The following is a 57,671-nucleotide window of genomic DNA, read 5'->3' as shown; positions in this document are numbered from 1 at the left end:
TAATCCTACTGTCATCTTTCACTGAGCGGTATAACAATTCTCCCCAGTACTCATACAGATTTTTTGCATCTCCAATTCCAACCTTTGCCTGCATTTCAAGACGATAAGGAGTCACACCATCCATTGGTTTTAAAATGCCATAAAACGCAGACAAGATTCTTAAATGATTTTGCAAATACTCAAACTGCTGGATTTCAAACACAGATGGTGCCATATATTGAAATGCAATCCCTTCATATGCTAAAACAGCCGGGGTAAGCCTGTTATAAAGATCCATATTTTCCAATCGGTTAAAGTTCTGTTCTGCAATCTTGTCATTACATTTCCAGATAGCTTTCAGTTCTTCTTTTGATTTGCTTTTCATCCAGTTTAATACTTCAGCTGTCTTATCAATATAGACAGGCAGTTCAACCGGTGCTAAGTTATCGGTATCTACAATCATCTTTTTTGCAGGTGATAAAATAATCTTCATTATGCCAATTCCTTAAGCATATTTTCAGGATCATCTGCCGCCTTGACTTTATCATTTGCCTTTATAATGATTCCCTGCTCATCAATAAGATAAGTAGTTCTTACGACACCCATAGATACTTTTCCATAATTTTTCTTTTCTTTCCAGACATCATATGCTTCAATAACTTTACGCTCCGGATCTGCTAATAGCGTAAATGCCAGTCCGTATTTTTCTTCAAATCTCTTATGAGACGCTACAGAGTCCTTGCTTACTCCGAGAATAACAGCGCCCTTCTCAGTAAACTGTGGATAACGCTCAGAAAAGCCACATGCCTGCTTCGTACATCCTGGTGTATTATCCTTTGGATAAAAATATAAGATTACTTTTTTCCCTGCATAATCGCTTAATTTATGCATTTCTCCGTTCTGATCCGGCAATTCAAAATCCGGTGCTTTTATTCCTAACTCTAACATTTACTATTCCTCCGCTTTTGTATTTTCCACCTGTTTTCTTGTTCTTTTATTATATGAAATCATTTTATGACCAGAATAGACTGCCATAATCATGCATATTAGAGAGCCAAATGCAAAGCATTTGTGTGCTGCTTTTAACCCTTTATATCCTGTATAAAAAGTTCCAACCATTGTAACTATTGCTCCGATTGACCAATATTTATGTGCTTTCATTTTATACCTCCAAATTGATTAAGCTGTTTCCAAAATAAATATCTCTGGATCATTAAAAATATTATACACTCCATCCATTACTTTCGACAAGTAGGGAAAGAAAAATAATCATTCCAAATACAAAAGGATGTATCACGGTAATTCTGGCATTACCTTGACGCATCATTTCGTGTTGTATTTTTTTATTCTTCTTAATGACAACTATGGCTTCCGCATCCATGCTCACCACACGTATGTCCTTCCCCATGGTTGTGCTCATGGTGAGAACACTTCACATCCGGATTATAATCAAGCGTATCATTGATAAAAGCTTCTACTGCTTTATCCGCATCTCCTGAAACTCCGCCAAAAAGCTTAATGCCCGCTGCCGCTAACGCAGTCTGAGCACCTCCTCCGATTCCGCCGCAGATCAAAACATCAGCATTTAATGCATTAAGAACTCCTGCCAATGCACCATGTCCGCTTCCATTCGTATCTACTACTTCTGAATGTAGCACTTTTCCTTCCTCTACATCGTAAATCTTAAATGTCTCTGTGTGTCCAAAGTGTTGGAAAATCTGTCCATTTTCATATGTTACTGCTATTCTCATGATACCTTCTCCTTTTTCTACTGCATATTTTTGATAAATCTCATGTTTGTAACATCCTCCAAAGCTGCAGTAGCTGCTCTGACCGTCACAGATTATGAAATTCCCACCCTCAATTTTAAGCGGATGTCCATCAATGAGAGCATCTGCTATTTTCTTTCTGGCAATCTCGTAAATCCGTTGGACCGTCGTTCTTGCGATCTGCATAGATTCTGCACACTGCTCCTGACTGTAACCTTTTTTGTCCAAAAGACGGATTGCCTCGTACTCATCTACCGTCAGAACAATGGGCATTTTTTTCTCAGTATCATCTGCCGGAAGAAATTCTAAAACATTTGGGAAATGGCAGACTTTTCTACATTTTACTGGTCTCGGCATGAAATTGCTCCTTTCTCGCTTTTCTTATATAATAGTCCTATAAAGGGCATATGTCAATTATTCGATTGACGCATCTTAAAAAAGCAAGTATACTATGTTCATAAAGGAGATAACTATTATGAGTTTCAAAAATTATTTTCCACTATGGAATGACTTAAATACAGCACAGAAAAAACTAATTTCAGACAATTTGATCACACAGCATGTGAAAAAAGGAACAATCATTCACAACGGGAGCATGGATTGTACCGGATTATTACTGATTAAATCTGGGCAGCTTCGAACTTACATACTTTCAGATGAAGGACAGGAGATTACACTTTACCGTCTGTTCGATATGGATATGTGTCTTTTATCCGCCTCATGTATCATGCGTTCTATTCAATTTGAAGTAACCATTGAAGCAGAAAAAGATACGGATCTTTGGATCATCCCTGCTGAAATCTATAAAGGCATCATGAAAGAATCTGCTCCTGTCGCAAACTATACCAATGAGTTAATGGCTACCCGTTTTTCTGATGTCATGTGGCTGATTGAACAGATTATGTGGAAGAGTTTGGATAAGCGTGTTGCTTCATTTCTTTTAGAAGAAACATCCATTGAAGGAACAAATGAACTGAAAATCACTCACGAAACTATCGCAAACCATCTTGGTTCCCACAGGGAAGTTATCACTCGAATGCTTGGATACTTTCAAAGCGAAGGACTCGTCAGACTCTCTCGAGGCAAAATAACAATCCTTGATTCGAAAAGACTGGAAACACTACAAAGATCATAAAACTTTTTTTCTCTAAAGAATCCTCCATTTATCAGAATTATGAAAGTCATTCTAATAAATGGGGGATCTTTTTATACTACAATCAAACTATAAAAATATTTTATTTATTTCTAATAATCCATACCACATGCATATGATCTTTCAATCAGTGCACGGTCATTGACCACTGCATCATAGAAGCGAAATCCGCCAGAAAAATTATACGTTTCATAACCGTTTCCTTCCAGAATACGGCTCGCAATATAACTGCGCAGACCACTCTGGCATATCAGATACACAGGCTTTCCTATCTCAATTTCACTAATTCGTTCTCTCAGTTCATCTACAGGTATGTTTTTGAATCCATCAATATGCCCCCTGCTGAATTCACCTACAGTTCTCACATCTAGCAACACCACATCTTTATCTTTAGAAATCTTGTCCATATCTTCCAAATGCCATTGCTTTAATGTCCCTTTTACAATATTGTCTATCATAAATCCAGCCATGTTTACCGGATCCTTGGCAGAAGAATAAGGTGGTGCATATGCCAGATCCAGATCTTTCAACTGGGTTGCATTCAGCCCCGCATGAATTGCTGTTGCCAGCACATCAATACGTTTATCAACTCCTTCATATCCAATAATTTGAGCGCCAAGTAAACGATAGCTCTCTTTTTCAAAAACCACCTTCATGGTCATCACTTTTCCACCGGGATAGTAACTGGCATGACTCATAGGAGAAAGAATTACTGTATCTACCTCTAATCCTGACTTTTTGGCATTGGTTTCATTGATACCTGTAGTGGCTGCTGTCATATCAAACACTTTTATAACGGAGCTTCCCTGACTGCCCAGGTAACGACTATCACCGCCACAAATATTATCAGCGATGATTCTGCCCTGTTTATTGGCTGGTCCTGCCAAAGAAATCAACGCATCATTACCCGTAATATAATGTTTTACCTGAACTGCATCACCTGCAGCATAAATATCCGGTACAGAGGTTTCCATTCTGTCATTCACTACAATACTTTCCTTGATGCCAAGTTCCAGACCGGCTTCTTTTGCTAATACTGTGTCTGGTGTGACTCCGATTGCCAGAACTACCATATCAGCCTGAAGGGATGGATTATCTTTCAACAGAACCTCCACTCCGTTGTCTTTTTCTTTAAATCCTTCTACTGTATAACCCAGTACCAGTTTTATCCCATGCTTTCTCATTTCATTATGGATCATGGATGCCATATCAGGGTCAAAAGGGTTCATCAGCTGCTTAGGACGCTGGACAATCGTAACATCCATGCCAAGCTCCCTCAAATTTTCTGCCAGTTCCAGACCAATAAAACCGCCACCTGCCAATACAGCCGATTTGGGATGATTCTTATTTATATATTCTTTTATCCGAAAAGTGTCTTCTACAGTACGAAGTGTAAAAAGTTTATCAATACCTACTCCGGGAAGTCTCGGCTGTGTAGGCTTTGCACCCGGAGAGAGGATTAGCTTATCATAGTTTTCTTCAAATATTTCACCGTTTTCTAAATTCTTAACTGAAACAGTTTTACATTCGGGATGTATTGAGATAACTTCATGATGAATTTTCATGTTAATACGGAAGCGTTTAAAAAAACTCTCTGGTGTCTGTAGTGTAAGTTCTTCCGGGTCTGTGATCACGTCTCCAATATAATATGGAAGTCCACAATTTGCATAGGATATGTATCCGGATCTTTCAAACACAGTAATTTCAGCATGTTCATTCAGTCTGCGTATTCTTGCTGCAGCTGTAGCTCCTCCGGCTACACCGCCTACAATTATTACCTTCATCTTATTTTTCCACCTTTCCTGAGTAAGCTGCAATGCCACCGATATTATTTACTTTAGAATATCCCATTCGTTGCAGTATCCCAGTTGCCTGGCGGCTTCGTGAACCGGAATAACAGTATACAAACAGTGGAATATCCTTATTCTTCGCTACAGAAGCAATATTGTCAAGTTGCTGCAACGGCACATTTTTACTTTCTGGTATATGTCCTTCCTGATATTCCTGCAGTGTACGTACATCCAGCAGAACTGCATCATCAGTCCTTTTATATTCTTCTATGCCTTGATTAATATTCGACTGTTTAAAGAGATCGAAAAATCCCATTAGCACACCCCCCTAAAGCATTTCTAAAATCGCATTCTTAGGTCTCGCCCCTGAAACCTGCTGTACAATCTTCCCATTCTTCATAACCACTAAAGTTGGAATGCTCATAATACTGAACTTATTTGCCAGTTCAGGCTCTTCATCTACATTAATCTTTCCAACTTTAATATCTCTACGCTCACTTGCAATCTCCTCTACAATAGGTACTACCATACGGCAAGGCGCACACCAAGATGCCCAAAAATCTAAAAGAACGGGTTTATCGGAATTCAGTACTTCGTTCTGAAAATTATCTTTATTGATATTAATAGCAGACATTTTACAGTCCTCCTTATCTTTTTCTTTTTGTAGATTTATTATAGTCTTAATTTCATTTATTTTCCGTGATTACATCACCATACCTCATTAACTTAACTTCTTGCCATACCATCTACACTTAATATAACACCTGTAATGTAACTCGCCTCATCTGAAGCAAGAAACACAAACGCATTGGCAATGTCTTCTGGCTGTCCAAGACGACGCAATGGAATTCTTTCAATCATAGGTCCGATAACTTCCTTTGGCACAGCTTTCATCATATCAGTTTCTGTAATCCCAGGTGCAACAGCATTAACACGAATACCTTTAGGTCCTAGTTCTCTTGCTAATGATACAGTCAATCCGTTTACTGCAAACTTCGATGCTGGATAAGCAACCCCACTTGGCTGTCCCGAAATACTCACCATGGAAGAAGTTGAGAGAATGACCCCATTGCCTCTTGCCACCATACATTCTGCTGCTACACGAGTAGTATTAAATACTCCTTTTACATTTAGGTCAATGACTTTATCAAAAGTCTCCTCTGTATAATCCATAAATGAGGTATTTTCTGAAATTCCTGCATTATTTACCAGTATGTCTACACATCCATATTTTTCAGTTGCCTCTTTAAAAGCCTTTCTGACAGACTCCAAGCTTGCCAGATTTGGACTAATTCCAGCAACTATTGCATTGGGATATTTTTCTTTTAATTTATCTACAGCAACATCTGCTGATTTCTGTGAACTTGCTGCCAACACAACTGAAGCACCTTCCTTCAAGAATTTATCAGCTGTAGCAAATCCTATACCACGACTGCCACCCGTAATGATTGCAACTTTATCTTTTAATCTCATTTAGACTACCTCCTTACTTAGTTTATAACTATATTATAAGCAAAAGGTAAATTATTTTCTGTGATATCATCACAAAACAATTGATTCATTCACTGCAAAATATAAGAACCACCTTTCTGCCTTGATCTTGGTGGTTCTTTGTGTAATATATGAAATTTCTAAGAGTCTTAATAAAGAGAAACACAAGATTAGTAGCGACGATTTCCTTGCTTTCTACGATTATCTTCTCTAAACCTGCTACTTTTTCTGTCGAAGCAATGTGAAGTCAACAATCATCTATGCTGCATTTTGTTATTGTGGATAATATCGATTAAATATCTTTACCGCTAAAATGATATAAAAATAGGAACTAAATATGATTTGATCAGCACTCTTTGCTGATAAAGTTGAATATGTCAACAAAGGTGTTCCAATTTTGCAGGGCAAGCATATTACTTCTGGAAAAATAGATTATAAGGATGCACGCTACCTTGATAAAGAAAAATATGAACCAATTTATTATCCTAAATATGTTCCAAAGGCTAATGATATTCTATTGGCAAACGATAAATGATGTATGTTTTTGCAAGAACAAATTTCTTCTCTGCCATAAGCTTCTGTTCAATAATATCCTGAATATCTTCAACTGCCATCTCATCAAAGCCACGGTTTTCAATAGAAGCTAATATATTATAAATCTGTTCCTCACTAATTCTTTCTTCCTGGTCGACTTCTGTGTTCGCCTTCTGAATAGCTGATACAATTTTGTTACGATCATAAGTAGCTCTATGACCGTCACGTTTAATAACACTTATCATTTTTTTCGTTCTTTCTTCTTCATATATCATGTATACAGCATTAAAAATACGATAATAATGCTGTTCTATATTAAACACAATTAAATACATTGTGCTTTTTAGGCAATAAAAAAGCGATGTGTTAAACTATGATAATCAAGTAAGGTGTTTAACTCTTTCGCATGCATTAGATTATAGCACTAAGCTAAATGAATGTCTACCAAATATTGTGAAAATTAAAAAGCAAAAACACAATATATAGTGTTTGCAAAATGAATGCCCTAAATAAAGGGATGGAACAAAAAAAGAAAAATTGTCAAGTGAAAAATAAATTAATTTAATTAAGTGATATATATTTTATTTGAATGCAATTATAAATTTAAAGAGAAAAATATATTGCATATGTGAATGAAATTAAAAATCATTCTTCATCTTGATTCGGTTTTCTTTTCGTTTAAGGGCACAGTCCCACTCGGCCTGCTGAAATTCATTTTCAATGATAAGCGGTGGAACTTTTGTTGGTCTGTTATTAGCGCCCATTGCAACCATTACAAAGAAAGCTCTGTTAATAGGGTGGCGCATTCCTTCATTATTTTCAACATAAGTATCTATGCGAACTTCCATTGAAGTGTTTCCGGTATATGTTACATAACCGATAATTACCAGCAAATCATTTACATAGGCTCCATCTTTAAAGTCTAAATGGTCGATTGCAGCAGTTGTTACATTATTGCAGCCGGAATGGCGCTTTGCAACAATTCCTGCAATTTCATCAAGCATAGAAAGTAATGCTCCGCCAAATAAACGACCGCCACCATTTAAATCACATGGCTTTATTACATGTACCTGCTCAGTCCTTGAAAAAGAGACTGTTTTTCTATTAATATTTTTTCTATTCATATATAAACACGCTCCTTTGTTACATCGTAAGAGTAAAATTATTTTATAACATACATACATATGTCATATTAGAATCCAAAGTATAATGCAATGATTCTTTTAGTTCTGCTAAAAGTTCTTCTGCATCTTCGCTATTCATTGCCTCCTCATAAACCTTTTGTGCCTCTTGCAAATCATCCGGTATCTCATCATTTAATAAATCGTACGCCTTTGATAAATACGAATCTGATAAATACTTATAGAATACTAACCCTAATAAATATGTCTTATATTCATTCGCATCAATCTTACCTCTTAATACATCCGCCCCACTCCATAAAACCTGAAGTAAGTCCTTTCCTTCTGTCATTTTACTCCTCCTTTATTTGTCATATATGTTTCTTAGATTTCTAATCGTTTAAATATAAATTTTCAACCGCTTATTTCACATAATTTGTTACCTTTATATTTTAATATATATTTCTTAATTTTCCAATTAAAAATATATTGCTCAAAAAAACATCAAGAACGACAAAATTTGCTACTGTCATTAGCATTAATTTTATTTTCCCGGACGACATATCATCACCAACCCACCATTATGATAATTGCCCAAGCATACTCCGTGTGCCTCATCCACTGCCTCAACCATTTTTCCATTGCCTACATAAATACCCACGTGGCTGATATTTTTGTATCTTCCATTGGTTGTGTAGTTATAAAATATCAAGTCTCCTGGCTGTATGTCTTTTTCCTTAAATGTTTTGCCTTTCAGCCCTTCTGCTTCTGCAGCTGCAGTGGTTGAGCCGCCAAATGCTATATCAATACCTGCTGATTTCCATGCGTAGTATGCCAGCGAACTACAATCAAATGCCTTTCCACTGTTTCTTAAATTCTGACTATACGGATATCCTACCTTAGACAATACAAATGATGCCACGGTCTTTTGTGCCTGATTTGTTATTTTGTCAGTTATGCTTGTTATTTCCTGTGGGGTAAGGCTTCCCTGCAAGCCACTTAGCTGACTTCCACCTGTCTGACTGCCTGACGGATTGCTTGTAATGCAGGCACTCATTAGCTGATTAAGTGTTTCCTTTCTTTCCTCATCAAACTGATACTGCTCTGACATTTCCGTGTAGCTTTTTAATGTAATTCTCACTTCAAGGTACTTTTTCTTCTTTTTGCCCTTTTTGTCTGTTACATTTTCTGTTGTATACTTGCACATGTCATCAAACACTGCCTTTAAATTCTGCTTGTTTGCTTCATTCATTTTTGTTGCCGTGTTTTCGTAACCATATTTCACCATGTACACGCACATGATGTCATAATAGTTTGAAGGCTCGCTGTTCATTCCCTCATAGTCCACATACACCTTTCTGCCCTCATCTGCATCCTTGTGTTCATCCACCAGTGTCTGTATTTCCTGATTAAATTCAGATACGTACTGCGTTGTTACAGTCTGTATTGTGTCTCCACTTTCAAGTGATGGAAGAAATATTGCAAACGGTGAATTATAAAGCACCGCTATGATTGCAAACACAATTCCTGTTGCAACCATTACCACTATGAGTATTGGAACAACCAACGGTGCAAGCAGGGATGCCACCTGCTTAATCATGTATACCATCTTGTTTTTTATCAGGCTTCCTGCAAGTTTGAATATGCTATCGTTTTGCTCATCACCGGGCTTTAGCTTGTCCATGAAATATTTCATCATCCTGCTTTTTTGCTCTGCCCTGTAAAATGTGTTTTCAATCTTCATCCCCACTGCTTCACCTGCAGCCATTCCAATCAATGTGCCTTCAGGACCTGACGCTAAACCGGCAACTGTGGTGCCGGTTTTTACTGCAAGTTTTTCGCCTTCCTTGGTAACTTCCTTTGTTATATCCTTGGCTACCTTTTTGGATGTTTTCTTTGCCACATTTTTTGAAGCATTCTTTGCTGACTTTTTGGCAAATTCTTTTCCCTTGTTTGAAGCTTTCTTTCTGATTTTCTTGCCTGCCACTTCCTTTTGTAGTTTTGACGTGCTCACCTTTTTCCTGATTCGATTACCTTTGCTTATTGCCCCTTTTACAGGTCTTATTGCAATGCCTGTTGCCTCAAATGCTCCATCAATGTTTTCACCACCCTCAACATTTTCAGTAGTAGCTGACTTAGCTATTTTTCCTACTGATGTTACACTTCTCCCTGCTCTGGTTGTCATTGACTTATTGTCAATCTTTGTTTCATTTTTTTTATGAATCTTTCCGGTCCTTTTCTTGTGTATTTCTGTGTTAACTTCTTTTTCCTTGTTTATTTTCATGTTGTCCTCCTTGATTTTGGGTAAAAAATAACGCCAGATTAGTTCCTTGCTAACTTGGCGTTTGCATATTATTTATTTTTCTTTTCATTCGTAATAAAAACTAGATTTTTCCAAACTATATCCATAATCAATTACTATCTACACTCCTCCTATTTCCATCTTCTCATACAGATTAGTGTTATACAGCTTGTACAACTCGCTGTTCTTTGTTATCACGTTATCAAATGGCACCATTCTGCTTCCGCATTTTATGAGTCCACATCCTGACGGTGAATCTATTACATAGTTAAGTTGCTCCTCTGATATTTCCAGCGACTCCACTATCTTTTCTATGTCCTTGCTTGACTGATTTAAAAGAAGTATGAATGCTGAGTTTGAAAGCATTGTTGTGCTTGTCTCACTCATTAAAAGGTCCACTATGTTCTGTGTTATTCCTGTACAAAGACCTCCCTGCTTTCTTACCTTTTTCCACATCTGGCGTAGATATTCTGCACTGAACGGAGAATTTAAAAGAACATGCACTTCATCAATGTAAAACCATGTTGCTATTCCCCTTTCACCATTGTCAATTATCTTCTGCTGTATTGTTTCCATCATTACCAGCATTGCAAGTGGGGCAAGGGATTCTCCAAGGTCTCTTATTCCATACACAATAAGTCACGTAATTGTAATACTCGCACTCTGCATAAAGATATTCATTTCCAAGCTCATCCTTCATTGTCTTGTATGAATTGCTGTTTATTTCAACTGTTACAGGACTCTTGTTTACCTTGTAACCTTCAGGTCCCTCGATTTCGTATACCTTGTATGTTCCTGCCTTAAGCTTCTCATAAGTAATGATTTCTCCTGTATCATCAGTTACAAATCTGTCCACAACAACAATTGCGTTTCCATTACTGTATTTCTGTGTCACAAGTGTCTCATTTCCATCTTCATCCGCCTTGTAAATCTGATATGTTGTGCCTTTCTTTAAGACTGTCTGATGTGTTTTTGAATCCTTCTTCACGATTTTTAAGTATGCTGTAAATTCAGGATTGTTTAATAAGTACTGATAAGTTTTACCGTTTTCAGTTACATTCACATAAAAGTCAGAACATTTTTCAGTATTGTCTGCTCCAACGGTCTGATGAACCACATATGTACCATATGGTAACTGCTTTGACTTGGCATAACCGTTTAAGTCTGTTGTAAGAATGTCTCTTTCAGTTGCCTTTGCCTTGTCGTAAGAGCCTGCACTTGCAAGATAAATCTGAAACTGTGCACTCTTTTCAAATGATACAATGCCTGCAGTTCCGTTACCCATGCCCTTAATGATTGCCACATCACCCTTGATTGGCTTTTCTGAAACCTGTTTTTCAACTGAATTGTATTCTGCTGTGAAGTTTGCACCATACTGTACAGTTCTGCACCTTCTTTATATCTAACAAATTTCTTAGCTAATGCTTTCGTTTCTCTTACTGTTCCTGCACTATTAACCATTATTTTTCCTCCTTCAATCTAAGTTTTCTGATGTGTTGTTCTAAAATATGTCTGTTAACTCTTACCATTTTGCCAATCTTATAAACTGCACCTGACTCTCTACATATTCTTATAAAAGGTTTCATTCCCATCTTGTAATACTCTGCACCTTGCTTGAAGGTAATAAAATCCCTCTGTAACATGTCAATATCCTGTTCATCAATGTCATATGAATACATCCAAATATTTCCACTCATATTCTGCTCACCTCCTATTTCTTTGCTGGTTCATGAAATTGCTCTAAATATTCATTAAAAATATCTCTGTTAATCAATACATATCCATCAATTCTGTAAATAGCCCCAGCCTTGCTTGCCAATTCAAACAATTTTTTATGTTGAATACTATAAACATGTTCTGCTTCCTGATACCTTAAAAACTTCTTTTCAAGATTTCTTCTTTTTTCCTTAACTTCTTTAATTGGCATAAATTCTTGTTTTCTTTCCATAATAAATCTCCTTAATAAAAATTTGAGTCTATGCAAAATAGCAACAAAAAAGACACTTTTTAAAAATTGCTTTTTAAAAAGTGTCCTAATTAGGATTAACTATTATATAGTTGTTTGACAGTTATATATCTCATATTGATACATAACTCTTCGTATAAACCTTCTGATTTGATGTCAATTTGATGTCAATTTGATGTCAAATTTAATTTAAACCTCTGCAAACCCTTTATTTATGAGCTTTATTTATCCAACTGCTTCATTGTCGGGAATAATAACACGTCTCTGATAGCTGCTGAATCTGTAAGTAACATACACATTCTGTCGATACCAAATCCGATACCGCCTGTTGGTGGCATACCGATTTCAAGTGCGTTCATGAAATCTTCATCTGTTGTATTAGCTTCTTCATCACCAAGTGCTAATAATTCTTCCTGAGCCTTGAATCTTTCTCTCTGATCAATTGGATCGTTAAGTTCTGAGTAAGCATTTGCCATTTCCCAGCCGTTCATGAAGAATTCGAAACGTTCAACATATTCAGGATTTTCGGGTTTCTTCTTTGTTAAAGGAGAAATCTCAATTGGATGATCCATAATAAATGTTGGCTGAATAAGGTGTTCTTCAACAAATTCCTCAAAGAATAAGTTTAAGATGTCACCCTTCTTATGGTGTTCTTCGTATTCTACATGATGTTCTTTTGCAAGTTCTCTAGCCTGTTCAACTGTTTCAACTTCGTTCCAGTCTACTCCTGCATATTTTTTAACTGCATCAACCATTGTAAGTCTTTCAAATGGCTTGCTTAAATCCATTTCGATTCCATTGTAAACAATCTTTGCACTACCACATACAGTTTCTGCAAGATGTCTGTAAAGATTTTCTGTTAAATCCATCATGCCGTTGTAATCTGTGTATGCCTGGTATAATTCCATAAGTGTAAATTCAGGGTTGTGTCTTGTATCAACACCTTCATTACGGAAAACTCTACCGATTTCGTATACTCTTTCTAAGCCACCTACAATAAGTCTCTTAAGGTAAAGCTCTAATGAAATACGAAGTTTAACATCTTCATCTAATGCATTAAAATGAGTTTCAAATGGACGGGCTGCTGCACCACCTGCATTGTGTACAAGCATAGGTGTTTCAACTTCCATGAATCCCTGTCCGTCTAAGTATCTTCTAATTTCGCCGATAATCTTTGAACGCTTAACAAATACGTCCTTTGCTTCCTGATTCATAATAAGGTCTAAATATCTCTGACGATATCTTAAGTCTGTATTTGTTAAACCATGATGCTTTTCAGGTAAAATCTGTAAACTCTTTGTAAGTAAAGTTACTTCTGTTGCATGAATACTCATTTCACCTGTCTTTGTCTTAAATGGATATCCCTTAATTCCAACAATATCACCAATATCCATCTTCTTGAAGTCTTTGTATTCTTCAAATGGTTCTTCACAGATTTCGTTTCTTGCAACGTAAACCTGAATATTTCCCTGTAAATCCTGAATGTTACAGAATGAAGCCTTACCCATTACACGCTTTAACATAATACGACCTGCAACAGATACAAGCTTTGAAGGATCCTTTATTAACTTGCCTTCTTCATCATGTCCACATTCTAATTCGTCAAAATGTTCTTTAATTTCCATGCTGTGATGTGTTACATCATACTTTGTAATCTGGAAAGGATCTTTGCCTCTTTCCTGTAAGTCAGCTAACTTTTCGCGACGCACCTTTAAAAGTTGCTTTGTATCAACTTCCTGGTTGTTATTCTTATTTTGTCCTGCCATTTTTCTCTCCTCTGTTTTCGCAATTTAAAGCGCACCCGTAGTGCGCTCTTTATATTTTAAATATATTTATTTAGTCTTCTTAATTTCAAGAACTTTGTATTTTGAAACTGTTTCACCAATTTCAACTTCTACAACATCACCAACTTCGTGACCGATTAAAGCTGTTCCAATAGGTGATTCGTTTGAAATCTTGCCCTGTAAACTGTTAGTCTGTGTTGAACCAACAATGCTAAATTCAAGATCTTCATCATATTCAAAATCATGAATTACAATATGGCATCCAACACTAATCTTTGTATCATCAATATCATCTTCTCCAACAACTTCTACGTTCTTGAGGATTTTTTCGATTTCTTCGATACGAGCTTCAATATCTCTTTGTTCATCTTTTGCTGCATCATATTCAGCATTTTCTGATAAGTCACCCTGTTCTCTTGCTTCTTTAATCTTCTGAGCAACTTCTTTACGTTTATTTACCTTTAAATCTTCTAATTCAGCCTCAAGTTCCTGAAGACCTGCATAAGTAAGTATATTTTTCTTTGCATTATCTGCCATTATTGCTTCCTCCAATCAAATTTGTTCAAAGTTTTACACTTTATAATAACAAGAGCCTTTGCCATTGTCAACAAAAACCCCTTTATATTTTCCTTATTTTCCTAGATAAATTAAGGGTTTTCCAGTTTTTTCATCTGTAAGTACATATATATTGCAATCTCGCATTTATTAAGAACTCTTTTAGCACATCTATACCGCATTCTCTCGTTTATTAAGTCTTTTAGCCTACGCACTACAATCTCTCATTTATTAAGTCTTTTAATTCTTCATATGTTTCCATTGTGTTACACAATCTTCTTAATTCAGCAGAATGTGGCAAACCACCTGTGTACCAGGCTATGTGTTTTCGCATTTCGTGAACTCCGGTATATTCACCTTTGTACTCCACAATAAGGTTGGCATGTTTTAAAATCATTTCCTTTACTTCCCCAGATGTTGGCTTGTCTATGAGCTTTCCTGTGTTTAAATACTCATTTATCTGTTTAAATATCCAAGGATTTCCTCTTGCTGCACGCCCAACCATAAGCCCGTCACACCCGGTATATTCTTTCATTGCTTTGGCATCTTCCGGTGTAAAAATATCACCATTTCCAATAACGGGTATATTAACCGCTTCTTTTACCTGTTTGATTGCATCCCAGTCAGCTTTTCCACTGTAGTATTGTTCCCTTGTACGCCCATGGACTGCAATGGCTGATACACCACAAGCTTCTGCAATTTTTGCAATTTCTGTTGCCTGCAGTTCTCCATCTTTAAATCCTTTTCTTATTTTAATTGTTATGGGCTTAATGCTTTCCTTAACCATTTTTGTTAAAATTTCTTCAACAAGCTTTGGCTGAGTTAATAAATATGAACCTTCATGATTATTAACAATCTTAGGAACCGGACAGCCCATGTTAATATCAATAAAATCACAGGCTCCATAGGAAACTCTGCCTGTAATTTCTGCCATTATATCCGGATCTGAGCCAAACAACTGAATTCCTATTGGATGCTCGTCTTCGTCAATAGCAAGTAAATCTTTTGTTTTTTTATTGTTATATAAAATAGCCTTTGCGCTAACCATTTCAGAATATAAAATTCCGCATCCCTGCTCTTTGCAAAGCAGACGAAATGGCAGGTCCGTTACGCCTGCCATTGGTCCTAACGCTAAAGGGTTTTGAATTTCAAGATTACCAATTTTCATTATTCTATCCCTTTATTAGTTATTTTTTATTCTTTTCGTATATAATTCGCATTCCCTGCAAAGTAAGTTCTTTATCATATACATCGATACAGTCTGTGTTTTTGTATATAACATTTCCAAGACCACCTGTAGCAATAACTTTAAGGTCTTTTATTTTGCTTTCTTCCTTAATCTTATTGACAATATATTCAGTCTGACCTATATAACCATACACAATTCCTGCCTGCATGTTAGTGATTATGTCTTTTCCTAAAATAGAGTCAGGTTTTTTGATTTCAACTTCAGGAAGTTTTGCTGTTCCATCCCATAATGCTTTTGCACATATTTGAATTCCTGGTGAAATAACACCGGCTTCTAATGTACCGTTTTCGCTTATAAGGTCATAAGTTGTGGCTGTGCCAAAATCAATTACAATACATGGACCGCCATACAACTCATAAGCTGCAACAGCATCTACAATTCTGTCTGCTCCTACTTCTCTTGGATCAGTTCTGTTGATTTTTATTCCTGTTTTTGTGCCAACTCCTACAATAATAGGTTTGATTCCAAAATACTTCATTATACCACTGTTTAGTGAATACATTACTTTTGGAACAACAGAGGCAATTATTACATCGCTTATGGATGAAATGTCTATGCCTTTTCTCACTATCATTTCAGCAATCAATGAACCATATTCATCTGATGTTCTTGCTGACTGAGTCTTAAGTCGCAAATTTGCAAAAACTTTATCTCCTTTAAATAATCCCAATGTGATATTTGTATTTCCTACATCTACTGTTAGTAACATTATTCCGTTTCTCCTAAAACAAACACTTTATAGTACATTTCAAGAGCTTCTAAAAGCTCTCTTTTCTCTAATTGAATCTGATGAATCTTCAATCCGCTTCCGATTTCATCGTATAGCAAGTCGCCCTCGTCAGCCTGAGTTATAAGCTGCAGGTAACCATCTTCATCATATTCAACTATTAGTGTTCCACCTACCTCTTCAGTAAACATAACACACATAATTTGTAATTCCTGTTTTACCTGTTCCGGTAAATTGTTAAATTTAGGATTCAAATAATACTTTTTTTCATAGGAATTTGCCCCACACAAAACTCTATCTTCATTGTACATAATATTTTCACCTGTTTTATTTTTGCTTAATATCAGGGCATATCTTACATTAAAATACATTACTTTTCAAGTATTCTTTAACATCAAATATGCCCCAAGTATTATAACTAAACTTTAATAATCTGAATTTTCATAATTCTACATTATATTAAGTTTTTAATTTTTCTGATTTCTACATAATATTATTCTTTAATAACTTCTGCAAGTGCTTTTACGCTTCCTGCAATTCCCTGAATATCTGATGGGATAATAATCTTTGTAGCCTGACCATCTGCTGCTGCGGCAAAGGCTTCTAAACTCTTCATTGTAAGAACAGCTTCATCTGCTCCTGCTTCCTTAATTACCTTAATACCATCAGCTGTAGCCTGCTGCACCTTCAAAATAGCCTGGGCTTCACCCTCAGCTTCAAGAATCTTCTTCTGCTTCTCAGCGTCAGCCTTAAGAACTGCTGCTTCCTTGTCAGCCTGAGCATTTAAGATTGCTGCTTCTTTCTTACCTTCTGCAATAAGAACCGCTGACTTCTTCTCACCTTCAGCTCTAAGAATCTGTTCACGTTTCTCACGTTCGGCACGCATCTGTTTTTCCATTGCTTCCTGAATATCTCTTGGTGGAATAATGTTCTTAAGTTCGACTCTGTTTACCTTAATTCCCCATGGATCAGTTGCAACATCTAATTCTGTACGCATTTTTGCATTTATTGTTTCTCTTGATGTAAGTGTTTCATCAAGTTCCAAATCACCAACAATATTTCTAAGTGTTGTTGCTGTAAGTGACTTAATTGCCACTATTGGATTTTCAACACCGTAAGCATATAACTTTGGATCTGTAATCTGATAGAAAATAATAGTATCAATCTGCATTGTTACATTATCTCTTGTAATAACAGGCTGTGGTTCAAAGTCTGCAACCTGTTCCTTTAAATTAACTCTTCTTGATATTCTATCAAGAAAAGGCACCTTAAAGTGAATTCCTACAGACCATGTTTCTTTATATACGCCTAATCTTTCAATAACATATGAATGTGCCTGTGGTACAATCTTTACACATGTTGATGTGACAACAATTGCCAACACTATAACTACTAATAAAATTTCCATTTTTCTCCTCCTTATTTATATCTATTCTTTAATTTTCACAATAGCCTTAACACCCTCAATGGCTACAACTTCAACTAATGTGTTTTCCGGTATTATATCTTCATTAACGCTTCTGGCTGTCCATTCCATTCCGTCAATAAGAACCATTCCTTTTGCATTAATATTGTCTATTTCAGAAATAACTTTTCCGGTCTTTCCTTCCATTGATTCCACATTAGTCCTCTCGGCTTTGTTATTAATGTACTTTACCGCAATAGGTCTAAGCACTAACAATACGATTACCGTAACAACTATAAAAACAATTGCCTGAATAATCCAGTTCCCGGTAAACAATGATGTAACACAGGCAGCCAAAGCTCCAATTGCAAACCATATACAGGTCATTCCAAGGGAAATCAACTCCAGTGCCGCAAAAACTACAAACACTATTAACCATCCAATATAATTCATACGCCCTCCTTTTCTATATTTAACTGTTAGTTACATTTCTCTTACGGTCACAATGTCTACATTATATTATGTATAAATTCCCAATATAATGTGTTTATCTTTTGTAACCCTAATATTTGTTCAGTTAAAGAGCATTATAGCATTTGTGATAAAAAAAAGAAATCCCATTATAAAGGATTTCTTAAATGTATTTTATTTAAACTGTACATATTCCTGTTTTACATATCCATTATTGCCATTATAGTCAATTTCTATCCATTCACCGTCTTCTGCAATAATATCAAATTCATCTCCCTGCTCAGCGATTCCCAATGCCTCCGAATCTTCTGTGGCATCCTTTCTAACATTCAAAATATCAGTATTAATAACTATCTTAGAGCCCGTTGTGTTTTCAGTTTCAATATGTGTGTCCTCTACTGTTGCATCATTTCTATCAACTGCCGCTACTTTTTGCTCATCCTTATTTTTCACATCAATTGATTCTTTCTCACTAACAACCAACTGAGAGCTGTCTACTAAAACAATCTTGTCATTTCTTCCAATTACTGATGCGATTGTAATAATAGAAGCTATTGCAAATACTGCAATATAAAATATTCTATTTCTATGTATGTACAACTGTTTCTTTAATTCTTCTTTATTATTTATGTTCATCCTATTAACACCCAAACTAATCTATCTAATGCTTTAACAAATGTAGTCACTTACAATTAGTATTTATATAGAAATTCTATATCTTTAATTTAATAATTCATTTTTGTTACATATGTTAAATTTGTGTTCGTCATCTGTAATAAAATTTTAACAATTTTTCGACATAGTGTCAATGAAATATCTACTCTTTTCTTCCTATGTACATAAACTTCCAATCTTCCTTATAATCTTTTATTTGTCCACATATATATTATTTTTAACTTTTATTTCCATAATTTTATTACAAAAATATTCGCTTTTTTTGGCAAATGTTACAAACTTCAAGGTAAATCGTTGCATAATTTATTTAGTAGATGTATGATATTTGCGTGAAAGACAATTAAATTAGGGTTGATATATACTAATACATTAATACATGACTTGATTCACCCTGGTTAAATTCAAGGAGGATTATTTATTATGGCAACTAAAAAGGGAAACACAATCAGTACAAAAGCAGCTGAAACTAAAACAGAACCAAAGCAGGTTACTGTTTCTTCAATATTCAACGCAGAAGCAGAAAAGAAAACTACTGCTAAAGCTACTACAGAGAAGAAGGTTGTTGCTACTGAAGCAAAAAAAGTTACTGAAACAAAGAAGACTACTGCAGAAGCAAAGAAAGCTCCAGCTAAGAAAGCTGAAGAAACAAAAGCAACTGCTAAGAAGGTTGAAGAGCCTAAGAAAACAGTTACAAAGAAAGCTACAACAACAGAAAAGAAAGCTACTAAGACTACAGCTAAGAAAACAGCAGCTAAAAAGACTACTAAAAAAGAGTCAAACTTATATGTTCAGTTCCAGGGAATGGAATTTGATGCTAAGCAGATTGAAGAAGCTGTAAAGGCTGACTTCAAGGCAAAAAATAAAAAGAGAACAATAAATTCAGTTTCTATTTATGTAAAACCTGAAGATATGAAAGCATACTATGTTATCGATGGCATCATCGGTGATGTTGCTTTATAGGATTTAATTAAGAATCCATAAAAAATAGTTCCAAATGATATTGTTACATACAAAACAAATATCTTTGGAACTATTTTTTTGCAATTATTTTTTTAAAATTATTCTTTTTTTGTACCAGCTCATCTATAGTGGTACGTCTTCTATTCTTTGACGTTTTCTACAAAGTCATTTAATTTCTTTGCTAAAGCGTCTGCATCTAGTCCATGTACCAAACATGCTTCCTCTAAAGATTCTCCCTGAGCAGATGGACAGCCCACACAATGCATTCCCTCACTTAATAGAATTGGTATACATCCCATGTGAATGTCAATTATATCTGAAATAATCATATCTTTTGTTATTCTAGCCATTGAAATCCTCCATTACATCTTTTCAGGTTCAGGATAATCCTGACCGAAAGTTTCAACTGTAACTTTTTTCATTTTCTGTTCTTCTAAAGGCTTATCCATATAATCTGTTGCAACTGCTGCAATCTTATCAATAATATCTTCACCTTCTACAACTTTTCCAAAAGCTGCATACTGACCATCAAGATGTGGTGATGTTTCATGCATAATAAAGAACTGTGACCCTGCTGAATTTGGTTCCATTGTTCTTGCCATTGAAAGAACACCCTTTGTATGCTTTAAGTCATTTGCAAAACCATTATATGAAAATTCACCCTTAATAGAATATCCAGGTCCACCTACGCCTGTTCCCTGTGGATCTCCACCCTGAATCATAAAACCTCTGATTACTCTGTGGAAAATTACTCCATCATAAAAACCTTTGTTTACTAAGCTTATAAAGTTATTTACTGTATTTGGAGCGATTTCAGGATATAATTCAGCCTTCATTACGTCTCCGTTTTCCATTTCGATTGTTACTATTGGATTCTGTGCCATTTTTCTCGTTCCTTTCTATTAAAATATTCTAAGTGCCAGACTTTATATTGCCCTGACAACCATTTTCTTATTTTGTCCAAAATTAAATTTCGGATTTCTAAATATTCTAACACATTTATTTTCACAGTACAACTTGCCTCTTTTCCAATATGAAACTTGCCTCTTTTTCAATATAAAACGCGTCTTTTATTCTTAATAATGTAGCGCTTTTATGTACCGGCATAATTTACTTTTTCTTACATTGTATCGGTGCATATAGTAGCAAAAGATACATTCTTTTTTGTAGAGACGCACTTACTCAATAACTGTTTACATTTCGTGCAGAAATTCAGCTATAGGAACACGTATTTTACGTTGAAACAATTTTAGTTTTCTTTTTTACACCTTGTTCATAATTTCTTTACATCGAAAACACTCTTTTTTCACGTTTTCAAATTATTATATAAACATAAACAAAAGTTGCTATACATTTTGTTTATGTTTTTTCATAATTTTTTTGGATCGGATTTATCCGATTCCCTCCCTTTTTTATTATTAGAATATATTTGCGGAAAGGATGCAGAGATGCATCCTTTTTGCTGTCTAAAAAAAGACCACAGATTTGTTTTCAATTAATCTTCAAATGAACTCGCTCGCAAATGTTAGATTGTTATATCTAACTTCTTGTGAAAAATTCATTTCCAACAAATCTGTGATCTTTTACTTACGCCATATATTGTCTGCAAATAATATATGCCATGTATAAACAATAAATAAAGATTAGTAATATACCTTCTTTTCTTTCAATCTTCTTACTTGTAATTGCCACTACATAAACTATCACTGCCACAAGTAGTGCTACAACCGCATCAATCGCATTATTTAAAGTAACTGTTACAGGTGATATTGTAGCCGAAACGCCTAACACCAATAAAATGTTTGATATGTTAGAGCCAACTACATTTCCCACTGCCAAATCTGCTTCTCCTTTTTTAGCAGCAACGGCTGATGTAACAAGTTCAGGTAAAGATGTTCCCATTGCTACTACTGTAAGACCTACTAATGTTTCGCTCATACCTACCGCCAATGCAAGACTTTTGGCACAATCTACAACTACCTCTCCACCTACAACAATTGCTACTATACCACCAAGAATAAACCAAACACATTTGGACTTAGACATTAGAATATCTCCATCATCGCCCTGTGTTCTCTCTCTTAAAGCATAAGAAATTGTCCATGCAATAAAACCTACAAACAGTAACAACAATAATATGCCGTCTGTTCGTCCAACAGACCCTACTGTAGCATTTCCGTTTGAAAATTTAAGCAAATTCACATTTCCGATTATATCTCCAAACCACAATGCATCTCCTAATAAAAATATCAATATAAGGGAAATTATGGCTAAAAATGGGAACTCTCTCTTCAATATAGACTGTTTCACCTTAATGCTTGCAAAAAGAGCTGTTACACCCAAAACCATTAAAAGGTTAAATGTATTTGAACCGTCAACATTACTTACTGCAATAGCATTAGAGCCTTTTGCTGAAGCAAATGAACTTACGGCAAGTTCAGGTAGCGATGTTCCCACCGCAACAATTGTAAGTCCCACTACAATTGATGGAACTTTCAATCTTCTGGCAACTGCCACGCTTCCATCTACGAAAAAATCAGCCCCTTTAATAAGGAATAAAAATCCTACTAATAACAATAGAATATCCAATATTACTTTCATCTTTAATTTTCTCTCCTTAATCCCACTTTTAATATTGCAGGCTTTTACTTATTATCTTTTTACGAATAAATACTATTCTATACAATTATGCAAAACAACGCAAGAAAAATGTAGTACGGGACATTTCTTGTTAAACAAAAAGAATGTCGCTTGCGGCATTCTACGCGCCTAGCGCGTGTTACTTTAGCAACATTTTTCATTTTGTGCTAGTGTGCATCCATAGTGGAACGTTTTTATGTAATAAGAAATTCTGAAAGAATTTCTTATTACATAAAAAGAGCTTGCGATAAAAATCGCAAACTCCTTTTGAGGTTTTATTATAAATAGTAATTATAATTCAAATACTAAATCACCGTATGAAGGCATTGGCCATTCTTCTTTTGGCATAACTACTTCAAGTTCATCAGCCGGTTTTCTAAGTTCAGCCATTGCTTCCATAACTTCATCTTTGTAAGCAACTGCAATTGCCTGTGCATCTCCTGCGTTTGCAGCTTTTTCTGTTACTTCTGATAAGTTCTTAACTGCCTTCTTCATTTCAGCTAATTTTGCTGTAGCATCTGCTAACATTTCTGCCTGAATTGTTGCATCTACACCAGCTTCTTTTACTGCTAAAACAGTATCTGCAAGTTCTTTTGTATATTTAACTGTTGCAGGAATAATTAACTTGTTAGCCATATCTACCATTGTTAAGGCTTCAATATTTCTAACACCTGCATACTGTTCAAATAAGATTTCCTTTCTTGCTGCTAATTCAGCCTTAGAAAGAATACCAAACTTACCATACATTTCAATTGTTGTATCATCTAATAATGCAGGTATTGCATCAACAATAGATTTGCAGTTTGGAAGACCTCTCTTTTCAGCTTCAACCGGCCATTCTTCTGAATATCCGTTTCCGTTGAAGATAATTCTCTGATGTTCTCTCATTAACTTGGCTGTGTATTCTGTAACTGCTGTTTCGAAATCAGCAGCCTTACTTAACACTTCAACAGCCTTTTCAAACTGTTCAGCCATCATTGCGTTAAGAACTGTATTTACATCACCAATTGAGTTTGATGAAGCAACCATTCTAAATTCAAATCTGTTACCTGTAAATGCGAATGGTGATGTTCTGTTTCTATCTGTAGGATCCTTCTCAAGTTTTGGAAGTTTCTTAATACCAAAATCAATTTCTCCTGATGAAAGACTTGATGTAGCTTCACCATTTTTAATAATCTGATCTACAACGTCTCCAACCTGATCTCCTAAGTACATTGAGATAATTGCAGGTGGTGCTTCATTAGCTCCTAATCTGTGGTCATTACCTGTATTTGAAGCTGCCAATCTTAAAAGAACTGCATGTGTGTCAACAGCTGCCATTGTACAAGCTAATACTAACTGGAATAATGAGTTATTTTCAGGTTTTTTTCCAGGTTTAAATAAGTTAATTCCATCATCAGTTGTAAGTGACCAGTTGTTGTGCTTACCTGAACCGTTGATTCCATCAAATGGTTTTTCATGAAGTAAGCAAATTAAACCATGCTGTCTTGCTGTTTTCTTTAAAATATCCATTACTAAAAGGTTGTTATCTAAAGCAACATTTGAAATTGAAAAGATTGGGGCAATTTCAAACTGTCCTGGAGCAACCTCGCAATGTTCTGTTTTTGCTGTGATTCCTAACTTCCATAATTTCGCATCTATGTCTTCCATGAATGCTTTTACTCTTGGAGGAATTGCGCCAAAATACTGGTCGTCCATTTCCTGTCCCTTAGGAGCAGGTGCTCCAAATAATGTACGTCCTGAGTAAATTAAGTCAGGTCTCTTCAAATATTTTTCCTTATCCACAAGGAAGTATTCCTGTTCAGGTCCAACATATGAGTAAATTCTCTTTGTGTTTTCATTTCCAAATAATCTCATAAGTCTTACACCTTGCTTACTTACTGCATGCATTGCCTTAAGAAGTGGTGTCTTTGTATCAAGTGATTCACCTGTATATGAACAAAAAGCTGTCGGTATACAAAGTGTATCTTCTTTAATGTAAACAGGAGATGTAATGTCCCATGCTGTATATCCTCTTGCTCCACATGTTTCTCTAAGTCCACCTGAAGGGAATGAAGAAGCATCAGGTTCTCCCATTAATAATTCTTTTCCTGTAAATGTATTTTCAATTTTTCCATCAACTGGTACTGATGCAAATGAATCATGTTTTTCAGCTCCTACTGAAATAACATATGGTTGAAATACATGTGTATAGTGTGTAGCACCTTTTTCCAATGCCCATTCTTTCATAGCCTGAGCAACAACATCTGCCAAATCTTCTGTTATTTCTCCACCTTCATGCATAAGAGTTTTAACTCTCTCAAAATCACTTTTAGGTAAGCGAACTTTCATAACTGAGTCGTCAAATACGTTTTCTCCAAATACTTTTTCAATATTAACTCCCATAGTTTTCTGTTCCTTTCTCTACTAACATATTTCTTCCGCTATTTTAATTTACCCAAAAGAAAAAGGCACTTCTCCAAATATTCATTTTGAAGAACGCCCTTGTCCTTAATCTCATTCAGCGGTGAGGTCTCCCTCATTCGCAAACTAATTTACATCATATCTTTATAAAAATCAATAGTACCAAGGTATTTATCTAATTATTTAAACCTTTTTCTTAATTAAATTAAGTTTGTCCCCTATTTTTACATATTTTTACAACTTTTGCTAATCTACTACCTCTTCTCCTCTATACATACAAACAATCTGTCTGTTGCCATAATCGTCTACACAGGTAGAGCACATTATAATCTTATCATCCACTCCCGGAATGCCATAATCAAATTTCTGACTGCTTTTTCCAGCTACTAAATTAATCCATTTTTGGAAGGCAACATCATCATCAAAGCCGTATTTATAAACATCTTCATTGTTATCTTTTGCAGTAAATGTTGAAAAAACATAATATAGATAATGTTTATAGCCAACGTATATATCAAATATCTGGTGTGCCTTAGCAAACTTGCTCTCTCTAAAGCTCATTAGTCCTTTAAACATTGAGCCGTCAAGCATGTTATGACCGTACAAAATACACATTTTGCCATCAAGACCTGCCGTTCTATAGTCAAGGAATATGGCACCGGCGCCATTTGATATTTTGTCTGAACCTTTTTTTAAATAAAATTCATTATCACTATGTTCTACTATTGGATACTGTATTCTTGTTCCATCTAATTTAATGTAACCTCTTGCTTCATCGTTGTACTGCAACATTGCTTTGTAATTCCAAACCCATGTTGTAAGAGATGAAGAATATTCACTTTTATTTTTCTTTGTTTTAGTTTTCTTATTTTCAGTCTTCTGTGTGAACATTTTGTTTATTTCTGCATACTTTGCCTCATCCTCTTTGTAATTCAAATAAGAATCCGTAAGGCTGTATGATGCATAAATAAGCACTGCTGCCGCACACACTAAAGCAACATACCTGATAATGTTATAAGCTCGATTTGAAAGTTTCAGTTTTTTGCCTGTCTTCTTTCTTTCAGTTATATCTTCGACATTTTTCTTATCAGCATTATTTGTTGTTTCATTCATGTCTTCAATATTTTTCTTATCAGTATTATTTGTTGTTTCATTCATGTCTTCAATGTTTTTCTTATCAGCATTATTTGTTGTTTCATTCATGTCTTCAATTTTTTTCGTATCAGTATTATTCTGTTGTTTTTTATTTAATTCATCTTTTTTCTTATCTCGATTTTCCACAGCTTTGTCTTCCTTCTAAATATACTTATTTAAGTATAAAATTATTAGCATAAAAAGGCAAGTATATCCATAGCGGAACGTTTTTTCTGTAATAGGAAATTCTTTCAGAATTTCCTATTACAGAAAAAAACAACCGGGATGCAACATCCCAGTTGTTTTTTAATAAAATATGTTATTTTATATTAATTATTCAGCTTTTCCTACTGAACCGAAAAGTTCCATCTTTTCTTTTACAGTTGCCTTAATAGCTTCTGCACCTGGAGCAAGAAGTTTTCTAGGATCGAATCCCTTTCCTTCTAAATCTTTTCCAGCTTCAATATATTTTCTTGTTGCATCAGCAAATGATAACTGACATTCTGTGTTTACGTTAATCTTTGATACTCCAAGATCAATAGCCTTCTTAATCATATCTTCAGGGATACCTGTACCACCATGAAGAACTAATGGCATAACTCCTGTCTTAGCCTGAATAGCATCAAGAGTTTCAAAGCTAAGTCCTTCCCAGTTGTCTGGGTATTTTCCATGGATGTTACCAATACCTGCTGCAAGCATATCAACACCAAGGTCTGCTACTGCTTTACATTCATCAGGATCTGCACATTCGCCTCTACCGATAACTCCGTCTTCTTCACCACCAATTGAACCAACTTCAGCTTCAATTGACATATCCATGTTATGAGCTACTGATACTAATTCCTTAGTCTTTGCAATGTTTTCTTCGATTGGATAATGTGAACCATCAAACATGATTGATGTAAATCCAGCCTTAATACACTTGTAGCATCCTTCGTATGAACCATGGTCTAAGTGAAGAGCTACAGGAACTGTAATTCCTAATTCTTCATCCATAGCCTTAACCATAGCTGCAACTGTCTTAAATCCAGTCATGTACTTTCCAGCGCCTTCAGACACTCCTAAAATAACAGGGCTCTTTAATTCTTCTGCTGTTAAAAGAATTGACTTTGTCCATTCAAGGTTGTTGATGTTGAACTGTCCAACAGCATAGTGTCCTGCTTTTGCTTTTTCTAACATTTCTTTAGCTGATACTAACATAATGTACCTCCATATAATCTTATACTTTATTGTTAAATTTTAAACAACTAATTTTAGTATACCCCATTTTATCCTAATTGCCAACATTATTTTGCACTATTTTTGCACTATGTTACTTGTCATTCATATTAGGGAACAAATGCGATATGTCCAAATAATCAGGGATTCCTCTCTGATATTTTACAACAGGCTCTCCTAAAATAAGAGGATATGCGTAATCTATAAATTCCTGAGTTACATCATTGCCTCTAGCGTTAATCCATTCTCTAGGCACATGTTTTACAAGACCTGCAACATTCTGTACAGGTGTGTCAGACATTGTAACACAATATGGATCGTTTGCCTTTCTAATGGCTGTAACCATAACACCTGTTTTTCCTTCTATGGAAATATTAATAGCATGTCTTCCTAATCTGAAAGCTTCTCCTATATCAGTAATAGATGACATATGGGCAGCGCTTCTTTGAAGAATGTTAATTTCAACAGAACGCACCTTAACCTGTATATTCTGCTTAATAATATATTCCAAACACTTGCCTGTACCACTAAGCTGACTGTGACCAAATGTATCTTCCACTGCTGTTGTAGCACTAACGTACTTGCCATTTGCATCTTTTATACCTTCAGATACAGCAATTACAACGTTATTGTATTTCTCCATTGCAGCCTTAACGTCTTCAATAAATTCTTCTTCCACAAAAGGAACTTCCGGAAGATAAATTAAGTGTGGTGCAAAATTATATTTGTTTCTGGCTAATACTGATGCGCCTGTAAGCCAACCAGCGTCACGTCCCATAATTTCTACAATTGTAACACTTTTAATTGGGTAAATTGAAGTGTCATGACCTATTTCTAATAATGTAGATGCTACATATTTAGCGGCTGAACCGTACCCTGGCGTATGGTCTGTAACACACAAGTCATTATCAATTGTCTTTGGAATTCCAATAATTTTAATATTGTTTCCAATTGTCTTTGCATACTGACTTAATTTGTCTACAGTATCCATTGAATCATTACCACCAATATAGAAAAATGCATCTATTTCATATTCCTTAAATTTCTTAAAAATATATGCGTATGGTGCATCATCTTCCTCATAATGCGGAAGCTGATATCTACATGAACCTAGGTACATAGAAGGTGATTTCTTAAGTAATTCTATGAACATAGGTGTTTCCTCAACTTTTTTAGTCAAATCCATAAGTCGTCCATTTAGTAACCCCTGAACTCCATTAAGAGAGCCATATACTGTTTTAAACTCTTTGCTGTCAATTGCACCCTGTATAACACCGGCAAGGCTGGCATTAATAGCTACTGTTGGGCCACCTGACTGAGCAACTAAACAATTTCTCATTTGATTTCCTCCGATAAATTAATTCCATATAAGTATACCCCAGTTTTCACCAAAAACCAACATCAATATTTAGAACAACAGTCAAAAAATTGCATACCTTATTATTGTAAAATAAAAAAAGGATGTAAATAATGAATTGTACAATGAATAGAAACTGCAATTGCAGTGGCAATACTATGTCCGGTTGCGGTCGCTCATGCAACATGTCCGGTGGTAATCGTCCTAATAATATGTCGGGTTTTGGTTGTTCTAATAATGCTACGCAAGGTTGTGGATGTTCCAATAATACTACGCAAAGCTGTGGTCCCTCAGGAAATATTTGTGGTTGTAAAAAAGCCGGCGGTTGTGGCTGTATGAAAAATGACGGTTGCGATATAGGCACAGAGCATGTGGACCATATGGCTCCCGGTATGTGTTATGTTCCATGGCAGAAATGGGAAGACATTTATTCTCCAGAAGAAGGATTTGCCAGAGGCACAATATTTGCTCAACTTGACAAGTCATATATAGGAAGGAAGTGTAAATAATGAAATGCGATAAAAAATCATTAATGAAAATTATTACTCAAACCAGTTTTGCACTTGACGACACAAGACTGTTTTTAGACACACATCCCAACTGTCAGGAGGCTATCATGTTTTATAACAAAGTGCAAAAAACAAGGGAGAGCGCATGGCGAGAATATGTTGATAACTTTGGTCCGCTTACTTTTTACGAAGTAAATGATGAAGATTACTGGCAATGGAATAAAGGCGATATGCCTTGGGAAGGAGGTAGTTGCTAATGTATGTATATGAAAAAAGACTGCAATGCCCTGTTAATATAAAAATAAGAAATCCTCAAACTGCCCAGTTCATACTCAGCCAGTATGGTGGTCCTGACGGTGAGGCTAGCGCAGCGTTCAGATATATGTCTCAGAAATTCACTTTTAAAAATCCTAGAGTTGCAGGACTTTTAAATGATATAGCATGTGAAGAACTTTCACATCTTGAAATAGTGGGAACTATCGTTCACCAGCTTGTTAAGGACTTACCTTGCGATGAAGTTGACACAGCCGGATTTGAAAAATACTACGTGGATCATACTCTTGGCGTATGGCCTCAATCTGCCGGTGGTGTGCCTTTCACAGCTACTGAATTCCAGTCATCAGGAGATCCTATTGCTGACTTAGTAGAGGATATGGCTGCCGAACAGAAAGCAAGAAAAACATACGATAACATTTTATCTTTGGTAAAAGATTGCGAAGTTGCTGATCCAATTAAATTTTTAAGAAAAAGAGAAATCGTTCATTTCCAACGATTTGGTGAAGCTCTCAGAATGGTTACTGAAGAAATGAATAAAAAGAATTTCTACGCAGTTAATCCTAGCAGTTGTATAAAAAGATAAGCTATAAATTAATTTTCAAACTATAAACTGCATAAAAAGATAAGTAGTAAATTAACTTTCAAAGTCATAAGATGTATAAATATAACGGTACAATCTAGTTTAAGTTCATATTATATGAACTATAACGGTTCTAAGTTTTGCGTTTCAGTAAAGCTTAGAGCCTTTTTTTATTGCAAAAAAAACCACATGAACTTAATCATGTGGTTTAAAACTGGCCCACAAGGATTCGAACCTTGAAAATGCTGGAGTCAGAGTCCAGTGCCTTACCATTTGGCGATGGGCCAATGTCTCGCGACAGAGAATATATTATCACAATGTCGGAAACAATGCAAGCACTTTTTTTATTTTTTTTCTTGTCCTGCTAAATAATTTGCAAATTGCTGTGCTGTTCTACCTGAAATTCCACCATGGCTAAGTTCCCACTTGTTTGCTTCTGCCTTGATTTCGTCATCAGAAAGCTCAACGCCTAAACGTCTACACAACTGAATTGCAATTTCAAAATATTCTTTTTGACTTGGTTTAGAATAATTAATTGTCACACCAAATCTGTTAACCAATGATAATTTTTCTTCCATTGTATCTGATTTGTGTATACCATTATCAACCTGAACATCGCTTCTGTCGTTCCATGTTTCTTTTATTAAATGACGTCTGTTTGATGTAGCATATATTAAAATATTTTCAGGTTTTGTTTCCACGCCACCTTCAATAACAGCCTTTAGGAATTTATATTCAATTTCGAATTCTTCAAATGATAAATCATCCATGTAAATAATAAACTTGTAGTTTCTGTTTTTTATTGCTGCTATTACATTAGATAAGTCCTTAAACTGATGCTTATATATTTCAATCATTCTAAGGCCTTTGTCATAATACTGGTTGACAATAGCCTTAATACTTGTTGACTTACCTGTACCGCTGTCACCAAATAGAAGGCAGTTATTTGCCTTTCTCCCTTCCACAAAAGCTTCTGTGTTATCAACAAGCTTTTTCTTTTGAATTTCATAGCCAACTAAATCATCCAGCATTACCTTATCCATATTATTAATTGCATGGAATTTGAAAGGAACTGTATCCGTTATTCTGAATGCCTTATTCAAGCCAAACATTCCAACACCATAATCCTTATAGAAATTTGTAACATGCTCAAAAAATTCTTTTTCATCTTTTGACTGTTCAAGCTTCTTACTTAATGTTCTTACTTTTTCGCTTACATTTTTGTTATACATTAATTCAGGTTTTCCAATTGCCTTATAATTTGATAACTGTTTAAAACAATCAATTCCTAAATCTTCTTCCATCGATGCAAAATCATAGTCGAATAAAGCTTTAAACTGCTTAAAATCATTTTCAGCAAAATGATTTACACTTCCATTATTTGCACCAATTTTTTCACAAGTTAAGCTAAAAGGATTTTCATCTGTTATTAACAAATATGTAAGATAATTGTGCCATAAATTATCATCAAAGCCATAATCTGTTGACACTTCTAAAATTCTTTTAACCTGACAATATAATTCGGTGATAATTTCATCTTTCTTATAATCTGTTTCCTTATATTTTCTTATAATATCACTCAATTTCATTAAAATTGAATCTTTATCCATATCACCATATATAATTAATTTTGATACAATATTATACATTTCTTCGCCTCATTCTTTTCTATTGATTTAGATATACTTCTCTCTATTATTTATACAAAATGCATATGTGCATATTAATTTTTCTGCCCATAAATGCATATATATATATCCGTTTATAAATTTGTGCATTTAAAGTAATAGAGGTCAGCATACGCCGACCTCTTTACACTAATACGCATCTTCGCAAATACGTACATATTAAACTGCTATTTATAGACTTCCGTGGAATGTTCTACTAATAACATCATCCTGCTGTTCTTTTGTTAACTTAATGAAGTTTACAGCATATCCTGATACACGGATTGTAAGCTGAGGATATTTTTCTGGATGTTTCTGAGCATCTAATAATGTATCTCTGTTTAATACATTAACGTTAAGATGATATCCTCCTTCTTCTGCATATCCGTCTATTAAAGAAACTAAATTATCAACCTGTTTTGCACTTGCTGCCATTTCAATTACCTCCTATTTCTCTTTTTCTAATAGTTTAATTCTGGATTCTTTGAATCCTTCAAGCACTATTTTCTTTGCAGCCATTGCCATCTCTTTTGTGGCTGGCTCTATATTTTCCAATGGATATTCAATGCCTAGTTCCTTGTACTTTTTCTTTGCCATATCATGGTAAGGCAAAATATCTAATGCTTTTACCATCTTTAACTGACCAATAAAAAGTCCAAGTTCATATAAATATTTCTTATTAATAGTTATATGTGGAACTACAACATGTCTTATCCAAATCTTTATACCTTTTTTATCTAAGTAACGGGCAAAGGCTAAAATATTATCATTTGGCTGTTTACATAATTTCTTATGTTCTTCCGGATCAATATGTTTGATGTCCAGCATAACCAAATCCGTTACCGCCAGTAGTCTGTCTACCTTTTTCAGATATTCCGGATCGTCAGGTTTAAAAGTTACACCTGACGTATCCAGACAGGTATTAATTCCTCTTCGGTGTGATTCTTCGAACAGTTCTGTTAAGAAGTCTATCTGTACCATTGGTTCTCCACCTGTTGCAGTAATTCCACCGGTTTTATAAAAAGGACGTTTCTTCTCATACTGTTCAAGAATTTCATCTACTGTCATCTCTGTCCCACCAGCCATTGACCATGTGTCAGGGTTATGACAGTATGCACATCTCATAGGACATCCCTTAAAGAAAACTACAAATCTTACTCCTGGTCCATCTACTGTTCCACAACTTTCAATTGAATGAATTATTCCTGTTGTCATTCTGAATTTCCTCTATTTATAATAATTACTGCTGTAATTTGATAAGATCATCAATGTCTAATCCTAAATCATCAGCATCTAAATCACCTGTAAATACCTGGCAATCCTTACCAAGAGCATCTGGAACTACTGTAAATGTATCTGAGATACCATCTCTAGCGTTTTCAAATGGAATCTTAGCAACTGATGCAAGTGATGATACAGCACCGTGTGTATCTCTACCATGAAGTGGGTTAGCACCTGGTGCGAATGGCTGTCCAGCCTTTCTTCCGTCAGGTGTGTTACCTGTATTCTTACCATATGTTACGTTTGATGTAATAGTAAGAATTGACTGTGTAGGAACACTGTCTCTGTATGTGTAGTTCTGTCTTAAGTAACCCATGAACTTGTCAACGATCATTACTGCAAGACTATCTACTCTATCATCATCGTTACCATATTTAGGGAAATCTCCCTCTACTTCGTAATCTACTACAAGACCATCTTCGTCTCTGATAGCCTTAACCTTAGCATACTTAATAGCTGAAAGTGAGTCAGCTACTACTGAAAGTCCTGCAACACCTGTTGCGAACCATCTCTTAACGTGAGCATCATGTAATGCCAACTGAATTCTTTCGTATGAATATTTATCATGCATGTAGTGGATAATGTTAAGAGCATTTACATATACTCCTGCTAACCACTTCATCATGTCTTCATATCTATCCATTACTTCATCATAATCAAGATATTCTGCTGTAATTGGTCTGTACTTTGGTCCTACCTGTACTTTTGTCTTTTCATCAACACCACCATTGATAGCGTATAATAAACATTTAGCAAGGTTTGCTCTAGCTCCGAAGAACTGCATTTCTTTACCAATTCTCATTGGAGATACACAACAAGCGATACCATAGTCATCACCATTGTACTGTCTCATTAAGTCATCGTTTTCGTACTGAATTGATGAGTAATCAATAGAAATCTTAGCACAGTACTTCTTGAATTCTTCTGGAAGTCTTGTTGACCATAAAACTGTTAAGTTTGGTTCTGGAGCTGCACCTAAGTTTTCTAATGTATGAAGATATCTGAATGATGTCTTTGTTACCATGTGACGTCCGTCAATACCTACACCACCGATTGATTCTGTAACCCAAACTGGATCACCAGCGAAGATTGAGTTGTATTCTGGAGTTCTTGCGAACTTAACGCATCTTAACTTCATAATGAAGTGATCGATGAATTCCTGAATCTGTTCTTCTGTAAATGTTCCGTTTGCTAAGTCTCTCTGAGCGTAGCAGTCGATGAATGTTGATGTACGTCCAAGTGACATAGCTGCACCATTCTGTTCCTTAACTGCTGCTAAGTATCCAAGGTATAACCACTGAATAGCTTCCTGTACGTTCTGAGCTGGTCTTGAAATATCGAATCCGTAAATCTTACCTAATTCTTTTAATTCCTTAAGAGCTCTAATCTGTTCTGAATATTCTTCTCTATCACGAACAACGTCAGGTCTCATTTCTGTTGGTGTAGAAGCCTTCTGTGCTTCTTTGTCAACGATAAGTGTATCAACACCATATAAAGCAACTCTTCTGTAGTCACCGATGATACGTCCACGTCCGTAAGCATCAGGAAGACCTGTTACGATATGGTTTGTTCTACATGTTCTGATTTCTGGTGTGTAAGCATCGAATACACCAGCGTTATGTGTTTTTCTATAATTTGTATAAAAGTCTACAACTTCAGGATCTACTTCATATCCGTTGTCGCTACAAGCTTTCATAGCCATACGGATACCACCGTTTACCTGTAAGCTTCTCTTGAAAGGCTTATCAGTCTGGAAACCAACGATAGTTTCTTTGTCTTTATCTAAATATCCTGCACCATGTGATGTAATTGTTGATACAACCTTTGTATCCATATCAAGAACACCACCAGCTGCTCTTTCTTTCTTCTGAAGATCAAGTACCTGATTCCATAAATCTGTTGTGTTCTGTGTTGGTCCTGCTAAGAAGCTGGCATCACCATCATATGGTTCGTAGTTCTTCTGGATAAAATCTCTGACGTTGATTTCTTTTTCCCAAGCGCCATTTTTGAATCCTTTCCATTCTTCTCTCATCTCTTTTTTTCCTCCTAAAAATAAATGTAAAGCTTAATAATTTATTTAGTGAATGACTAACGAAACGTAAGTAAATCTTCTACGGTCTTTCTCTTTGGAGCAACCGGTTCTTCAGCAGGGTAACCTACAGCAACTAAAGCCATAAGTTTCTGTCCTTCTGGAACTTCTAAGATTTCTTCTGCCTTGTTAATGTCATACAAGCCCATTATAACTGTTCCAAGACCTTTCTCATGAGCTGCCAAACACAATGTCTGTGTGGCAATTCCATTATCAAATGCCTGCCAGTTATCTTCACGAACAGTAGAATAACTACCGTCTCTTTCAAAACCTGAACGCTTATCAACAATTGTAGTTGCAATTATTGCAGGTGCCGCATTAATATTCTTCTGATTAAAAGGATAATCCTTGCAGCCTTCCTCTGCCAATCTGGCTTTGACTTTAGGGTCCGTTATGGCAATATAACGGGTAGTCTGTGTGTTTTTCCAAGATGGAGCAAATGAAGCAGTTTGTACTATATCTTCAAGAACATCTTTTGTAACTTCCTGTTCCTTAAACTGTCTAATGCTTCTTCTTGTTTTTATGCATGTAATAGTATCCATAAGTTCACCTCCATTATATTCTAGTTAGTATAACGTGATAACTTAATGACTTGTGCGTCGAATAAACGCAGTAACACACATAAAACGTCATTTTCACTAACTGTGAATAATATAACACTTTATAAATAGTTTTGCAATCATAAAACGATGAATATTTTGTTAATGCAAATTTCTTTTTTTCACTATGTAAATAGTGCAAAATACTTCAATAAGTGTTAGTATTTCTGCATATGCTTACTTTACAATTTTAATTATAAATATTTTATTTTTTATTTCTGTTGCAATTGCAACTTTTTTATTTTTTTGTTATATTTTTTCTATATAAATTTTGTAAGATTATACATAATTATTTAGAATAATTATTCACGTTAATGTATTTTTATGAGGTGATTTATGGAAAAAAGTAAACTTTTTTATAATATAAGCGAAGAATCTCAGACTTCAATGATGCATTGTTTTCATTCAACCACGAAAAAGTATTCTAACGGCGAGATTATTTCCTTTTTTGACAGCGATAATAAAGGCATTGGTATAGTTGAAAGTGGTTCAGCATGCGTAGTCGACATTCTTCCTAACGGTTCCAGAACAATTTTAGAGAATTTAAATGAAGGGGATATTTTTGGCGGACTTTTTTATTTTCATGTTCCCAAAGACACTATTACTGTTGAAGCCACTGATTCATGTTTAATCAGATACATTGATTATGAACATTTAATAAAACGTTGTGAAAAAGCCTGTGCACACCACAGCCAACTGGTAAGTAATGTTTTGTTAATGATTCAGGACAAGACCAAGCAAATATGTGAGCATTTGGAAGTTCTCAGCCAACGTTCCATTAGAGAACGTATTTTATGCTATTTTGAAATCCTTGCAAGACAAAATAATTCCAAAACTTTTGAATTACCTTTTACCAAAAGTGATATGGCAGACTACTTATCCGTAGACCGAAGTGCCATGAGCAGAGAATTACAGAAAATGCGAAAAGATAAGCTTATAGAAGTTTCAAAAAGAAAGATTACATTATTATAGAAGGTTTTTGTATAAACATTCAATTGTGTATCCCTAGGGAAACATTTCTTATTAAATAGAGAAAAGATTCTACATGTTCTAATTTAATCAAATTATATCAGCATTAGATTTTTCATTCTAATTTCCTGATACATTTTATAAATTTAAGAACTAAGTAGAATCTTTTCTTTATTATTAGTACGTCTTCAACTTACTTTTTAAATATTTAATTTTATCAGCATGTCTTCAACTTACTTTTTAAATATTTAATTTTATCAGCATGTCTTAACTTACTTTTTATATACTTGATTTTTATCAGTTTGTCTTCAGCTTAACTTTGTATATTTTTATCAGTATATGTTAAGCTTAACTCTTTGTTTTTCGATTTTATTTTAAATCAATTGACTTAACTTCATCTTTTTCAGGGAATATTGCATTAAGTATAATTCCTACTAAAGCTGCAACTGCTAAACCTGAAAGGCTAATTGTTACACCATCGACTGTAAATGTTGCTGCACCTGCGTCACTAAAGTTAATTCCTAAAGCACATACAAATATTACTGCTGAAACAATTACGTTTCTTGACTTCTGGAAATCAACTCCGGCTTCAACTACGTTTCTTACACCGATTGCTGCAATCATTCCGTAAAGGATAAATGAAATACCACCAACAATTCCCATTGGCATAGCATTGATTACTGCTGCGAACTTAGGGCAGAATGAAAATACAATTGCAATATATGCTGCAATTCTTACAACTCTTGGATCGTATACTTTTGATAAAGCAAGAACACCTGTGTTTTCTCCGTATGTTGTATTTGCAGGTCCACCGAATAATGATGATAATGATGTTGCAAGTCCGTCACCGATTAAAGTTCTGTGAAGTCCCGGATCATTGATATAATCTTTTCCAACTGTTGCTCCGATAGCACAAATATCACCAATATGTTCCATCATTGTTGCAATGGCAATTGGAATCATTGTTGTTAATGCTGTTGTGATTTTTGCTGTGTCAGCATAATCTACACCACCAAAAATTGTCTGGCTCCAGTCAATAGGGAAACCTATCCAAGCTGCTTTTGCAATATAGTCTGTGTCAATTGGGGTAATCCAGCTAACACCAAATCCGTTACCGAAAATCAAAGCGATTAAATATGCTCCAACTACTCCTAATAAAATAGGAATAATCTTTGTCATTCCTTTTCCCCAAATATTGAAGAAAATTACAATTGCTAATGCAATAATAGCAAGTGGCCAACATGTTACACAGTTATTTAGTGCTGATGGTGCTAAGCAAAGACCAATTGCAATAATAATAGGTCCTGTTACAACAGGTGGGAATAATTTCATAACTTTTGAAACACCTATTAACTTAATACATAATGCAAGCACTAAATACAGCAAGCCTGCAAAAACTACACCTAAACATGCGTATGGTAACATTTCTAAATTTGCAGAACCATCTTTTGCCATAGGTGCTACTGTTGCATATCCGCCTAAGAATGCAAATGATGAGCCTAAAAATGCAGGAACTTTAAATTTTGTTAATAAATGAAATAATAAAGTTCCAAGACCTGCCATTAAAAGTGTTGTTTGAACATTAAGTCCTGTTAAAAGTGGTACTGTTACTGTTGCCCCAAACATGGCAAACATATGCTGAAAACCAAGAACGCCCATTTTGCCATAACCTAATTTTCTTGCATCATATACCGGCTCCCTACCGACATTGATTTTTTCTTTTGACATTGTCAAAATCCTCCCTTATACATTTTGTCATTGGTCATATTCCGTTTCCGTCCTAAAATACCTTAAACGGTTCAATTCTATCAAAATACAATTACTATTTCAATATAATAATTTAAGGATTTAATCTTATATAATTAGAATTTAATTTTATAATAACAATTTAGATTTAAGCTTACTAGGGATGCTCTTTTTGATTTTTCTTTTATTTTGCTTTTACTTCCAATGTAAATGATGAAGATGTCCTTCCATCTGCATTCCTGCAAAATTATTTTGTCTTAAACTTTCGTATAAAACAATTGCCACTGAATTTGCCAGATTCAAAGAACGAATTTCAGGATTCATTGGGATTCTGATGCACTGTTCTTTGTTGTCTACCAAAATTTCTTCAGGAATTCCTGCACTTTCTTTTCCAAACATAATGTAATCATCCGGGCCAAATTCCACATCTGAATATCTTTTTGGTGCTTTTGTAGTTGCATACCAGATTTTTGCATTTGGATTCTGTTCTACAAAATCGTTGTAGCAATCATAAATTGTAACATCCAAATCGTCCCAATAATCCATGCCTGCTCTTTTTAATGATTTCTCGTTAATTCTGAACCCCATTGGTTCTATAAGATGCAGCTTTGTGCCTGTGGCACAACATGTTCTTCCTATATTTCCTGTATTTTGTGGGATTTCAGGTTCTAATAAAACAACATTCATATATTCTTCTCTCCAACATTATTTTGACTAATACACACTTTCATTTGTAATAAGAATTTTTAGTTTGCAGTAATTAGTCATCTAATTAATCATTCTTCTGTTCCTGCTCTAGTCGCTTAACAAAGTCTTTTACTCGTACTATTGCAATTTTTAAATTTTCTAAAGAATATGCATAAGATATTCTAAGGAAGCCTTCGCCACAGTCACCAAAAGCTGTTCCTGGAACAACTGCCACTTTCTCTTCCTCCAATAATCTTGTTGCAAACTCTTCAGATGTCATGCCAAATTTCTTTATGCTAGGGAAAACATAAAATGCTCCGTATGGTTCAAAGCAATCTAAGCCCATCTCCCTAAATTCGTATAAAAGATATCTTCTTCTGTGATTATATGCTTCGCACATTTTTTCAACATCTTTGTCGCCGTTTCGTAATGCATCTACTGCTGCGTACTGGCTCGTTGTTGGTGCACACATTATTGCAAACTGGTGTATCTTAAGCATTTGTTCTAAAATCACCTGTGGGGCAGCTGCATATCCCAATCTCCAACCTGTCATTGCATATGATTTTGAAAAACCGTTAATTACAACTGTTCTTTCTTTCATTCCAGGCATCGATGCAATTGACACATGCTTATCCTTATATGTAAGTTCCGAATAAATTTCATCAGACAAAACAAAAATGTCTTTTTCCACGCAGACTTTTGCGATTTCTTCTAAGTCTTCTTTCTCCATAATTGCACCTGTTGGGTTATTTGGGAAAGGCATTACAAGCATTTTTGTTTTATCAGTAATAGCGTCAAGCAATTCCTGCTTTGTAAGTCTGAACTCGTTTTCTTCTTTTAATTCAATAATTACAGGTACAGCGTGAATAAGCTGTGCACAAGGAACGTATGAAACATAACTTGGCTGTGGTATTAACACTTCATCTCCTGGATCAAGCATGGCTCTCATGGCCAAATCAATAGCTTCACTACCTCCTACTGTAACCATTATTTCGTGATTGTAGTCATATTCTACATTTATTTTTCTTTTTAAATAGTTTGATATCTCGATTTTTAATTCTTTCAATCCTGCATTGGATGTATAGAATGTTCTGCCTCTCTCTAAAGAGTAAATACCTTCTTCTCTTATATGCCATGGGGTATCAAAATCAGGTTCTCCAACACCTAGAGAAATTGCATCTTTCATTTCACTAACAATGTCAAAGAATTTTCTAATTCCCGATGGCTTAATATCAGTCATTATTTTTGACAATGGGTCTCTCATTATGGTGTCACCAATATCCTTTCTTCTTTGTCTTCTACAAGAATTGTTCCATAATCCTTGTATTTTTTAAGTATAAAATGTGTTGCTGTGTTTAATATTGAATCAAGAGTTGAAAGTTTGCTTGTTACAAACTGAGCAATTTCCTTCATTGTCTTTTCTTCAATAATTACTGTGAAGTCAAAACCACCTGACATTAAATATACTGCCTTAACTTCGTCATATCTCATAATTCTGTCAGCGATGTCATCAAAACCTGTTCCTCTTTGTGGTGTAACCTTTACCTCAATTAAAGCTGTAACTCTGTCTTCGTTAGTCTTTTCCCAATCTATCATAGTGTAATATCCGCATATTACTTTTTCTTTCTCCATGTCCGCTATGGCATTGGCGACTTCTGCTTCCTCCATACCTAACAAAATCGCGGCCTCTTTAAGATCGATTCTGCTTTTGTTTTCAATTAATCTTAAAATTTCTTCTCTCTTGCCTTCTTTCATGCCATAATCTCCTTTACTAAAAAATTTGTCGTACCTTGCTATTATACAACAAGTTACATATATAAACATAGACTTTTATTTATATTTTTTTGATTTTTTTTAACATCGTATATACAAATCAATAAAATAGCTTTACTTATACTTTTGGAAAACTTCTTCTAGCTGGTTATGTCTTGGTGGCTCCAAAAACCTTCTCTCGTCACCATGTACAACCACTCTATCGTTTCCGTCAGTGATTTTTCCAATAACATTTGCATAAAATCCATTGTCATTTAGCAATGCAGCTAACTGGGTTCCATTTTCTGTAACAAAAAGCACAGCCCCTGTGCCGTCAACCAGATAAGGATTGTAATCAAACAATTCTGCAATCTCAACTGTCTCCTGCCAAACAGGAATCTTTTCAAGTTCTATCTGGATGCCTTTATCTATGACAGATGCTAATTCCCACGCACTTGAGAAAACGCCTCTATCTCCCACACAATGTGCAAACTTGCAATGTTCTTTCCCGCAATATTTAACCTTAATACTTTTCCCATCACATCGTGCCTGTTCGCCTTGTTCTTCCGTATAGGATACATTCTTGCCATCTGATTCCAACACCGCATCCATGATTGGTTTCACATCTGTAAAATCACTTATTTCCAAGCAATCATCCACAAACTTAGCGTTAAACTTTTCTTTTATTTGGTTCAAATATTTTTTCGTCATTATTGATGTGGCACCAATTGCAATTGTGCCTGCCATAACTACTTCCATACCCGGTTTTATATCTGATGTGGACCATGTTTTTTCTGCTACGCCTAATACATTTATATGAACCATAGGTTCTGTAATGTCACTAATGTAAGTTTTGCATTGCATAATTTGTAACGAATGCATTTGGGCACTTTCATTAAAATTGCGTACCATTCGTCCCAGTTGTTTTTCAGGAAACTCTTCCGGTATTGTTATTTCCAACTGAAGGTATTTAGGCGTGCCGCCCGCCACATAAATTTCATTTATTGATTTTTGAACGTAGAACTCTTCCGCGCCTTTAAACCAGCTTAATATAAAATTAGAAGACATTACTGCCGTAACATCTTCTAACTTAATATATGACGCATCTACACCCACTTTTATTCCCTCAGTTTTGTCAGTAACTTTTTTTAAAACTGAACGCTTATAAGCGATTTCGGAAATTTTTTCTGTTTTCATAGATGTACCACCTTATTCAGATTTTTTGTCTTTATCCTTGCTTGGACTTTTCTTTGTACTTGAGCTAGTATTCTTAGTACCTACTAAAGTTGTTGTCGGTGCCATTGCGTATGTACTTGTATGTACTAATTCTTTGCTTACCTGTTTTCCGTTCTCGTATGTAATCTTGTATAATTCAGCAACATAACCTACATGACCCGGTGTAACTTTCTTTGTTCCTGCCGGTAATGTTGGATCCTTCTTTGTTGCCGTCTTAATTGGAATAGTCTTGGTAGTCTTACTTACATATTCAACTGAATGACCTTTCTTTCTAGTGTCATGACCATAAATGTTGAATGTTATAGCACCTTCTGTATAAACACCCTGCACATAAATTGGTGCATCTGTGTTATTTTCAAAAACTAAATCCTTGTAATCACCTGCTAATGCAGCGTCCGCTGATAATGGAACATAAGATACTGCCATTGAGTGTGGATATCTCTCAACTACCTTAATTTCTGCATTAAGTAAAGCATTGTATAAAGTGCTTGATACCTGACAGATTCCTCCACCTAAACTATCAACCACAGAACCTTCTGAATATGTACCTGCCGGCTTCCAGCCATTGTCCTCTGTCCATGGAACTAAATGTTCATTACATGAGAATCTTTCTCCCGGATATACAACGTTGCCGTTTAACTTTTCTGCACCATTTCTGATGTTTGCGTTACGGTTTACAACACCTGCAGTAAACTGCGTTGTATAACTACCCATTGGTGTGTTAGAAACTTTCTTACAATCCTTTGTTGTGTACTTAGGTTTTGTAATCTTTGTAGTTGCTTCTAACTGAATGGCAGACTTCTTATCCCACTGTTTTTCTATGTATGAAACAAGCTGATTTGCTGTCTTTTCATAATCCACTTCACAGCCTTCTTTTTCAGCAATAATCTTAAATCCATGACCTGTTGCCTTTAAAGAAGCATTTTTTGCATCAACGTTAAAAGCTTTACATAACTCTTCCAATTTTGCTTTCATTTTCTTCTGGTCAATGCCCATTTTCAGTTCAAATGTCTTGCCATTTTTCTTTAAATCAACACTGTCCTTGTATCTTTTTATAACATTACCTTGTTTTCCTACTTCCATTACCTGTTCCACAAGTTCCGTATTCTCCCACTTGTAGCCCAAATCTTTCAGGGTAGTAGTAATTTTGTCCTTGTTAATCCGTAACTGTACTTTTGTGTTTGTTTTTGTCTTCACATGGCTCTTTACGGCTTTTTTTACTTCCTTTTCTGTCATGTTACTAACATTAACAGAATCGATTTTAACTCCTTCTTTAACTACTTCATCAGAGTCTTCTGCTGCATTTGCCACATAACCTATGCCTAATAGCATCATCACTACACAAAGGATAATGCATATTTTCTTTAATCCTTTCATTTTTCCTCCGAGTGTTTTCCTTTTGTAAATTAGTTTTTATTTTCTTATTTGTATTTTTATTCAAATGTCGGCCTGCGTATTCCAGAAAATGCAAACTAACATAATTAATCAGATTAATTAAAAACTTGCAACCATTGTTACAACCATAGCTACAACAAGTATTAATGCAATTGCTCCTGCTATTATTTTCTGATTCTTTTTGTTATAAAAAAAGTTCATTTTTTTCACCTCTTTGCTTTATTTTTCCAGATTTTGTGCCTACTATGGCACCCTACTTTAGGAAAGTATACCATAACTATGTTATTTGTCCTAGTCAAAAATTTTGCCCTTTTCAGAAAGAATTTTGTCTATTTTTCTAGATGCTTCATTCTTTGTTAGCGTATCAATGTCAAAATCCATTTTTATTTGGTGATAATTCATTAAATCACGTAAATATTTTTTCTGTTTATCCGTAATTGACTGCATTTTCTTAACCTTGTAAGAAAACTCGTAAGGCTTAAAAACTTCCGGATTAGTTTCTCCAAACTGCTCTAACAAAATCAAATATAATTGTGACGTAACACTTGCATCATTAAACGCTCTATGATGATTTTCATCTTTTATTCCATAATGCTCACACAAAAAATCCAATGCCCTGCTTTCTAAATCAGGTAGAAGTTTTCTTGCAATTTTCAGGGTATCCATACCTGATTTTTCAAAAGTCAGTTTTTCGTTTATGGCATTTTGTTTAAGGAAGCTATAGTCGAATCTTATATTATGTCCTAAAAGCAAGTCATCTCCTGCAAATTCAATAAACTCAGGTAAAACCTGCTGGATCTTATCCTGTCCCTTAATCATTTCGTTTGTAATACCAGTTAAATCTGTAATTCGTTCAGGAATTGGGATTCCTGGATATATAAGTTTAGAAAAAGTTTCAACTTTTCTGCCGTCTCTTACTTTTACGGCTCCAATTTCTATAATTCTGTCCCACTTTGGTCTTACGCCTGTTGTTTCTATATCAACACAAACGTAATCTTTTATTAAATCCATTAATACTCCTTCTCTCTATTCATTCCCATCAACATACTTTGTTACATTTATAATATTTGCTGCCTTTGATAACGGATCTCTGTTTTTGTAATCAAACAATAAATACTTACCGTCAATCACCTCAATGTGTGTCATGTGCTCAAACTGCTTTGAATTGAATTCTTTATAGAAATCCATCTTTTCAAGTAGTGCTTCATTTCTGTAAATACTTCTAATTTGCTTCTTATACTGTTCCTGATTTTTGGCAAAGGTCGGTCTTGATTTTGCATTTTCTCTTAAATAAAAATCAAATGTGAGAAGTTCCCTGAACCTCTCTAACTCTTCACTTTGCAAATTCAATGTTTTCTCGATAAATTCAAGAAGCAAATTGTATCTATTTACTCTTGAATGTTTCACGCCATTCTCACTGTTTTGCTTATAAAATTCTCCCAGCTTTTCAAACATTTCAAAGGGTGTCTCAAAATACTTGTCTAATGCCTCCATTGTATTTACAAACTGCAAACTGTTGTAATAAATTTCTACTACAGCCTCAACTTCTTTTAATTTCAGTACGTCATCAAAAGATACCCACTTAGTTTTAAGTACCTCATAAGGTGGTCTCTTACTATATTCTATTTCATATTTTGCTGCTTCAACTTCCATCATTGAGCCATGCAAAACCTTCAAAAATCCTAACTGTAGCTGGTCCGGTTTCATTCTGTAAACATCGTTAAAAGATTTTCCAAAAGATTGGTAATCTTCATAAGGAAGCCCAACAATCAAATCCAAATGCTGATGTATATTTTTTCCTTTTTTAATAATAGACGTTATTTCTTCAATTTCCTTAATATCCGTTTTTCTGTTAATGGCTTCAAGTGTTTTTTCATTAGTTGACTGAACGCCTATTTCTAACTGAATCAACCCTGGTCTCATTGTTTTCATTAATTCAAGTTCTTCTTTTGTCGTTAAATCAGCCGCTATTTCAAAATGAAAATTGGTAATTCCATTGTCGTGGTCTTTTATATACTGCCAGATTTCCATGGCGTGATTTTTGTTACAGTTAAAAGTTCTATCCACAAATTTTACCTGTGCAGTGTTGTTATCAAGGAAAAACTGCAACTCTTTTTTGACTATATCTATATCCCTGAAGCGAATTCTTTTATCTATGGATGAAAGACAATAACTGCATGAAAAAGGGCAACCTCTACTTGTTTCATAATAGATTATTTTATTTTCAAAATCCTTCATGTCCTTGTACACAAAAGGAACCTTCGACAAATCCATGGGGCATGTGTTTGGAATTTCAATAATTTCGTTGCCCTGACGATAAACCAACCCTTTTATATTTTTGTCCGTCAACTCGTCATCGTAGTTATCCAAAAATTCCTTAAAAGACTCCTCCCCTTCCTGACACATAACGTAATCTATTGCCGGATTTTCCATAAGCACATTTCTTGGATTGTAAGAAACCTCCGGTCCGCCCACTATTACAATGGTTTTGGGAGCTACCACTTTCAAGTCATTAATAACTTCCTTGGTAAGTGCAATGTTCCATATATAACAGGAAAAGCCCACCACATCTGCCTTCTCCGAATATATGTCAGACAATATTTCCTCCGGATATTGGTTTATTGTGTATTCTTTTATTTTAATTTGGTGCTTGTTTAGACCGTATTTTTCGGCATAAACTTTTAAACTGTACACAGCCAAATTAGAATGTATATATTTTGCATTTATTGCTACTAATAAAACTTTCATTTTACGCTCCTTGTTTTTGCTAATACAACAATAGTTTAATATGAAATAATTGTCAAAGTTTCCATGAACTTTTTATAAGAAAAATATTTCCATAAAAAAATAAAGCCAGCCCAAGAATGTTGCTTGTCACATTCTACACACCGAATGCGTGCCCATTTGCAGCTATTTTCTTCTTGCACGAAGATGCCTCCCTAGTGGAACGTTTTTGTATAATAAGAAATTACTTCATAAATCCTTATTATACAAAAAATCGACCACAATAATTGTTTCTTACAATTACCATGATCGATTTCATTGCATCAAAAAAGCGGGTGATGGGAATCGAACCCACATATCCAGCTTGGAAGGCTGGTGTTCTACCACTGAACTACACCCGCGAATACTGCCTGGTTCCGGAATCGAACCAGAGACACGAGGATTTTCAGTCCTCTGCTCTACCAACTGAGCTAACCAGGCTTGCGATACCTCATATCTTGACGCACGTACGATTCTACACTACTTCATTCTAAAAGTCAAGCAAATCTTCTATATAATTTTCCGTCCATATTCTTTTATATCCTCCAAAAGTAGTTCGTTTCTGCAAGTGTCCATGTTTAACAAATCCACACTATAAAGTGTCGGTAAATTACCTACCTCTTCTTCTATTACTTCTTCTGCTTTCATTAAAACCACCTATTTACATTAACTCTCTTAATTTGTCTAGAAACACCTATTTACAGTAACTCTCTTAGTTTACTTAAAAACGCCTCTTCACCAAAAGTATTTATTTTAAGGAATACACCTTTGCTTCCTCCAGCAGAAATTGCTGAAACACTGCCTCCCATTATTCCTCTTTCAATCTTTTTTAATATTGTATCAAAATTTCCATGTACTACTTTTTCTAATTTTGCCATTTTTCTCCCCTTTTCTTCTGTCTCTTTTATAATATATGATTTTGCCTCCTACGCTCAAATCATGGCTACACATACATTTCCGTACTTAGCGCTCTCATAATCAATATACTATATTCTATTTTTTCCTACAATATAAAAGACCTTCTGTTTTTGTAGCTTTTATATGTTTTCCAGTATTTTTTTATGATAAACAATATAATTTATCCAGGTAAAAATCATTAAAACCATATCCACAGTAGTTAATACCCAAACCACTTTTGTGTTCATAGTCGGGAATAACAAAAGTATAATTAATATTACATATGTAACAAATGTACATACCTTTCCATACCACTTTGCTCCTTCGATTTTGTGTCCTTTTCCAATTAGGATGGCTCCCATTATTGCCATATAGCCTTCTTTTAAAATATATAACGCTACCATATAAATAATCATTTTATACTTAAATGCCATCGTTAAAATGATGGCTCCTATTGTAATTTTGTCGGCTATTGGATCTAGCATTTTTCCAAAATCAGTAACCATGTTGAATTTTCGTGCAACTTTTCCGTCAAAAAAATCTGTCAAACCTGAGACGATAATTGTTGCAATTACGGGCCAATACGGACCCCCTTGCAATGAATTATAGAAAAAACTCATGTATACAAAAACTAGAATTATTCTAAAATACCCCATTATGTTTGGGATTGAAAAATATTCTTTTACAAATTCATTTTTCATAACTAATCAACTCCATTTAATTATTGTTTCCATCTTTAAAATTTCATAAAGCATTCCTGCTCCTATTTTCACTGCCATTAGTATACTCCAAAATTGATATTTTTAAAACAGAAAAGCCCACCTGAATACACAAGCGAGCTTTTTTGTTCTTCAAATTCTATATAGAGTTTATTCTATTTAGAACTTATATTTAACTTTTAAGTTATCTTCAACATAGCCATCTGTAAGGAAGACATCTGGATTGTAAATATCCAACTTAAAGCTTAAAGAAGATAAATCTTTTTCTTCAATATTATTATCCTGTAAATCATATATGTTCAAAGTTACGTTTTTCTTTGTACCCTTATTAATTTCTTCATATAATGATGAATTTAATGAATATCCATTTAAACTAACATCTCCGTCCATGCTAAAATTCAAATCTTCTTCGCTATTATTTTCAATATACATCTTCACTTCTAAATATCCTAATACAGAATGGAAATCGTAACCTGTAAACTTTATTAAAATATTGTTTTTGTTGTAAACCACTTTTTCCTTACTTTCTTCTTTCTTAGCTGTCTTCTTTTCTGTCTTTTGCTCTTTTGCAGCTTCTGTTTCATTTGAATTATCATTATTTGCAACAGCTTCTGTTTTTGTATCAGCATTTTCTTTTTTGTCCCCTGAACTACCTGCAGAACCTGATCCCACTGCAGCAACTATTACAACAACAATTACCCAAAACCACCATTTTTTATAGATTGGTTTCTTTGTTACTTCTACATTTTCTTTTCCCATAAAATTACCTCCTAAAACAACGTAAAAAACTCACGTCACAATTATATTTGTATCAATATAATTCTACATTTTGTGACATGAGTTTTGTTATGCTAATAGCATAATTGTTGTATTAATTTGTAGGCGGGAGAACTGTGGTTGCAATTCCCCAAAAAACAATCATTAAAAGAAGCCCCACACCTATTTGATACAGTATTCGTGATAGTCTTGAATTAAACTGTCTAGGCGGCAATCGTCTTGCAATATCTCCTATATTTGCAAAGTACATATATGGTATTATGCAACCAAGCATATAAAAAATCCCGCCTATGACTCTTTGTAACTGTGTATTGTATTTATATTCAATGAATACTGAATATGGTGCATACAAAATCATTCCATACATCATAATTGCAATTATCATAAAAATAAAATTGCCTCTTCTAAATCCGGGAATTGTTTTTATGAAATATTTTAGTGTAATTTTCGGTAATTCATCACTTTCACCATTGTTATTCTCACTATTGCTATTATTAGGGGTAGCCTTATTTTCCATATTCTTTCTAATATTATCTATTTTTTGCGCTACCACATTATTCTTCCTAAGGCTATCTATTTTTTGTGTTACTCCATTATTAATCCTGATGGTATAATTGCCGATTTTTATAGTTTTAGCGGTTCTGTTAGTTTCAGTGCCAAACTCCATATCATTATAGCTACCGCTTCCGAAACCATTATCTTTTATTTTTTCTAATTCATTCTTTAGCTGTTCGACATTTTCATAACGGTTTGCAGGATCCATTTCCATACATTTAGCAATTATTTTATCCAATTCACTAAAAGAAGATAACTCTTTTAGAACCCCACCAATGGAATATATGTCACTTCGATTAGTTGTCTGGGCGAACCCGTACTGTTCCGGTGCTGCATATCCCACAGTGCCTAGCAAAGTTGTGTCGTGGGTTGCGTTTTCATTTTCTTTTCTTGAAATATCAAAATCAATAATTTTCAAGCTACCTTCGTTTGTAATTATTATGTTTTTAGGTTGAATATCTCTGTGTACAAGGTTTAATTTATGCATAGGTGCTAAGCCTTCACATAAAGCTATCCCTACATCAACAACCTGTTCTAAAGTTGCCTTTTTTTCCCGAAAATAATCATCCAGTCTTTTTCCATTTACATACTCTTCAATCTCTATGGTTTTATCCTCATCCCGAAAGCACTCTAGAACTTTTATAAGATTTTTATTTTTTATACTTTTTAAGAGACTGTAAACAGAAAAGCTTTCCTTTCCCATTTCCTTTTTTACCACAAGTTCTCCGGTGTCTTTGTTTCTCATTAAAGATGTTCTGCATTTTTTTGTATCCGATAATACCGATAACTCTTCGTATTTTGAAAGATAATACTCCATTGTAAAATTCATAATTTTTCCTATCTATATCCTGAAGTTTCTTTTGTTCTTCTTAAATTTATAATTAAACTACATTTAATTATAGCATATCTTATCTATTACTCATTCATTACTTTTTTACTATTACTTTTTCCATTGCTTTATCACATAACAATTTTCAATTAGGAATTTTAATTATCCTATTTTACTATTTTATTTTTCTACTTTAGTGTTTGCTTGCCTTTCCGTTTATATTGTATAATACTATGGTGACAAACTGCTTACTACACTTTGGTGGCAAAGCCCATTTCAAGCCTTGGAATATATATTTATTTCTGCTAATTTGGTAGAAATTATGCTGTCAGCATAACAAAATATTTGTCACAAAATGTATAATTTTATTTGAGTATCAAAAAAATATTAAAGGACGTTGAATATACATATGAAGACTACTGATGAATTAATTAAAGTCTTAGAAAACAGTGATAATCTTGAGACATATTTAGAAAATAATAAAGATAACTTTTCTAACATTTCTTTTACAGAATATTTGAATGCTTTAATGAAAAAATATAATCTTACAAAATCTCAGATAATTAACAACTCAAATATTCAGAAGAATTATGCTTATCAGATATTTGATGGTTCTAAAAAACCTTCAAGAGATAAAGTTTTGTGCCTTTGTTTCGCTATTGGTTTACATATGAAAGAAGCTAATACACTTTTAACTCTGGCCGGACACAGTATTCTTTATCCTAGAATTAAACGTGATAGTATAATCAGCTTTGGGTTAGAAAAGAAAGCATCTTTAATAGACATTAACATTACGCTTCACGAAATGGATGAAGCAATTCTTGAATAATTGAATACTAGAATAATTGAAATAATATGATTATATTTCTATAAAATATTTTAAAATGCTAAATATAAAAAACAAAACCTTAAAGATTAACCTAAACTAATCTTTAAGGTTTTTGTTTTACAAATATTATTTATTTGGATTTTATCTTTGTCCAAAGACCTGCACAATATTCCTTTATATCTCTTTTCTGATAGCCGAATTCTTCATTCTTTGGATTAGATGTATCCGGTGCACAGCCGGGATTTCCAGCGTACTCCTCGTCCCGATAATACTCGTATACAGATTGCACTGCACTATCATATCCAATATATGCAGTATTCTGCTTTGCCACATCTTTCTCTAGAAAATAATTCATAAACTTGTACGCTAAGTCTGCGTTTTTGCAACTTTTCGTCATAACCATGGCATCTGTCCACACATTGCTACCCTGTTTCGGTACAAAGAAGCTCATATTTTCATTTTCGGAAATTATATAAGCACCATCTCCTGAATAAACAACTGCCATTGCCTTGTTACCGGAAATCATGTTATCAATAACATCATCACCTACATAAACAGGTTTCATTATGTCTCTCTGTTTTTCCAGCCAGCTATAAGCCTTCTGCAGCTGCCCCTTATTTGTAGTGTTCATTGAATATCCTAAACTCTTTAAGGCAACCATAAAAGAATCTCTCTCTGAATCATACATATAAATCTGACCCCTGTACTTTTCGTTTTTGAGAATATCCCAACCTGTCTCTAAGTCTTTTTTATCCACTTTTGTTTTGTCATAAACAATACCTACTGTTCCCCAGTAATAAGGGACTGAATATTCCTGCTTTTTGTCAAACTCTCTGTTTAAAAGAGACGGTACAATATTTTTCTTATTTGTTATTTTGCTCCAATCAATTTTTTGTAGTTCACCTTCTTTGATTAAACGTTCAATCATGTAATCTGAAGGAACCACAATATCGTATTCTGAACCACTTTGAAGTTTAGTATAAAGAGATTCATTAGAATCATAAGTTTCATAAACTACCTTGCAGTCATACTTCTCCTCAAAGTTATCAATTAACTTAGTATCAACGTATTCACCACTGTTAAAAACCCTAAGAACAGGTCTGTTGTTAATATGATAAAATTTTGTAATACATAAAACTGTCACCAGACATGCTACAACCACACCACCTGTAATTGCAACTTTCTTAAACACACCTGAAGATGCATTTTCCATTGTAACTTTTTCTGCTCGTTTTCTTTTTACAATCTTTGGCACAAACTCCACCAAAACAAGAATGATTACAACCACCAGAATAAGCAGTGTTGAAAGTGCATTAATTGTTGGGTTAGTTCGTTTTGTCATGTTGTAAACTACAATTGATATATTAGAAACGCCATTTCCTGTTACAAAATAGGAAACAACGAAATCGTCAATTGACATTGTAAATGCCAAAAGCATACCGGCAAATATCCCCGGCTTAATCATTGGAAGAATTACTTTTGTTAACGCCTGAAAAGGTGTTGCACCCAAATCCATTGCCGCGTTTGCAAGATTGTGGTCCATTGTTTTTACTTTCGGATACACACTTATAATTACATAAGGTGTACAAAAAGCTATATGTGCCAAAAGCATTGTCACATAGCCTCTCTCCATTCTTGCAGATGTGAACAAAATCATTAATCCGATTGCCGTTACAATATCAGGATTCATAATCGGCATATTGTTTACATTTAAAAGCCATTCTTTTACAACTTTTCTGCTTCTTGACAGACCGATTGCCGTAATTGTTCCAAGAACTGTCGACACCAAAGTTGCAATTATTGCAATACTGATAGAAACATAAACTGCCGAAATAATGTTGCTGTCAGTTACTAATTTCTCATACCATTTTAAAGAAAATCCCGTAAATTTAGTTAAGGACTTTGATGAATTAAATGAAAATATCATTGTCACCAAAATCGGTAAATAGAAAAACAGGAACATTAGCGCTATATAAAGTTTTGGTCCTATGGAAAGTTTTTTCTTCATTACATACCTCCCTTGTTATCAGGATCAATCTTGTTCATTATGCGCATCATAAATAAAATGACTATTGCCAAAATTACTGAAATTGCACTTCCGAAATTCCAATCTCCCACTGAAATAAACTGATTTTCAATTAAATTACCAATAAGTACAAACTGATGTCCACCAAGTAAAACAGGAATAACGAAGGCTGATATTGATAATAAAAATACCATTGTTACACCGCTAATTACACCCGGCAACGACAGCTTCAAAGTTACTTTTGTAAATACTTTAAATCTGCTGGCGCCTAAATCGCTGGCTGCCTCAATTAATGAATAGTCCATTTTTGCAAGGGATGTGTGAATTGGTATTACCATAAACGGCACCAAATCACACACAAGTCCCATAACTACTGAAAAGTTTGTGTACATCATATTAACAGGATTAAGTCCTATCATTTTCAAAAATGAATTTACAATTCCGTTATCTGACAACAGACTAATCCATGCATAAGTTCTTAAAAGTGTGTTAATCCACATTGGAATTGTAACCAGCAAAATCAAAATACTCTGTGAATTTTCATCAAATTTTGCAATAAAATATGCCATTGGGTATGCCAATGCAAGACATATTACTGTTGTTATTACACCCATTTCAAGGGATTTTACAAATACACTTACATACACAGGATCTAAGATTTTTCTAAAATTATCTAATGTCAAATGAATTGTAAGTAATGAATTGTCTCCTGATGTAATGGAATAAAGGACTATTAAAACTAAGGGTAGTGCAATAAGCAAAAACGACCATATAATATATGGCTTTACCATTCCTTTGTAATGACTCATATGTGCCTCCTTAGTTATCCATCTTGTGCATTACCTGTATATCAAATGGATCAATTGTAAGTCCGATAACACTACCCATTTCGATATTTTTTGTTGTATGCACTTTATATTTTCTGATATTTGTCTCCACAAGATATTCATAGTGAACACCCATAAATATTTTTGACACAATTTTGCCTGAAACTTTTCCGTCCTGTGGTTCTACCACCTGCATGTCTTCAGGTCTAAGCACAACTTCAATATTTTCGTTTTCTTTAAAGCCCTTGTCCACGCACTCCCACTGTACATCGTCAAAAACTACAAGGCAGTCTTTTGGCATTACACCTTCAATTATATTTGACTCCCCAATGAAATTTGCCACAAATCTGTTTTGTGGTTCGTTGTAAATATCCATTGGTGTACCAATCTGCTGTATGATTCCGTCATTCATTACAACAATTGTATCTGACATTGACAAAGCTTCTTCCTGGTCATGAGTTACAAAGATAAATGTAATTCCTACTTCCTTTTGAATCTTCTTAAGCTCCGCCTGCATGCCTTTTCTAAGTTTTGCATCCAATGCCGCTAGTGGTTCATCCAAAAGAAGAACTTTTGGTTCATTTACCAAAGCCCTTGCTATGGCAACTCGCTGCTGCTGACCACCTGACAGACTTGTAATATCTCTGTTTCCAAAGCCGGCAAGACCAACTAACGCAAGCATTTTTGTTACCTTCTCATCAATTTCCTTCTTGTCTTTTTTCTTTAAATTAAGACCAAAAGCAACATTATCATGAACATTCAAAAACGGAAATAATGCATACTTCTGAAAAACTGTATTTACCTCACGTTTGTAGGCGGGAACTTTTGCAATATCCTCACCGTTAAACATTACCTGACCATGACTTGGTTCTTCGAATCCTGCAATGATTCTAAGTATTGTTGTTTTTCCACAACCACTTGGTCCTAACAGTGTTAAAAATTCATTTTCATAAATGTTTAAGTCGATTCCTTTTAACACCTGATTATCGCCAAAATTCTTTGATAAATTCTTTAATTCTATAATCTTTTTTCCCATTTACACACACGCTCCAAAAATAATCAACGCTACTATATAAAACATTTGTATTAAAGTCAATATATTTCTGAAAAGAAGAAATAAAAAGAACAATGCTTTATAATTTAAAAACATTGTTCTTTCTAATCACTTTCTATATTTAATATTAAACTTCCTTTTTATCTAACTTTAAGCTTCTTTTCTTTGCTATATCCTGTAACAGATATCCCAAGAAAATCAAGGCACTTAAAATTGTAACAATTAATCCCGGCATGAAGAACGGTGTCATGTATTCCACACGTATGTTATGGTTTCCTTTTGAAAGTTTAACACCAAGATACGCTATACTTGAACTGAAAGTATCTGTTTTCTTTCCGTCAACGTATACTGTGTAGCCTTTACTGTAAGGAACCGACAGCTGTAGAATTTCATCCTTGTCAGCCTTAATTGTTCCTGTAATAAGATTTGTGTCCATCTTAACATTTTCAAGAGTATTTTCTTTTAGCTTGTTAATTCGGTTTGCATACTCTGAAATAGGTATTGTAACTGCATAGGCATCCTTGAAGTAGTATTTTCTCTTTTCATAAAACTTCAATCTAAACTGATTCTGCTCTTCTTTGGAGTAACCTAAATTAAGTACGTTTCCTCTTTTTACAAAATAGTTATCAGTCTTTGTTCCAATAACACGTAATCTTCCATATCCATGTCGGCTGTTAAATTTTGCAGCATGTCTGTCTACACTTGTATCTTTAGCATAAACATTGTCAAAAACTATGTAACTTTGGCTGTTCTTTTTGCCATCAAATGAGCATTTGTAAATGCCACCTTTGTGCACCTTCATTTTGAATTGGTTAATCTTCTTTTTCTTTTTAATTTTAACCTTGTCAATTTTCTTAACTTTCAAAGGCAGTTTTTTCACTGTAACTGACTTTGATTTATTTTCGATTCCATCTACTTTATTATCTACAACTGCACTTCCAAGTAATGCATATTCTTTCTCAACTAATGAAAGCTTATCGTACTGCTCTCTGGTCATATAATTGGAATATGTTACTCCAAGAGGGAGGGCATATTTATTTTCATAAATATTGTAGGTAAAGCCGTCTGAAACTTTTGTATCTATTTTTTCAAAACCATAAGGTTTTAAAAAGCCGTATGTTACATAATATTTAACTCCTGCTAAAGCCATCAAACCTGAACGTGTTTCAAGGCCTTTCATGACATAGGTTTTGTAATAGTTGGAAATACCCGTTGATACATACAAATCTGACATACCACTAGGTATAACGCTCCAATAAAATCCCGGCTGGTTAAAACCAAAATATGTGGAGCTGTTTTTCATATCAATATCTCTCTCGATTCGGTAAAATGAATCATCCTTTATTTCAGATGCTACTTTTGCCCCATTAATTCCCATATAATTATCAAGATTGCCGCGGTCCACATAAGTTGCACAGGTAAATAATTCCTTTGAACTAAATAGACCGTAACTGTTGCAGGCTATATTTATAGCTGCTACCAAAGTCATGCCATATAACAGTATGTATGAGTATTTCTTGTTTCTTATTAAGAAATAAACCACTAAGATAATTGTCGCAATAATTGCCAATATTGCTGCCTCATAGCATACAAAGGGCTTTCTTTGTGTTTTTCCAATTAGAAAAGCAATCACGCCTGCTAACAACATTAAAACACTTGAAACTATAGCCGGTATTTTCTTTATTTCTTTTAGTCTGTCAATTGATATTACAAGCATTATCGTCAAAACAAGTACCATACCATAACTAAATCTCATTGTTGGATACGAGAAGCCATTCATTACTTTTCCCACGTATGGTGAGCATAACATTAATAGTATTATTAAAAAGCCTAATATTATTTTTCTGTCTGATTTTTTCCAATTGGCAATTATAATGATAATTCCCAAAATACCAAGTATGCCAATGCCAGGTAAACACCAGTCATTTAAAACACTTGATGACACAAACATACTTTTAAACATTATCTTAAAATATTTGCTACTGCCGATTAATGGCGGCGTTACTAATTTTGCACTGTTTCTCTGATTGTTAAGGAATGCATAAACTGATGGAAATAATATAACTGCTGCCATTGCAATTCCCCAGACGTAAGCCAGAATTGTTTTGCCGATTTTGACAAAAAACTTCTTTATTCCTTCTGACTTATACATTCCAATTTGTCTTATGAAGAAATAAATTGCCGCCATTATTGTACTCATGTACATAAAATAATAATTGCTTGCAAATGCAAAAGCAACTACGATTGCAAGTGTACCTATCTTTTTGTTTTTTATTATTTTTTCCACACCTGCAATTAAAAGTGGCAAATACATTAAGCTGCAGAAAAACATTGGATGTTTGATTCCACCTATTAGTGCGAAACCTGAAAACGCATACAAAAGTGATGCCGGCAAAACAGAATAAATATTTGTTCTACCTATTGTTTTGCATAAATACGCAACTGCCAAACCACTTAAATACATTCTTACAAGTGCCAGAATCTGATATGTTAATTCTAACGAATCCTTTGGGAAAAACACTGTTAATAATGTAACAGGGTCTCCCAGACCATAATAATTAAGGGTTCCAATTACATCAAATCCCTGTCCTATGGTGTAATCTACCATAGCAAATTTCCCGGTTGTAAAAAATGTTATAAGAGCCTGTCTTATGTATTTCAATACAACCACATGCTGAAATGCTCCATCAACATTCCAAATAAAAGTCTTGCCACTTTGGGCAAAAACATAGCTTAGCCAAGAGGCTAACCCTACAAACAACAAAGTATAGGCAAGTAAAAATATCCCCGCCTTTCTTGCTTTACTATAATTTTTCATTTTTTTCTCCTTTTAGTCATCAACATTATATCACAATTTCCTCTTTCTGTCATCTTTACCCCGTCTTTTCTTATGAACCACTTTAATTCGCTTTTTACTTAAATTGTT

Annotated in this window: 60 protein-coding genes and 3 tRNA genes (1 of these 63 cut by a window edge); 7 read left to right on the top strand and 56 right to left on the bottom strand. The window is 34.5% G+C overall.

The genetic code is table 11. The annotated features are described in order from the left end of the window. The 4 genes from yaaA to ACZM4J_RS00770 all read right to left on the bottom strand — a co-directional run. A protein-coding gene (gene yaaA / locus ACZM4J_RS00785) for a peroxide stress protein YaaA (protein WP_195557052.1) crosses the window boundary here: on the bottom strand, positions 1-472 show its 5' portion. 278 nt of this gene lie to the left of the window's left edge; the window shows 472 of its 750 coding nt (coding positions 1-472); the start codon lies at positions 470-472; its stop codon lies off the left edge, out of view. Then, the gene (bcp, locus tag ACZM4J_RS00780) at positions 472-927 is read right to left on the bottom strand and encodes a thioredoxin-dependent thiol peroxidase (protein WP_015516635.1); all 456 of its coding nucleotides are present in this window, start codon (positions 925-927) and stop codon (positions 472-474) included. Before bcp ends, yaaA begins: the two co-directional genes overlap by 1 nt. A 3-nt stretch (positions 928-930) precedes the next feature. Beyond that, positions 931-1,140 (bottom strand): DUF6219 family protein, encoded by a 210-nt coding sequence (locus tag ACZM4J_RS00775; protein ID WP_195557053.1) that lies wholly within the window; start codon positions 1,138-1,140, stop codon positions 931-933. A gap of 191 nt (positions 1,141-1,331) precedes the next feature. Next, a complete protein-coding gene (locus ACZM4J_RS00770) occupies positions 1,332-2,105 on the bottom strand; it encodes a DUF134 domain-containing protein (RefSeq protein WP_195557054.1) in 774 nt (257 codons plus the stop codon). Positions 2,106-2,223: 118 nt separating this feature from the next. Here ACZM4J_RS00770 and ACZM4J_RS00765 point away from each other — a divergent pair, with 118 nt between their 5' ends. Continuing rightward, entirely contained in the window at positions 2,224-2,883 is a 660-nt protein-coding gene (locus ACZM4J_RS00765; protein ID WP_243271794.1) for a Crp/Fnr family transcriptional regulator, read from the top strand. A gap of 110 nt (positions 2,884-2,993) precedes the next feature. On the opposite strand, the gene ACZM4J_RS00760 is transcribed toward ACZM4J_RS00765, so the two are convergent. The 20 genes from ACZM4J_RS00760 to ACZM4J_RS00665 all read right to left on the bottom strand — a co-directional run bounded on the left by ACZM4J_RS00760 (position 2,994) and on the right by ACZM4J_RS00665 (position 18,932). Continuing rightward, entirely contained in the window at positions 2,994-4,685 is a 1,692-nt protein-coding gene (locus ACZM4J_RS00760) for an FAD-dependent oxidoreductase (RefSeq protein ID WP_195557056.1), read from the bottom strand. 1 nt (position 4,686) lies between these two features. After that, positions 4,687-5,007 (bottom strand): rhodanese-like domain-containing protein, encoded by a 321-nt coding sequence (locus ACZM4J_RS00755; RefSeq protein ID WP_195557057.1) that lies wholly within the window; start codon positions 5,005-5,007, stop codon positions 4,687-4,689. A 12-nt stretch (positions 5,008-5,019) separates the two neighbouring features. Continuing rightward, positions 5,020-5,325 carry a thioredoxin gene (trxA, locus tag ACZM4J_RS00750; protein ID WP_195557058.1) on the bottom strand — a complete coding sequence of 102 codons (306 nt, stop codon included), beginning with the start codon at positions 5,323-5,325 and terminating at the stop codon, positions 5,020-5,022. Positions 5,326-5,417: 92 nt separating this feature from the next. Beyond that, positions 5,418-6,164, bottom strand: a complete 747-nt coding sequence (locus ACZM4J_RS00745; protein ID WP_195557059.1) for an SDR family NAD(P)-dependent oxidoreductase — start codon at positions 6,162-6,164, stop codon at positions 5,418-5,420. Between the two features lie 521 nt (positions 6,165-6,685). After that, the gene (locus tag ACZM4J_RS00740) at positions 6,686-6,961 is read right to left on the bottom strand and encodes an ATP cone domain-containing protein (protein WP_207721392.1); all 276 of its coding nucleotides are present in this window, start codon (positions 6,959-6,961) and stop codon (positions 6,686-6,688) included. A 393-nt stretch (positions 6,962-7,354) separates the two neighbouring features. Then, on the bottom strand, positions 7,355-7,840 hold the full coding sequence (locus tag ACZM4J_RS00735) for an acyl-CoA thioesterase (protein WP_118030563.1): 486 nt from the start codon (positions 7,838-7,840) through the stop codon (positions 7,355-7,357). 43 nt (positions 7,841-7,883) lie between these two features. After that, the gene (locus tag ACZM4J_RS00730) at positions 7,884-8,189 is read right to left on the bottom strand and encodes a type I restriction-modification system subunit M N-terminal domain-containing protein (RefSeq protein WP_243169527.1); all 306 of its coding nucleotides are present in this window, start codon (positions 8,187-8,189) and stop codon (positions 7,884-7,886) included. Between the two features lie 192 nt (positions 8,190-8,381). Further along, positions 8,382-10,121, bottom strand: a complete 1,740-nt coding sequence (locus ACZM4J_RS00725; RefSeq protein WP_489485449.1) for a C40 family peptidase — start codon at positions 10,119-10,121, stop codon at positions 8,382-8,384. A 138-nt stretch (positions 10,122-10,259) separates the two neighbouring features. Continuing rightward, complete coding sequence (locus ACZM4J_RS00720) at positions 10,260-10,715, bottom strand: TraG/VirB4 family ATPase (RefSeq protein ID WP_412397395.1); 456 nt, start codon at positions 10,713-10,715, stop codon at positions 10,260-10,262. Next, positions 10,687-11,442 carry an MSCRAMM family protein gene (locus ACZM4J_RS00715; protein WP_412345591.1) on the bottom strand — a complete coding sequence of 252 codons (756 nt, stop codon included), beginning with the start codon at positions 11,440-11,442 and terminating at the stop codon, positions 10,687-10,689. The genes ACZM4J_RS00720 and ACZM4J_RS00715 overlap by 29 nt, the downstream gene beginning before the upstream one ends. Positions 11,443-11,599: 157 nt before the next feature. Further along, the gene (locus ACZM4J_RS00710) at positions 11,600-11,836 is read right to left on the bottom strand and encodes a DUF6462 family protein (RefSeq protein ID WP_118030579.1); all 237 of its coding nucleotides are present in this window, start codon (positions 11,834-11,836) and stop codon (positions 11,600-11,602) included. Between the two features lie 14 nt (positions 11,837-11,850). Then, the gene (locus ACZM4J_RS00705) at positions 11,851-12,087 is read right to left on the bottom strand and encodes a DUF6462 family protein (RefSeq protein ID WP_118030580.1); all 237 of its coding nucleotides are present in this window, start codon (positions 12,085-12,087) and stop codon (positions 11,851-11,853) included. Positions 12,088-12,326: 239 nt separating this feature from the next. Beyond that, positions 12,327-13,871 (bottom strand): lysine--tRNA ligase, encoded by a 1,545-nt coding sequence (gene lysS, locus ACZM4J_RS00700; protein ID WP_117999419.1) that lies wholly within the window; start codon positions 13,869-13,871, stop codon positions 12,327-12,329. Between the two features lie 66 nt (positions 13,872-13,937). After that, a complete protein-coding gene (gene greA, locus ACZM4J_RS00695) occupies positions 13,938-14,426 on the bottom strand; it encodes a transcription elongation factor GreA (protein WP_022166261.1) in 489 nt (162 codons plus the stop codon). A gap of 232 nt (positions 14,427-14,658) precedes the next feature. Beyond that, positions 14,659-15,612, bottom strand: a complete 954-nt coding sequence (dusB, locus tag ACZM4J_RS00690) for a tRNA dihydrouridine synthase DusB (protein WP_302689745.1) — start codon at positions 15,610-15,612, stop codon at positions 14,659-14,661. 19 nt (positions 15,613-15,631) lie between these two features. Next, complete coding sequence (locus ACZM4J_RS00685; RefSeq protein ID WP_022166263.1) at positions 15,632-16,402, bottom strand: type III pantothenate kinase; 771 nt, start codon at positions 16,400-16,402, stop codon at positions 15,632-15,634. Next, a complete protein-coding gene (locus ACZM4J_RS00680) occupies positions 16,402-16,731 on the bottom strand; it encodes a DUF6145 family protein (protein ID WP_117999416.1) in 330 nt (109 codons plus the stop codon). The genes ACZM4J_RS00685 and ACZM4J_RS00680 overlap by 1 nt, the downstream gene beginning before the upstream one ends. A gap of 182 nt (positions 16,732-16,913) precedes the next feature. Beyond that, the gene (locus ACZM4J_RS00675; RefSeq protein WP_022166265.1) at positions 16,914-17,828 is read right to left on the bottom strand and encodes an SPFH domain-containing protein; all 915 of its coding nucleotides are present in this window, start codon (positions 17,826-17,828) and stop codon (positions 16,914-16,916) included. Between the two features lie 21 nt (positions 17,829-17,849). Continuing rightward, a complete protein-coding gene (locus ACZM4J_RS00670) occupies positions 17,850-18,278 on the bottom strand; it encodes an NfeD family protein (RefSeq protein ID WP_022166266.1) in 429 nt (142 codons plus the stop codon). Between the two features lie 192 nt (positions 18,279-18,470). After that, on the bottom strand, positions 18,471-18,932 hold the full coding sequence (locus tag ACZM4J_RS00665; protein ID WP_117999414.1) for an SH3 domain-containing protein: 462 nt from the start codon (positions 18,930-18,932) through the stop codon (positions 18,471-18,473). Between the two features lie 459 nt (positions 18,933-19,391). On the opposite strand from ACZM4J_RS00665, the gene ACZM4J_RS00660 reads away from it, so the two are divergent. After that, positions 19,392-19,931, top strand: a complete 540-nt coding sequence (locus ACZM4J_RS00660) for a DUF6465 family protein (RefSeq protein ID WP_302689746.1) — start codon at positions 19,392-19,394, stop codon at positions 19,929-19,931. A gap of 140 nt (positions 19,932-20,071) precedes the next feature. On the opposite strand, the gene ACZM4J_RS00655 is transcribed toward ACZM4J_RS00660, so the two are convergent. The 7 genes from ACZM4J_RS00655 to ACZM4J_RS00625 all read right to left on the bottom strand — a co-directional run bounded on the left by ACZM4J_RS00655 (position 20,072) and on the right by ACZM4J_RS00625 (position 28,665). Next, complete coding sequence (locus tag ACZM4J_RS00655) at positions 20,072-20,281, bottom strand: DUF1858 domain-containing protein (RefSeq protein ID WP_022166269.1); 210 nt, start codon at positions 20,279-20,281, stop codon at positions 20,072-20,074. A 12-nt stretch (positions 20,282-20,293) separates the two neighbouring features. Beyond that, on the bottom strand, positions 20,294-20,815 hold the full coding sequence (locus ACZM4J_RS00650) for a peptidylprolyl isomerase (protein WP_022166270.1): 522 nt from the start codon (positions 20,813-20,815) through the stop codon (positions 20,294-20,296). Positions 20,816-21,518: 703 nt separating this feature from the next. Then, positions 21,519-22,532, bottom strand: a complete 1,014-nt coding sequence (locus ACZM4J_RS00645) for a calcium/sodium antiporter (RefSeq protein WP_489485442.1) — start codon at positions 22,530-22,532, stop codon at positions 21,519-21,521. A 330-nt stretch (positions 22,533-22,862) separates the two neighbouring features. Next, positions 22,863-24,956, bottom strand: coding sequence for a glutamine synthetase III family protein (locus ACZM4J_RS00640; RefSeq protein WP_489485441.1), 2,094 nt, complete (start codon positions 24,954-24,956; stop codon positions 22,863-22,865). 264 nt (positions 24,957-25,220) lie between these two features. Beyond that, the gene (locus tag ACZM4J_RS00635; RefSeq protein WP_489485439.1) at positions 25,221-26,255 is read right to left on the bottom strand and encodes a class B sortase; all 1,035 of its coding nucleotides are present in this window, start codon (positions 26,253-26,255) and stop codon (positions 25,221-25,223) included. Between the two features lie 186 nt (positions 26,256-26,441). Next, positions 26,442-27,308, bottom strand: coding sequence for a class II fructose-1,6-bisphosphate aldolase (gene fba, locus ACZM4J_RS00630; protein WP_022166274.1), 867 nt, complete (start codon positions 27,306-27,308; stop codon positions 26,442-26,444). Positions 27,309-27,420: 112 nt separating this feature from the next. Then, a complete protein-coding gene (locus tag ACZM4J_RS00625) occupies positions 27,421-28,665 on the bottom strand; it encodes a 6-phosphofructokinase (protein ID WP_117999411.1) in 1,245 nt (414 codons plus the stop codon). Positions 28,666-28,796: 131 nt separating this feature from the next. On the opposite strand from ACZM4J_RS00625, the gene ACZM4J_RS00620 reads away from it, so the two are divergent. The 3 genes from ACZM4J_RS00620 to ACZM4J_RS00610 are packed head-to-tail and all read left to right on the top strand — an operon-like array spanning position 28,797 to position 30,051. Further along, positions 28,797-29,192: a spore coat associated protein CotJA gene (locus ACZM4J_RS00620; RefSeq protein ID WP_022166276.1), complete on the top strand. Its 396-nt coding sequence runs from the start codon at positions 28,797-28,799 to the stop codon at positions 29,190-29,192. Continuing rightward, positions 29,192-29,449 (top strand): spore coat protein CotJB, encoded by a 258-nt coding sequence (locus ACZM4J_RS00615; RefSeq protein WP_022166277.1) that lies wholly within the window; start codon positions 29,192-29,194, stop codon positions 29,447-29,449. Before ACZM4J_RS00620 ends, ACZM4J_RS00615 begins: the two co-directional genes overlap by 1 nt. Then, positions 29,449-30,051: a manganese catalase family protein gene (locus ACZM4J_RS00610; RefSeq protein WP_022166278.1), complete on the top strand. Its 603-nt coding sequence runs from the start codon at positions 29,449-29,451 to the stop codon at positions 30,049-30,051. The genes ACZM4J_RS00615 and ACZM4J_RS00610 overlap by 1 nt, the downstream gene beginning before the upstream one ends. Positions 30,052-30,262: 211 nt before the next feature. Here the strand turns inward: ACZM4J_RS00610 and ACZM4J_RS00605 are convergent. The 6 genes from ACZM4J_RS00605 to ACZM4J_RS00580 form a co-directional block, all read right to left on the bottom strand. Further along, positions 30,263-30,335, bottom strand: a tRNA-Gln gene (locus ACZM4J_RS00605). Positions 30,336-30,392: 57 nt separating this feature from the next. Continuing rightward, positions 30,393-31,697, bottom strand: coding sequence for an ATP-binding protein (locus ACZM4J_RS00600; RefSeq protein ID WP_022166279.1), 1,305 nt, complete (start codon positions 31,695-31,697; stop codon positions 30,393-30,395). A gap of 210 nt (positions 31,698-31,907) precedes the next feature. Further along, on the bottom strand, positions 31,908-32,150 hold the full coding sequence (gene grcA3 / locus ACZM4J_RS00595) for an autonomous glycyl radical cofactor GrcA3 (protein WP_022166280.1): 243 nt from the start codon (positions 32,148-32,150) through the stop codon (positions 31,908-31,910). A gap of 12 nt (positions 32,151-32,162) precedes the next feature. Beyond that, entirely contained in the window at positions 32,163-32,930 is a 768-nt protein-coding gene (gene pflA, locus ACZM4J_RS00590) for a pyruvate formate-lyase-activating protein (RefSeq protein ID WP_428244971.1), read from the bottom strand. A 25-nt stretch (positions 32,931-32,955) separates the two neighbouring features. Beyond that, positions 32,956-35,028 (bottom strand): formate C-acetyltransferase, encoded by a 2,073-nt coding sequence (gene pflB / locus ACZM4J_RS00585; protein ID WP_022166282.1) that lies wholly within the window; start codon positions 35,026-35,028, stop codon positions 32,956-32,958. Positions 35,029-35,084: 56 nt separating this feature from the next. Then, positions 35,085-35,627, bottom strand: a complete 543-nt coding sequence (locus tag ACZM4J_RS00580; protein ID WP_022166283.1) for a nitroreductase family protein — start codon at positions 35,625-35,627, stop codon at positions 35,085-35,087. A gap of 393 nt (positions 35,628-36,020) precedes the next feature. Between ACZM4J_RS00580 and ACZM4J_RS00575 the strand changes: the two genes are divergently transcribed. Next, positions 36,021-36,656 (top strand): Crp/Fnr family transcriptional regulator, encoded by a 636-nt coding sequence (locus ACZM4J_RS00575; RefSeq protein WP_022166284.1) that lies wholly within the window; start codon positions 36,021-36,023, stop codon positions 36,654-36,656. 366 nt (positions 36,657-37,022) lie between these two features. Here the strand turns inward: ACZM4J_RS00575 and ACZM4J_RS00570 are convergent, their stop codons facing one another. From ACZM4J_RS00570 to ACZM4J_RS00500, 15 genes are all read right to left on the bottom strand, one after another. After that, positions 37,023-38,381, bottom strand: coding sequence for a uracil-xanthine permease family protein (locus ACZM4J_RS00570; RefSeq protein WP_022166285.1), 1,359 nt, complete (start codon positions 38,379-38,381; stop codon positions 37,023-37,025). 213 nt (positions 38,382-38,594) lie between these two features. Next, positions 38,595-39,086 (bottom strand): tRNA (cytidine(34)-2'-O)-methyltransferase, encoded by a 492-nt coding sequence (locus ACZM4J_RS00565; RefSeq protein WP_022166286.1) that lies wholly within the window; start codon positions 39,084-39,086, stop codon positions 38,595-38,597. An 85-nt stretch (positions 39,087-39,171) separates the two neighbouring features. Then, positions 39,172-40,350 carry an aminotransferase class I/II-fold pyridoxal phosphate-dependent enzyme gene (locus ACZM4J_RS00560; RefSeq protein ID WP_022166287.1) on the bottom strand — a complete coding sequence of 393 codons (1,179 nt, stop codon included), beginning with the start codon at positions 40,348-40,350 and terminating at the stop codon, positions 39,172-39,174. Continuing rightward, entirely contained in the window at positions 40,350-40,841 is a 492-nt protein-coding gene (locus ACZM4J_RS00555; protein WP_022166288.1) for an Lrp/AsnC family transcriptional regulator, read from the bottom strand. The genes ACZM4J_RS00560 and ACZM4J_RS00555 overlap by 1 nt, the downstream gene beginning before the upstream one ends. 132 nt (positions 40,842-40,973) lie before the next feature. Continuing rightward, a complete protein-coding gene (locus tag ACZM4J_RS00550) occupies positions 40,974-42,035 on the bottom strand; it encodes an AIR synthase-related protein (RefSeq protein ID WP_022166289.1) in 1,062 nt (353 codons plus the stop codon). A 12-nt stretch (positions 42,036-42,047) separates the two neighbouring features. Beyond that, positions 42,048-43,451: a VanW family protein gene (locus tag ACZM4J_RS00545; RefSeq protein ID WP_489485434.1), complete on the bottom strand. Its 1,404-nt coding sequence runs from the start codon at positions 43,449-43,451 to the stop codon at positions 42,048-42,050. Positions 43,452-43,760: 309 nt separating this feature from the next. Next, positions 43,761-44,480 carry a 3'-5' exonuclease gene (locus tag ACZM4J_RS00540; RefSeq protein ID WP_022166292.1) on the bottom strand — a complete coding sequence of 240 codons (720 nt, stop codon included), beginning with the start codon at positions 44,478-44,480 and terminating at the stop codon, positions 43,761-43,763. A gap of 15 nt (positions 44,481-44,495) precedes the next feature. Next, a complete protein-coding gene (locus ACZM4J_RS00535; RefSeq protein ID WP_489485432.1) occupies positions 44,496-46,217 on the bottom strand; it encodes a B12-binding domain-containing radical SAM protein in 1,722 nt (573 codons plus the stop codon). A 306-nt stretch (positions 46,218-46,523) separates the two neighbouring features. Continuing rightward, positions 46,524-46,594 (bottom strand) — tRNA-Gly (locus ACZM4J_RS00530). Between the two features lie 6 nt (positions 46,595-46,600). Then, positions 46,601-46,673, bottom strand: a tRNA-Phe gene (locus ACZM4J_RS00525). Between the two features lie 69 nt (positions 46,674-46,742). Further along, entirely contained in the window at positions 46,743-46,880 is a 138-nt protein-coding gene (locus ACZM4J_RS00520; protein ID WP_022166294.1) for a hypothetical protein, read from the bottom strand. 50 nt (positions 46,881-46,930) lie between these two features. Then, positions 46,931-47,110 carry a DUF6054 family protein gene (locus ACZM4J_RS00515; RefSeq protein WP_022166295.1) on the bottom strand — a complete coding sequence of 60 codons (180 nt, stop codon included), beginning with the start codon at positions 47,108-47,110 and terminating at the stop codon, positions 46,931-46,933. Positions 47,111-47,269: 159 nt separating this feature from the next. Continuing rightward, on the bottom strand, positions 47,270-47,830 hold the full coding sequence (locus tag ACZM4J_RS00510) for a CDP-alcohol phosphatidyltransferase family protein (protein WP_022166296.1): 561 nt from the start codon (positions 47,828-47,830) through the stop codon (positions 47,270-47,272). A 177-nt stretch (positions 47,831-48,007) separates the two neighbouring features. Then, entirely contained in the window at positions 48,008-48,607 is a 600-nt protein-coding gene (locus ACZM4J_RS00505; protein ID WP_022166297.1) for a hypothetical protein, read from the bottom strand. Between the two features lie 112 nt (positions 48,608-48,719). After that, positions 48,720-50,009: a serine/threonine-protein kinase gene (locus tag ACZM4J_RS00500; protein WP_302689438.1), complete on the bottom strand. Its 1,290-nt coding sequence runs from the start codon at positions 50,007-50,009 to the stop codon at positions 48,720-48,722. 409 nt (positions 50,010-50,418) lie between these two features. Between ACZM4J_RS00500 and ACZM4J_RS00495 the strand changes: the two genes are divergently transcribed. Beyond that, positions 50,419-50,838, top strand: a complete 420-nt coding sequence (locus ACZM4J_RS00495) for a hypothetical protein (protein WP_022166299.1) — start codon at positions 50,419-50,421, stop codon at positions 50,836-50,838. Positions 50,839-50,968: 130 nt separating this feature from the next. Here ACZM4J_RS00495 and ACZM4J_RS00490 read toward each other — a convergent pair whose 3' ends face one another. The 4 genes from ACZM4J_RS00490 to ACZM4J_RS00475 form a co-directional block, all read right to left on the bottom strand. After that, positions 50,969-52,846: an extracellular solute-binding protein gene (locus tag ACZM4J_RS00490; protein ID WP_302689437.1), complete on the bottom strand. Its 1,878-nt coding sequence runs from the start codon at positions 52,844-52,846 to the stop codon at positions 50,969-50,971. Beyond that, complete coding sequence (locus tag ACZM4J_RS00485) at positions 52,846-53,673, bottom strand: ABC transporter permease (protein WP_022166301.1); 828 nt, start codon at positions 53,671-53,673, stop codon at positions 52,846-52,848. Before ACZM4J_RS00485 ends, ACZM4J_RS00490 begins: the two co-directional genes overlap by 1 nt. Before the next feature lie 10 nt (positions 53,674-53,683). Continuing rightward, on the bottom strand, positions 53,684-54,727 hold the full coding sequence (gene potA / locus ACZM4J_RS00480; RefSeq protein WP_022166302.1) for a spermidine/putrescine ABC transporter ATP-binding protein: 1,044 nt from the start codon (positions 54,725-54,727) through the stop codon (positions 53,684-53,686). A 145-nt stretch (positions 54,728-54,872) separates the two neighbouring features. Next, positions 54,873-57,563 (bottom strand): YfhO family protein, encoded by a 2,691-nt coding sequence (locus tag ACZM4J_RS00475; RefSeq protein WP_489485427.1) that lies wholly within the window; start codon positions 57,561-57,563, stop codon positions 54,873-54,875. Positions 57,564-57,671: the final 108 nt, after the last annotated feature.

Source organism: Eubacterium sp. (genome assembly GCF_057858645.1).
This window is presented reverse-complemented; position numbering and strand designations above follow the sequence as displayed.

Bases quoted from the DNA above. Each gene is read 5' to 3' on its own strand.
- bcp (WP_015516635.1), bottom strand. From the start codon at position 927: ATGTTAGAGTTAGGAATAAAAGCACCGGATTTTGAATTGCCGGATCAG.
- ACZM4J_RS00775 (WP_195557053.1), bottom strand. From the start codon at position 1,140: ATGAAAGCACATAAATATTGGTCAATCGGAGCAATAGTTACAATGGTT.
- ACZM4J_RS00770 (WP_195557054.1), bottom strand. From the start codon at position 2,105: ATGCCGAGACCAGTAAAATGTAGAAAAGTCTGCCATTTCCCAAATGTT.
- ACZM4J_RS00765 (WP_243271794.1), top strand. From the start codon at position 2,224: ATGAGTTTCAAAAATTATTTTCCACTATGGAATGACTTAAATACAGCA.
- ACZM4J_RS00760 (WP_195557056.1), bottom strand. From the start codon at position 4,685: ATGAAGGTAATAATTGTAGGCGGTGTAGCCGGAGGAGCTACAGCTGCA.
- ACZM4J_RS00755 (WP_195557057.1), bottom strand. From the start codon at position 5,007: ATGGGATTTTTCGATCTCTTTAAACAGTCGAATATTAATCAAGGCATA.
- trxA (WP_195557058.1), bottom strand. From the start codon at position 5,325: ATGTCTGCTATTAATATCAATAAAGATAATTTTCAGAACGAAGTACTG.
- ACZM4J_RS00745 (WP_195557059.1), bottom strand. From the start codon at position 6,164: ATGAGATTAAAAGATAAAGTTGCAATCATTACGGGTGGCAGTCGTGGT.
- ACZM4J_RS00740 (WP_207721392.1), bottom strand. From the start codon at position 6,961: ATGATAAGTGTTATTAAACGTGACGGTCATAGAGCTACTTATGATCGT.
- ACZM4J_RS00735 (WP_118030563.1), bottom strand. From the start codon at position 7,840: ATGAATAGAAAAAATATTAATAGAAAAACAGTCTCTTTTTCAAGGACT.
- ACZM4J_RS00730 (WP_243169527.1), bottom strand. From the start codon at position 8,189: ATGACAGAAGGAAAGGACTTACTTCAGGTTTTATGGAGTGGGGCGGAT.
- ACZM4J_RS00725 (WP_489485449.1), bottom strand. From the start codon at position 10,121: ATGAAAATAAACAAGGAAAAAGAAGTTAACACAGAAATACACAAGAAA.
- ACZM4J_RS00720 (WP_412397395.1), bottom strand. From the start codon at position 10,715: ATGGAAACAATACAGCAGAAGATAATTGACAATGGTGAAAGGGGAATA.
- ACZM4J_RS00710 (WP_118030579.1), bottom strand. From the start codon at position 11,836: ATGAGTGGAAATATTTGGATGTATTCATATGACATTGATGAACAGGAT.
- ACZM4J_RS00705 (WP_118030580.1), bottom strand. From the start codon at position 12,087: ATGGAAAGAAAACAAGAATTTATGCCAATTAAAGAAGTTAAGGAAAAA.
- lysS (WP_117999419.1), bottom strand. From the start codon at position 13,871: ATGGCAGGACAAAATAAGAATAACAACCAGGAAGTTGATACAAAGCAA.
- greA (WP_022166261.1), bottom strand. From the start codon at position 14,426: ATGGCAGATAATGCAAAGAAAAATATACTTACTTATGCAGGTCTTCAG.
- dusB (WP_302689745.1), bottom strand. From the start codon at position 15,612: ATGAAAATTGGTAATCTTGAAATTCAAAACCCTTTAGCGTTAGGACCA.
- ACZM4J_RS00685 (WP_022166263.1), bottom strand. From the start codon at position 16,402: ATGTTACTAACAGTAGATGTAGGAAATACAAATATCACATTGGGATTA.
- ACZM4J_RS00680 (WP_117999416.1), bottom strand. From the start codon at position 16,731: ATGTACAATGAAGATAGAGTTTTGTGTGGGGCAAATTCCTATGAAAAA.
- ACZM4J_RS00675 (WP_022166265.1), bottom strand. From the start codon at position 17,828: ATGGAAATTTTATTAGTAGTTATAGTGTTGGCAATTGTTGTCACATCA.
- ACZM4J_RS00670 (WP_022166266.1), bottom strand. From the start codon at position 18,278: ATGAATTATATTGGATGGTTAATAGTGTTTGTAGTTTTTGCGGCACTG.
- ACZM4J_RS00665 (WP_117999414.1), bottom strand. From the start codon at position 18,932: ATGAACATAAATAATAAAGAAGAATTAAAGAAACAGTTGTACATACAT.
- ACZM4J_RS00660 (WP_302689746.1), top strand. From the start codon at position 19,392: ATGGCAACTAAAAAGGGAAACACAATCAGTACAAAAGCAGCTGAAACT.
- ACZM4J_RS00655 (WP_022166269.1), bottom strand. From the start codon at position 20,281: ATGGCTAGAATAACAAAAGATATGATTATTTCAGATATAATTGACATT.
- ACZM4J_RS00650 (WP_022166270.1), bottom strand. From the start codon at position 20,815: ATGGCACAGAATCCAATAGTAACAATCGAAATGGAAAACGGAGACGTA.
- ACZM4J_RS00645 (WP_489485442.1), bottom strand. From the start codon at position 22,532: ATGAAAGTAATATTGGATATTCTATTGTTATTAGTAGGATTTTTATTC.
- ACZM4J_RS00640 (WP_489485441.1), bottom strand. From the start codon at position 24,956: ATGGGAGTTAATATTGAAAAAGTATTTGGAGAAAACGTATTTGACGAC.
- fba (WP_022166274.1), bottom strand. From the start codon at position 27,308: ATGTTAGTATCAGCTAAAGAAATGTTAGAAAAAGCAAAAGCAGGACAC.
- ACZM4J_RS00625 (WP_117999411.1), bottom strand. From the start codon at position 28,665: ATGAGAAATTGTTTAGTTGCTCAGTCAGGTGGCCCAACAGTAGCTATT.
- ACZM4J_RS00620 (WP_022166276.1), top strand. From the start codon at position 28,797: ATGAATTGTACAATGAATAGAAACTGCAATTGCAGTGGCAATACTATG.
- ACZM4J_RS00615 (WP_022166277.1), top strand. From the start codon at position 29,192: ATGAAATGCGATAAAAAATCATTAATGAAAATTATTACTCAAACCAGT.
- ACZM4J_RS00610 (WP_022166278.1), top strand. From the start codon at position 29,449: ATGTATGTATATGAAAAAAGACTGCAATGCCCTGTTAATATAAAAATA.
- ACZM4J_RS00600 (WP_022166279.1), bottom strand. From the start codon at position 31,697: ATGTATAATATTGTATCAAAATTAATTATATATGGTGATATGGATAAA.
- grcA3 (WP_022166280.1), bottom strand. From the start codon at position 32,150: ATGGCAGCAAGTGCAAAACAGGTTGATAATTTAGTTTCTTTAATAGAC.
- pflA (WP_428244971.1), bottom strand. From the start codon at position 32,930: ATGACAACAGGAATAATTCATTCAATTGAAAGTTGTGGAACAGTAGAT.
- pflB (WP_022166282.1), bottom strand. From the start codon at position 35,028: ATGAGAGAAGAATGGAAAGGATTCAAAAATGGCGCTTGGGAAAAAGAA.
- ACZM4J_RS00580 (WP_022166283.1), bottom strand. From the start codon at position 35,627: ATGGATACTATTACATGCATAAAAACAAGAAGAAGCATTAGACAGTTT.
- ACZM4J_RS00575 (WP_022166284.1), top strand. From the start codon at position 36,021: ATGGAAAAAAGTAAACTTTTTTATAATATAAGCGAAGAATCTCAGACT.
- ACZM4J_RS00570 (WP_022166285.1), bottom strand. From the start codon at position 38,381: ATGTCAAAAGAAAAAATCAATGTCGGTAGGGAGCCGGTATATGATGCA.
- ACZM4J_RS00565 (WP_022166286.1), bottom strand. From the start codon at position 39,086: ATGAATGTTGTTTTATTAGAACCTGAAATCCCACAAAATACAGGAAAT.
- ACZM4J_RS00560 (WP_022166287.1), bottom strand. From the start codon at position 40,350: ATGAGAGACCCATTGTCAAAAATAATGACTGATATTAAGCCATCGGGA.
- ACZM4J_RS00555 (WP_022166288.1), bottom strand. From the start codon at position 40,841: ATGAAAGAAGGCAAGAGAGAAGAAATTTTAAGATTAATTGAAAACAAA.
- ACZM4J_RS00550 (WP_022166289.1), bottom strand. From the start codon at position 42,035: ATGAAAACAGAAAAAATTTCCGAAATCGCTTATAAGCGTTCAGTTTTA.
- ACZM4J_RS00545 (WP_489485434.1), bottom strand. From the start codon at position 43,451: ATGAAAGGATTAAAGAAAATATGCATTATCCTTTGTGTAGTGATGATG.
- ACZM4J_RS00540 (WP_022166292.1), bottom strand. From the start codon at position 44,480: ATGGATTTAATAAAAGATTACGTTTGTGTTGATATAGAAACAACAGGC.
- ACZM4J_RS00535 (WP_489485432.1), bottom strand. From the start codon at position 46,217: ATGAAAGTTTTATTAGTAGCAATAAATGCAAAATATATACATTCTAAT.
- ACZM4J_RS00520 (WP_022166294.1), bottom strand. From the start codon at position 46,880: ATGAAAGCAGAAGAAGTAATAGAAGAAGAGGTAGGTAATTTACCGACA.
- ACZM4J_RS00515 (WP_022166295.1), bottom strand. From the start codon at position 47,110: ATGGCAAAATTAGAAAAAGTAGTACATGGAAATTTTGATACAATATTA.
- ACZM4J_RS00510 (WP_022166296.1), bottom strand. From the start codon at position 47,830: ATGAAAAATGAATTTGTAAAAGAATATTTTTCAATCCCAAACATAATG.
- ACZM4J_RS00505 (WP_022166297.1), bottom strand. From the start codon at position 48,607: ATGGGAAAAGAAAATGTAGAAGTAACAAAGAAACCAATCTATAAAAAA.
- ACZM4J_RS00500 (WP_302689438.1), bottom strand. From the start codon at position 50,009: ATGAATTTTACAATGGAGTATTATCTTTCAAAATACGAAGAGTTATCG.
- ACZM4J_RS00495 (WP_022166299.1), top strand. From the start codon at position 50,419: ATGAAGACTACTGATGAATTAATTAAAGTCTTAGAAAACAGTGATAAT.
- ACZM4J_RS00490 (WP_302689437.1), bottom strand. From the start codon at position 52,846: ATGAAGAAAAAACTTTCCATAGGACCAAAACTTTATATAGCGCTAATG.
- ACZM4J_RS00485 (WP_022166301.1), bottom strand. From the start codon at position 53,673: ATGAGTCATTACAAAGGAATGGTAAAGCCATATATTATATGGTCGTTT.
- potA (WP_022166302.1), bottom strand. From the start codon at position 54,727: ATGGGAAAAAAGATTATAGAATTAAAGAATTTATCAAAGAATTTTGGC.
- ACZM4J_RS00475 (WP_489485427.1), bottom strand. From the start codon at position 57,563: ATGAAAAATTATAGTAAAGCAAGAAAGGCGGGGATATTTTTACTTGCC.